The sequence below is a fragment of the Chitinophaga tropicalis genome, assembly GCF_009758205.1.
GTDB lineage: Bacteria > Bacteroidota > Bacteroidia > Chitinophagales > Chitinophagaceae > Chitinophaga > Chitinophaga tropicalis.
Genome location: NZ_WRXN01000024.1, coordinates 1 through 47,819, shown reverse-complemented (window position 1 = coordinate 47,819; position 47,819 = coordinate 1). Strand labels below are relative to the sequence as shown.

Below are 47,819 nucleotides of genomic sequence, written 5' to 3'. Positions count from 1 at the left end.
CTGTTCTAAGGCCTTTTTCTTGAGGCCGTCGTAATCAAATTGATCATTCTTGCTCATAAAAAGAAACTTGTGTTAAAGGTCAGGAAATTATTTTAACCTTTGACACAGTTCATTTTACAGTCTCTTGGGTTTCTGATACAGATCTGTACATGTGTTCTATCTAAAAATCCAGCTCCTTCATAAAGTTCTTTCCCTTCAAAAAATACGGCTTTTACTGATTCGAAGGGAGGTTCCTCATTTTTTTCAATCAATGTATGAATATTATTTATGACGGCGCAGTCAAGATTTCGGATAATTTTGTCTTTAGAGCCAGGATCTCCTTTAGGGTTAATGTTACGTGGAAACTTTTTGTCTTCAGCTTGTGCAGACTTAATTAGAGTTTCATATGAAGTTTTAACCAGGTCAATTCCCTGTTTATCTGTCAAATCCAGGCAATTCCCCAGGTTAAAGATGGCCCCTGATACTGCAGGCGTTTTAATTTTGATTTTCCCCGGAGGGTCAATTGCGTAGTGTAATGCCCGTTCATAGTTATTCTGCCAGAAATACATGCCTTCACCAAGCCAGTCCCATTTATTTTTACTGGCTCTTAAAGTAGTTTGGTTTAATACTATTTTATCTCTCACCTCCTGATCGCAGCCGTGAAATCCAATTATTAATCCGGGATCGGATGAATAGATATAAGATTGGGATAACATATTATGGTTGGTGTATTAAAAGAATTTGTGTGTGAAAATCCAGTTGCTTATTATTTCGCAACGGATTTCTTGTGAGCTGTTTTTGGAGCGACTGTCTTCCCTATAGTATTGATTTTTGGAGAAACCTGTACCAAAAGATCCCGGATGCCTAATTCGTCGAGTAATTGAGCGGCTGCTTTGGGAGAATTAGATATCTGACGTCTTTGCTCCATTAAAAGAGCCTTGATCCTATGGTACGTCGTAGTTGTCATACGTAAATTTAATATTTTTCAACAACTTAAAGACGGATAAACTATTGATTTCTTTTGTCATATGTTTTTATGACTGTATATATAAGAATAAAAGCCAGGTTATGTATGGTAATTGTTGCCGTTGTTTTGGAATGGATCCCTGTCTTTTTTTCCATCCCTGCACCAGATTTTCCATGCTCTTCCCCGCCTATTTTTCCATGAAATAGTATAATTCTCCATTTTTACTACTCACTCCCCCTGCTAACTTAGCCCATGGACAATACCACCAAAATCCATCAATGTAGCTAAGCACGATTAAATATTACCCGTTATGAAAAATAAATATCCGAAACGGTCTGTTTCCGGGTATGGAGGGCTTATTCTGTTCCTTTTATTCTGTACTGTACTGGGTGGCTGCCGGAAAAAGGAATTTGAAGAATATTATGGCCGGCCGGACTGGCTGGCGTCCCCTATATACCAGCAATTACAGGCGAAAAAGAATTTTACCTACCTGCTTGCCACTATAGATAAGGCGGGGTATAAGGACATTTTGAGCAAGTCAGGGTACTGGACCTTTTTCGCTCCCAACGATGCCGCATTTGAAAAGTTCTTCAAAGAGCAGGGCATCAGTGGTGTGGACGGCATTGACTCACTGATGGCCAGGAAGATCGTTACTTTCGGCCTGGTATATAATGCCTACCGGAAGGAGCAGCTGACCAATTATCAGAGAACTGGCGGACCAGACACCAGCCAGGCCTATAAACGGAAAACAGCCTATTATGATTGGGTGTATACGGAAGATAGCCGTCCCGGTAAGGTGATTGCCGCCAACAGGAATGGCACCTATGTAACCAATGATAATAATAATAAGAACATCCCTTATTTCATTTCAGGGTTCTTTGCTGCTAACGGATTAAGTGCGGCTGATTACCAGTTCTTTTATCCCAATACCTCCTTTAGTGGTTTTAACGTAGTGGATGCAGCAGTAGTGAATGCCGACATAGCTGCAGAGAATGGGATCATCCATGAAATAGACAAAGTGGTACTGCCCCTGCAGAACCTGGAACGGTACCTGGCATCTAACCCGGAATACAGTGAATTCAGGAGTCTGCTGGAAAAACTGGTCTTTTACCAGTCCAATGCTGATCTGACCCATCGTAACAATGTCCTGACAGGGTCAACGGATTCTGTATTCGTAAAAATCTACAGCGCTGCGCTGGCGTTTTCTCCCAACAACGAGAACTACCTGCTGGCCAGCACGGATGCGCAACGTTCCGGCTGGACACTGGTAGTACCTACCAATAACGCGCTCCGCCCTTATGTAAGCCAGATACTGACACATTATTCTTCCTTTGAAGCCGCTCCGCCGGCAGTCTTACTCAGCCTGCTGAACGCGCATATGTGGCAAACTTCTGTATGGCCTAACAAGCTGGCCGTAACAGGCAACAGTCAGCAGGAAGTACCAACGTTCAGTTTATCTGATGTAATAGATAAAAAGATGCTGAGCAACGGGATCTTTTATGGCATCAATGCTGTACAGGATGCCAATGTGTTCAGGACAGTATATGGGAAAGCATTCCTGGACCCTGCTTATTCTCTGATGACCCGTGCACTGGATGCCGATCTTAAGTTCTCCATCATCAACCCTTCCCTGAACTATACCCTGTTCATGATGCCGGACGATATGGTAAGGGCTGCCGGCTATGACTTTAATGTAGATCGGAACGAATGGGCCTACCAGGCTTCAGGAGGTACGGTACAATATGGATCAGGTGCTCAGGACAGGCTATTCCGTATCCTGCAAACCTCTGTATTGCCTACCAACAACGGAGAACTGAACGATCTTTCAGGAGAAGGCATAGTAGAAGCCTGGAACGGGGAATACATCAAATACAGCAATAACACTGTATACTCCAGCGGTAATGCAGATGCGGGCAAGGTCCTGCATATTCAAAGTGTTGGCGATACAAAGAACGGAAAGGTGTACTATGCCGACGGGCTGCTCACCTTCACAGAGAACCCGATAGGATTTCACCTGGAAAAACTGGCAACCGCCTATCCGAATGATTACAACTCCTTCTTCCAATACCTGAAGAACTCTACCCTGTGGACATCCACCAAGGATATCCTGGGTACTTCGCCCGGTACTTTCTATACCGTATTCGTTCCCGACAATGCTGCTATTTCAGCAGCTGTAAAGGAAGGCTGGCTGCCGGGTGATGCTGGAACAGGCGTACCCAATTTTGCACCTGCCGCTGCGGCCGATAAAGACAAAGTGCTCAACTTCATTTACTACCATATGCTGAACCGGAACACTGTAGTACCGGACGGCAAAAAGAACGGGGCTTTTGAAACAATGCTCAAGACCAATGGCGGGGAACTTACCTTTCTCAATATTATCAACCAACATAATGCCATGGAGCTGAGGGACGCTTTTAACAACAGCTCGAACATGAAGGTGAACAGGAGCAATAACCTGTCCAACCGCACAGTGATCCACTCTATCAGCAATTTTCTCAGGTATAAGATCTGATCTATGAACAAACTTTATATAGTCATTCTTTGTCTGTTATATTTAACTTATTTGCCGGCAACAGCACAGAAAACAGCACCCAAAATAACAGTAACGGGAAGGGTGCTGGACGCCAAAACACGCCTGCCCATTATCGGGGCATCCGTTGTGGAACTGGACAAGGACGGGCGTACTATAGCCGGTGTGGTGACCGATATAGACGGCAATTTTGCACTCAGGGTAGCTGATATGCAACACAGGATCTCGGTATCCTTTATCAGTTATAAGACCATTGTGCAGGGCATCAATGACAGGAGGACCATCAACTTCAACCTGGCAGCCGGTACCCGTGATCTTAACGAGGTTAACATTGTAGCAAGGCAGGCAGTAGATAATGGCACCGGCATGCAGGTAGAAAGCCGTAACTCGACGCTGGCTACAGCCAGTATCAAGGCTAAGGAGCTGGAAGAGCTGTCGGCCGCCTCTATTGACCAGGCTTTGCAGGGAAGGCTGCCTGGTGTGGACATAGGCACCACTTCCGGCGATCCCGGTGCAGGTATGTCTGTCCGTATAAGGGGAACAGCTTCTATTAACGGTTCTGCCAATCCGCTGATAGTGCTGGATGGTATGCCTTATAATACAGAGGTACCATCTGATTTTAATTTCGGCAGTGCAGATGAACAGGGATATGCGCAGCTGCTTAATATTGCGCCTTCAGATATACGGGATATCACCGTTCTGAAAGACGCGGCAGCTACGGCTGTATGGGGATCAAGAGCCGCCAACGGGGTGCTGATCATCAATACTAAAAGAGGTACTATAGGCCGGCCTTCTATCACCTACAATTTTAAAGGTTCTGTCTCCAGGCAGCCGCCTAATATTCCATTACTGAACGGAGATCAGTATTCTACCCTGATACCTGAAGAAATTGCCAATACCAATGGCTTGCCACTGAACATTAATGTGAACAAGGAGTTCCTCTTTGATCCTTATGATCCTTACTGGTATTACAACTACAGCAATAATACAGACTGGGTAAAAGCTATTACACGTACAGGCTTTATGCAAGACCATAACGTTTCTATGACAGGAGGAGGAGAGAAGGCCCGTTATTATGCATCAATAGGATACCTTGATCAGAAAGGCACCACAAAAGGTACTGCACTGAAAAGGATCACATCCAAGATCAACCTGGACTATAACGTATCCAGCCGTATCCGCTTCAGATCAGATATTACCTATACTCATGTGGATAATGATCTCAATTATGTGCCTAACAAGAATTACCAGGTCAGAGGTGTGGCATATACCAAGATGCCCAATATGGCCATCTATGAGTATGATGAATATGGAAATGAGACGCCTAATTATTTGTCGCCCGCCTCCAATATCCAGGGGCAGTACTACAACACCTACAATCCTGTAGCGATGGTTATGGAAGGCATGTATCAGCAGATAGGAGAGCGTATCACGCCCAAGTTCAATATTCAGTATGACATTATTCCTTCTGTATTAATGGCAACTTTCGATGTACAGTTCGATATTAACAATACAAAATCAAAAACCTTCCTGCCACGTATATCTACCGGCCGGCCTGTAACCGAGACAGTAGTGAACAGGGCCGGAGATAGTGATGGTGATGTGTTTGATGTGTTTACCAAAACCAATCTTATTTACACACATCCGAAGAATAATGAGAAGCACCGGCTACAGGGATTATTGTCTATACAGACAGATGACCTGAACTATGTTTCCCATAATGTGCTTACTTCCAATACTGCTTCTTCACAATTCCAGGACCCTTCCAATCCTTCCCGTACATCCAATGCAGATCTGAAACTGGAATCTGTGCAGGGCCGTACAAGAAGCATAGGTGTACTGTTACAGGGGCAGTATGGCTGGCTGGACCGCTATATCATTAATGCCGGTGTGAGGGGAGACGGGAATTCCCGTTTCGGGCCTAATAACCGGTATGGACTGTTCCCCTCTGTATCTATGCGCTGGCGTGTTTCCGGAGAGCCATTTATGAAGAGATATAAGTTTATAGACGATCTCAGTTTCCGTGCCAGCTATGGACACAGTGGCTCGGCTCCGCCGGATAAAGCTGTCTGGAACTACTTCAATACATATATGCCTTTCAGTTACAGCTATATGGGAATGTCAGGCGTATATCCTTCCAACATGGAGCTGTCTAACCTGAAATGGCAGACGGTGATAGGACAGAATCTTGGATTTAATCTCTGGTTGTTCAGGAACAGGATACGGCTGGATGTGGAGGCTTATCGCAACAGGACGAAAGATATGTTCTATGAAGACCTCCGGACACCTTCTTACTCCGGTTTTTCTTCTGTGGCAATGAACGTGGGCACAATGGATAACCAGGGATGGGAGATATTGCTGAACACCATTCCGTTCAAAACGAAGAACTGGCAGATAGGGTTTGACATGAACATAGCCCGCAATATTAACGTAGTGCGGGAGGTGTCTGAGTTCTTTCCCAGGGAGAACAATGTAGCTATCAACCAGAATGGGTTATATAAGACCTATCTGCAGATCGGGAACCCTTTTGGTTCTTACTATGGTTTCCGGTATAAGGGAGTATATAAAGACAAAGATGCCACTGTTGTAAAAGATGCTAATGGTCACCAGGTACCGGGCGCTAACGGGCAGACCCTGTATATGCGATTCAACTATCCTGCTACGGATTATATTTTCCAGCCGGGAGACGCTATGTATGAAGATATTAACCATGATGGTAATATCGATAACAGGGATATTGTTTACCTGGGCAATGGTATTCCTAAAATAACCGGTGGCTTTGGCCCTAACATCACTTACCGCGGTACCCTGAAGCTGACCTCTTACTTTGTATACCGTCTGGGCTATGACCTGGTGAACCAGGCAGATATCAATACCAGCAACATGTATGGCTATGACAACCAGAGTACCGTGGTACTGAAGCGCTGGCGTAACCCGGGAGATGTGACGAACGTTCCGAGGGCGTTGTACCGTTCAGGTTATAACTGGCTGGGATCTGACAGGTATGTACAGGATGCCTCCTTTGTTCGTTTACAGGCAGTAACGGTGAGATACAACTTTGGCAGGCGTATACTTGACAGGCTGGGGCTCAGGAGCGCCAGTTGTTACCTGACGGCGGAGAACCTGTATACATGGACAAAATATAAGGGCCAGAACCCGGACGTATCAATGAAAGGAGATAATGATCCGTTTGCTTACCCGGTAGACAATGCACTGACGCCGCCGCCAAAGAACTTCCTGTTTGGTATTTCCGCCAGTTTCTAATGTTATAAACTCTATTGCAATGAAAAGAACTATATGGGTGATCATGTTTTTATGCCTCGGTACATCCTGCAATAAGTGGCTGGATGTAAAGCCACAGGACGGCATTATCCGTGATAATTACTGGCAGAACAAAGAACAGCTGCAGGCTGCGGTAATAGGCTGTTATGCTTCCCTGCTGGACAATTCCCTTGTACAGAACCTTTTTGTATGGGGAGAGCTGAGAGCAGATATGGTAGCTGCAACACTGAATGCTGCCATAGATGAGGTAAATATTATGGAGGCCAATATACTGGCTACAAACTACTATACTTCCTGGGCGCCTTTGTACAGGACCATCAACTACTGTAATACTGTGATCACCTATGCTGCGCAGGTGATGGAGACAGATAAAACGCTTACGCAGCAACAGCTGGATGCCTACCTGTCTGAAGCTTATGCGATGCGCGCGCTGATGTACTTTTATCTGCTGCGTTCATTTGGAGAGGTGCCTCTGCAGCTGAAAGCCACATCAGGCGATGGTACGCTGGAGCAGCTGAAGAAGAGCTCACAGCAGGAAGTACATGCACAGATCATGAAAGACCTGGCATTTGCGGAACAGCATGCTGTTGAGACATATGGTAACGTAATAACCGATAAGGGCCGCATTACAAAATATACAGTATATGCCATTGAAGCAGACGCTTACCTGTGGATGGAGCAGTATGATAATTGCATTGCTGCGTGTGACAAGATCATTAACTCCAACAGGTTTGGCCTGATGGACGGCAGTGCGCAGGCGCAATGGTTTAACAGCGTGTTCTTTACGGGCAACTCCAACGAAAGCATCTTTGAATTCCAGTTTGACCAGCAGAAGCAGAATCCCTTTTATTTCATGTTTGGTGCGGCCAACAACCGTTTTATAGGTTCTCCCAGGGTAATGGACGAGGTATATGGTATTGATCTTATTGATGCTACGAAAAAAGATATCAGGGGCGATGGTGGTTCTATCAGAGCGGCAGACCAGATGATCTGGAAGTTTGCAGGAGCCAGCAGTGGGACAACCATGCAGGTAAGGGGGGCGACGGAGTCTTATGCGCACTGGTTTGTATACCGGTATGCAGATGTGCTGCTGTTGAAAGCAGAGGCACTGGCCTGGGTAAATAAGGGGCAGGAAGCGCTTGACCTGGTGAAAGTTATCAGGGACCGCGCCCGTGCACTGGTGCTTACTGAAAGAACGCCTGATCCTCTCAGCCCGGTAGATGTATCGTCCTATATCCTTGAAGAGAGGGCGCGTGAATTTGCCTTTGAAGGAAAACGCTGGTATGATGTGCTGCGTAACGCTAAGCGTAACAACTATTCCTATCTCAGCATTATGCTGGATATGGTGGCTATGAATGCACCCGGTAATATGCAGCAATCCATCCTCAGCAAGTACAGGGATGTACGCAGTCACTATTTCCCGATCAATCAATATGAACTGCAGGCAGATAAGCTGCTGGAACAGAATCCATATTACCAATAATATACGCTTACGTTATGAAAACAAAAGATAGTTTAAAAAGGCTGATAGTTTTCCTGCTCCTGCTTTGTGGCTGGGGCAGCTGTAAGAAAGCGCCTATTATCTCTGATACGTCAGACCAGGTGAATATTATCGGCTACCTGGAAAAGAACAAAGCGCAATTCTCAGACCTGCTGAAGATACTTTCAACAACAGGGGATAATGGTTTTCTCAGCGTATATGGCGCTTATACCTTCTTTGCACCTACCAACGATGCTATCAGCGCCTATCTGAAAGCAACCGGCCGTCCTTCTATAGACAAGATAGACCTGCAGGAACTGAAGGACCTGATGAAATTCCATCTGCTGGAAGATACTCTTACAACGCCTTCTTTCTCTGATGGTAAGCTGCCGCGGTTAACGATGTACGGACAGTATCTTATCACCGGGGCAAGTAATACCGGCGGGCAAACGAGGATCACTGTGAACCGGCAGGCCAATCTTATTCAAAGCAATATCCGCGTCAGCAATGGCGTCATACATGTGATAGACCATGTACTGGTACCTGCTACGCAAACACTGGCGCAGACAATTACCAGCGATCCTAAGTATTCCGTTTTTGCAGAAGCTTTGCAGGCAACGGGTCTTTATGATACAGTGAATATCCTGCCGGGAAATAATCCTGACAGCACCAAGCAATGGCTTACGGTGATTGCAGAATCGGATTCAGTGCTGGCGGCAGCAGGGTTTAGCAGCTATGCTGCTTTAAAGGCGAGATACTGTCATACGGGAGATCCTAAGAATGTAACTGACAGCCTTTATCTCTATGTGCGTTATCATATCCTGTATGGTATTAAATACCTGGCAGATATTGTGTCCAATACTTCTCATACTACCCTGGCGCCGCTGGAGGTGGTGACCTCAAAATTATCAGGACTGACGGTGCTGATCAATGATGATGTTTTTAATGGTGTGCATGAACCGGGCGTAGAGCTGGACAGGAATACCAGCGATCGCTCTGCCAGTAATGGGGTGGTCCATTCCGCCCTGGGGCATTTTGCCATCAAGGTGCGTAATCCTGTACCTGTGTACTGGGATGTGGCTGACTTCCCTGAGATACGTAACCTGCCGGCTTATTACGGTAAACAGAATTATCCTTTTGCACTCACCAATATGCCGAAAGACATTACAGTGCCTGGTCCAAGCGCTATGACCTATACCGTGGGCGGTACTTATGTAAAGGGTGATTTCCTGGCGATCCCGCTGGGAGGGCCGGGCCGGAGCCCCTGGGTAGAACTGAAAACCCCGCTGCTGGTAAGAGGAAGGTATAAAGTATGGATCTGTTACAGAACGCAGAAGCAATCCGGCAGTTCCAATAACGTGAACCAGATATCTATAGATGGAGAGCCTTTACAGCGGTCTATGAACTTCACTGTCAATATGCCTATCAGTACGGAAGGGGAGATGGAATCGCAGGGTTGGAAATGGTATACATCTCCTGCATCCAACAACTGGGCAGGCAGGCTGGTAGGTACTATAGAGATAAGGACCACAGACCGTCACCTGCTCAGGTTCACTACCCTGCAGGGTACACAGAACAATAACAACCTTGATATGATCCATTTCATTCCGCAGGACATGGACCAGCTCTATCCCCGTTTTATGGCGGATGGCACACCTGTTCCGCGGCCTTAAAAGATAAGCAGCATGAAGAAAACTATCTTATATATACTTCTTGTACTGATGGCGGTTGCCTGCAGGAAAGATAAGTGGAACGAACGTACCGGCATAGACGATCCGGCCCTGCGGTCCAATCTTTTCCAGGCAATACAGCAACGTCCTGAGCTGAGCAAATTTGCAGAGTACCTGGTCAAAACAGGCTATGATAAAGTACTGGCGTCTTCTAAAACGTTCACTGTCTTTGCTCCTGACAACGGAGCCTGGCAGCAGGTGGACCCCGCAATACTGGCGGATACTGCCAGGCTGAAAAGCCTGATAGGCAACCATATTACGGGGCAGTCGTATCCTACGGTACTGACGGAAGCCACTTTGCGAATCCGCGCATTGAACGGCAAGAATGTATTGTTCTCCCGTACACAGGTAGACGATATTAATATTACTACTGCCAACCAGTATTCAGCCAATGGCATGTTGCATATCATCGGGAGCACTATTATGCCTAAACAGAACGCCTGGGAATTCCTGAACAGTTATGCGGCAGGCACTATGCAGCAAACCTTCCTGCAAAGCCTGACCTATACAGGCATTGATACTTCCCAGGCAGAGCAGATAGGAGTGGACCCGCTTACGGGGCTTCCTATCTACAAGCCAGGCACAGGGCTGGTGGAGCGTAACCATTTCCTGCAAAGGATAAATATCAATAGTGAAGATTCGGCGCTGACCTATATCATCCTGACAGACCGGGCTTTCATGGCGGAGAAGAACAGGCTGATAAAATACTTCCAGGACAGCACTGCTGCATTGACTGATACCATTACCCGGTGGAATGTGGTTAAAGACCTGGCATTAGGTGGTGTATATGCAGCATCGGGTTTGCCGGGAACAGCTTATGGGCTGAGGGATAGCGTAGTGTATCATCCCAATATGTTCACTGTAATATCTTCCCATAAGGTGAGTAACGGTATGGTGTATATAGTGGATGATATAGCATATGAAACTGCTAGCAAGATCAAGCCTGTTATTATACAGGGAGAGAATGTCAATGATGTGAGGGACAGGACAAAGGCATGGGCTGTACGTACGCGTATCAATCCGCTGACGGGACTTTTGTTCCGGGACTTCTACATGGAAAACCATGGTATCAGTAGTTACTGGATCAACTATATGCCACTTGTGTATTCTGCAAAATACAAGGTGTACTGGGTAGCTGTGAATGATTTTCAGACAGCCACGTTCCCAATGAAGATAGCGTTCAAAGATCCTGCGGCTACTGAGTTTGCTTATAAGACCGTTGCCCTGAGAGATTTCAGCGAAGTATACCTGGGAGAGTATACGGCAGACAGGTATGGGCGATTGCCGCTTTACCTTGTTGGGAACAACGTCACCACCAATGGCGCCAATACACTGGTGCTGGATTATATAAAACTGGTACCTATTCTGGACTGATCTTAAGAGATGTTTATGCGTATAACTTTTATCATGCTGCTGTTTTGCCTGCGCCTTGCTGCACAGGATACCACGCTCAATATAACGGGCACCATCCGGGAAGCGGCTACCGGCAAAGTGTTGCCGGGTATTAATATCAGTATTCCCGGGTATGCTGCTGCCATTACGAATGAAAAGGGTGTTTTCCGTATTAAGGCGCCTGGTGGAAATGCGGTGCTGACAGTTTCAGCGCCTGGTTACCAGGTGAAGGAAATACCGCTGAAGGGCAGGCGGAAAGTAAACGCCAGTCTCTATGAGGAAACTTTCCCTTCAATATATGAAGATGCTGTACTTCCTTTTGGCAACAGGGCGGGTAACCAGCTTGTTTACCCGGTACAGTCTGTAAATATGGACAGTAAATGGCAGAGAGTGCCGGAATCGCCGGAGGCGGCGCTGCAGGGCAGTGTAGCGGGGCTGAGGGTTATCAGGCGCTCCGGTACGCCGGGAATAGGGGCAGAACTTTTCCTGCGTGGATATACTTCCCTGTATGCCACTAACCGTCCGCTGATAGTGGTAGATGGTATGATCTATGACGCGAATGAATATGGCGGATCGCTTGTGGAAGGACATGTGAACAATCCGCTTGCCCATATTGATATCAGGGATATTGACAACGTTACCGTGATCAAGGACGGTACTTCTACCTACGGCTCCCGTGGTGGTAACGGTGTGATCCTGATTACTACGGCCAGGGCAAAGGAGCTGGCAACGAAGATAGACTTTGCAGCATATGGAGGTTATAACAGTACACCTGCAATGATACCTATGATGAAGGCTGGCGATTATCGTGTCTATCTTTCCGATGTACTGAAGACCAGCGGGCTTACTGACCAGCAGATCAGCGATCAGCCTTATATGAATGATCAGCCTAATCCTGATTATTACCGTTATCACTACAATACAGACTGGCAGAAGCAGGTGATGAAACGCAGTTTTAACCAGCAGTATTTTCTGAAGGTAACTGGTGGTGATGATATTGCTACATATGCTTTATCGCTCGGGTACCTGAAGCAGGGAGGCATTATCTCCCGTACGGACCTGGGCCGCTATCAGACACGTTTTAATGCAGACCTGAACCTTTCCAAAAGGTTGAAGGCGTCTGTCAACCTGGCCTTTACTTCCAGTCAGCAGAAGAATAAAGACCAGGGAATAGCTTTAAAAACAAACCCTATATACCTGGGACTGATCAAGGCACCTTTTCTGCCGGTAAGAGCTGTGAGTGAAGAGGGCATAGAATCTCCCAGCCTGGATAATTATGACATCTTCAATGTTTCCAACCCGGCCGCCATTATTTCCGGTATGCAGGCAGTGAGCAAGAACTACCGTTTCTTCGGCTCTGTGAATTTCAGGTATAAACTGAGCGATGACTGGAGCATACATACCTTATTGGGTGTGACGTACGATAAGGTCAGAGAGAACATCTTCATACCACAGAAAGGCGTGGCTCCTGATACACTCCCCAACGGTATTGTATATAACCGGTCAGGCAGTAATGTAGAGCGCCTGTATTCACTGTACAATGACACCCGTTTGTCATGGCAACGCAGCTTCAGGCAGAAGCACCAGTTTGCTGTTGATGCGGGTGTACGTTTTAATAACAGTAGCAGCGAATCAGATTATGGCCGGGGGTATAACTCTGCAACAGATGAATTTGTGAGCGTAGGCATGGGCCAGAACCTGTACAGAAGCGTAAGCGGAGATATAGGGAAATGGAACTGGCTGAACACTTATTTACATGCTGACTATACTTTCCTGAACAGGTATTTCCTGACATTCAATATAGCGGCAGATGGATCTTCCCGTTTTGGGAAAAAAGCGCCGGGCGCATGGACCATCAATGGTAATCCATTTGCTGTAATGCCTGCTGTAGCTGCAGGATGGCTGGTGTCTTCAGAGCCGTTCATGAACAATGTGAGCTTTATAGAATTGCTGAAACTGAGGGCTGGTTACGGTCGTACAGGCAATGATGATATAGGCAATTATGCGGCAAGGCAATATTATGTATCGCAGAACCTGCTGGGCATGCAGGGGCTGGTAAGGGGGAACATCGGCAATCCTTATCTGAAATGGGAAACGGTAGACAGGCTGAATGCGGGCATTGATCTCTCGTTTTTACAGGAGCGGCTGAATATAAGCCTGGATGTTTTCCGTAATAATACCTGGGATATGCTGACCATAGAGCCGGTAAAATCTGTTACGGGTTTTGACCAGATGATCACCAACAACAGTGCTATGCACACTAAAGGGATTGAGCTGTCAATAAGTGGCCGTATCGTCAACAATGACCTGAAATGGGATGCCGCTTTTAACCTGGCCACCTATCGTAATAAAGTTACAAAGATACCGGGCAGCAGGATGATAAGCAGTTATGCAGGCGCTACTTTCCTGACAGCTGTGGGCCAGCCGGCCAACCAGTTCTATGGTTATAAGACTGCCGGAGTGTTTGCCACTACCGATGCTGCCGCCGGATTAAAATATATAGCTGCTGATGGAACGGCAATGCCTTTCCAGGGTGGTGATGTACGGTTTGTTGATGTGAATGGGGATAATATAATAGATGAAAGTGACAGGCAGGTGATTGGGGACCCTAATCCTGACTTTACAGGAATGTTCAGTAATACGTTGAGCTGGAGGCGATGGTCGCTCGGTGTACTGTTCACTTTCAGTAAAGGCAATGATATCTATAACTACATGCGTGCGCAAACAGAAGATTTGAGCAGTTACCATAACCAGTCGGCCGCTGTTGTGAACCGCTGGAGGGCTGAGGGGCAACAGACAGATATTCCCCGTGCGGTATGGGGAGATCCGGCAGGCAATGCGCGTTTCTCTGACCGCTGGATAGAAGATGGTTCTTACCTGCGTTTAAGAACGCTTACGCTGGCATATGATGTTCCTGTAAGACCGGGTGCATTGAAATATGTGAAGCTATATGCCACGGGTAATAACCTGTTCACGTGGACACGTTATCTGGGGTATGACCCTGAGTTCAGCGCTGCAGGCAGCATTTTCGCCCAGGGCATAGATACCGGCCTGGAGCCGCAGTTCAGGACTATGCAATTGGGTGTCAGGATAGGTTTGTAACAATTAAAAACAGAACAGATGAAATATACTGTACTATATATATTATTCCTTTCGGTTTGCTTTTCGTCCTGTAAAAAGCTGTTTGACATAGAGCCGGAAACAGTGCTGAACAATGATCAGACATACAGGAACGTAAGTGATGCAGATGCCGCTGTTATAGGCATATATGGTAAATTCATGGGGCTGGCGGAACGGTATGTTGTGCTGAATGAACTAAGGGCTGATCTGATGGACGTAACAGGCAGCGCCGGCAATAAATACCTGCAGGAGCTGAGCGTACACCAGGTGAGCGCTGATAATCCGTATGCAGATCCGAAGCCTTTCTACGAAGTGATCATCAACTGTAATGATGCGTTGACCAACTTTGACGCCATGCTGCGTGATAAGCGTATGACCGCAGATGAATACAATCTCCGTTATTCTGCTGTAGGCGCTGTACGTACGTGGGTATACCTGCAGCTGGGCATTCATTTTGGCAGCATACCTTATGTGACATCTGCCCTGGAAAATATAGATGCCCTGAAAAAAGAAGAGCAGTTTCCCCGTATATCTTTTGATGAGCTGCTGGACAAGCTGATCATTTTTACAGAAGGATTGCCCTACAAAACACCTTTCCCGGCAGGCACTTCCCTGCTTACGGTAGTAGATGGCTACAGCACGGAGAAGTTTTTCGTCAACATCAAATGTTTACTGGGAGATCTTTACCTGTGGAAAGGGAATTATAACCAGGCCGCCACCAACTACCAGTTCATGATGAACTATGGGGATGTATTGTACCCGGCCAGGAATAGTGAACAATGGTATGAAACGTATAAAGTGGCTTATACCGCTAATACAAATGGAGGCAACTGGTCGAATATTTTCAGTCAGCCTTACGGTGAGCGGTATTCAAATTATGAGATCATGTGGAACCTGCCGTTCGATAAGAACTTTGCGCCACAGAACCCCTTTATCAGCCTGTTTGACAATGTGAACGGCAATTACCGGTTAAAGCCATCAGCACTGGCAATTAAGAGATGGAATGACCAGGTACGTACCGGTAACGCGGTTGGTAATAATACGCCTGTTGATCTGAGGGGGCCGAATGCTTCCTGGAAAACACAGGCTGGTCAGCCGGTAGTCAACAAGTATACATTCAATTACAATCCTTTATTGCCATTTGAAACAAACAGTAAATGGATATTGTACCGGGCGGCTACCTTACACCTGCGTTATGCAGAAGCTGCCAACCGGGACGGGCGTGACAAGCTGACCTATGCTATTCTGAATAACGGTATCAAAAATACCTACGACCCGGTATATATGGCTACAGGGGTAAGTGGCGGAGAGAGCCGTAATGTGACCAATATAGAACAGACATTTGATGTACCGCCTTATGACTTTGACGCCCGTTCAGGTAACTATCCCAACTACAGATCTCCCTGGTACCGGCATATAGGTATCCGGGGCCGTGTTTCGCTGAAACCTGTGTTAATAGATTCCACGAAGTATTTTGACATGAACAACACTGAAAGACCTGTTACTGACAGGGTGGGATTAACATTGTACATGGAAGATAAGCTGCTGGAAGAAGACGCGCTGGAGCTGGCGTTTGAAGGCTACCGCTGGCCGGACCTGCTGCGTGTAGCTTTGCGCCGGTATGCAGCAGATCCCGGATGGCTGGCAGATAAAGTGGCGGCGAAATTTGATGCGTCGGGAGACGGGCAGGCCGCTGCTGTAAGATCAAGGCTGATGAACAAACAAAACTGGTATCTTCCTTTCAGATGGGATTAAAACATATGATATGAACCTGGTAATGATACTGCTGACAGGACAGCAATGGCAGACCCGTAAAGGGCATGGCAGAATATTGGGGTTATAATCAGCCGCCACATACAAATTTTTACCTGGGGACTGGTATGTTTCCTTAATTTTGCGCCATTGTCGGGAATGGAAAATCTAACGAGCAATGAATTTTTACACGCGTAAATGGGTAAAACCTGAAGACCTGAATGCACATGGAACATTATTCGGGGGGAGGCTGCTGGCCTGGATAGATGAAGAGGCCGCTATTTATACTATCATTCAGCTGGGAACTAACAGGTGCGTAACAAAGTATATGTCGGAGATCAATTTTATCAACTCTGCCAAACAGGGAGATATTATTGAACTGGGTATCAAAGCTATACATTTTGGCAGGACATCGCTGACGCTTGCCTGCCAGGTAAGAAACAAGATCACACATAAAACGATCCTGACCATTGATAAGATCGTGTTTGTAAGTGTGGATGAACATGGTACGCCGGTACCTCATGGAAAGACAGAGATCACCTATACTGACGAACGTTTAAGGGAGCACTAACTTTTCCCTATCTGGAAGCAGCGCATACTTACAGCTGCAAATACTTCTTCATAAGTATACCGGATCTCTTCCTGCTTGTCTGCCAGCGCAATGCTGTACAGCATGGGAATGTAATGATCTTCAGTGGGCACAGCCTTTTTTGCCATTTTTCCCAGGTTCCTGTAATAGAACAGGCTGCCGAAGTCGCGTTCATCAATACGGGCTTTCACCCATTCATCAAATTCAATGGCCCAGGAATAGGGTTTGCTAATGGTGAACATGCCTTTCAGTGCGTCGAGGCCGAGGTTGTGCACAATATTTCCGCTGCCAATAATGAGCACGCCTTTCTCTCTTAAAGGTTTCAGCTGCTGCGCCAGGTTCCAGTGATAATCCAGCCGCTGGCCTATGGGAACGCTTAATTCCATGACAGGAATATTCGCATCAGGCATAATGTGACGGAGTATGGCCCAGGCTCCATGATCCATATCAGTACTCTCATCTATTTTCACCTGTGAAGAAAGCTGTGGAATAACAGTGCCGAAGCTGGTGGCTCCGGTAGCGTTATAGTACTGGCAATTGAAGTGATCGGGTACTTTCAGCCAGGAGGTTTCGTTGGTGAGGTAATGAGCGGAGATAACCAGTATTGCGGAAGGTTTATGGGTAAGGCTTTGACCCATTTCCCGGAGGCTTTGTGTAAAGGTATTGTCTCTGAAAGCATTTTCCGGGTCTCCATGTCCTACAAAGAAAACGGGCATTTTCTCAGTTGGCCGGAAAACGCCGGGAAGGTTGAGCATCCGTTCTATCTGTGACGAATAGGGGATGAGCGGTAGTAATGCCGCTATTTTGATAAACGATTTCCTCTCCATATGACTGTGCAAACTATGAGTAAATATATTTACTTTTAATCCGTCATACCCGCTACCTATGGATTTTAACTTTTTAGAAACTATACCTGCTATATGGACCTCTATAACAAATACCAATCTTACTCAAATACAGAACTGCTGCTTATTGTGCGTCAACCGTCAAAACATGGCGCTGCTGACCTGGTGGTTGTAAAGGATATACTTTCTGGAAGGACTGTAACAGAAGAAGATCAGGTAGCTGCAGATAAATACATTCTTGAACACCAGAGAAATAGTGTGCAACCCAAGCCGGTACTGGATTTTTCTCTTTATGAAACAGATCCGGAGCTGGAGAAACAGGGAAGGAAGGACCTGAATGTGATCCTGTGTTTAATGGGACTTGTATTTGCCGGAATTCTCTGCGGTGTTGTGGCGAGCCTCTGGGAAGCACGCGACTGCGGGTCCTGTATGGGGCATGTGCTGTTACGTTATTCGTTCAGCCTGGTCATTACGCTTGCGCTGGGATTATTAATGTATTACCGGAAGCGCTGGGGATGGATCCTGACATTTGGTTATTGTTTGTTGCAGATAGGAAGTTATAGCACTACTCTGTTGAAGGCTGCTACGACTTCTTCGGTTAGAAGTGCTTATGTTTATGTTGCTACTGCATTTATTATTACGAATATAATAACGCTGGTTTTTATGTGCCGTGATAGTATAAGCGCTTACCTGGGTTTTACAACAGCGCAGAGGACGAAGTATATAGTAAGAACAGTTATGGTAACAGCGTTCCTGACTTTCTGCATGATTTACGTCAGTTTCTCCTGACAAGACTATTCCTTTTCCAGAACGCTTCCTTTCAGATATCTCAGCTTAACAAAAGAAGCGGTCTCTTTGAATCCAGCTGCCAGCCACTGATCTTTGCATTGGGGGTTGGCATACAGTACTTTTAAGGGCCTTTGTTTCCTGAGCAGGCTCTCATTTACTTTCCGGATAAATGTTTCCATTATAACTTCATTGAACGGGTTGAAGAGGAAGATCACGCCTGTTGTTTCGGGAATATCATAGTAACGGGCATCTTCACAGGCAATGGTGATGCTGGTATCAGGGTATTTGTTCTTTATCATACCAGCTAATGCTGTGGCGTCCCTGCACAGGCCGGGAGAGAAATCTATTCCTGTCATGTTCCTGAATCCATATGCTGCGCCTACTGCCAGGATCCTGCCTTTGCCGCAGCCTACGTCCAGCAGGGAGGTTTGAAGATCGGCAGGTTGAAGATGATCGAATAACCAGGTAGCGGTGTAGTAGTTCACCGGTTCGTACATGGTGGCATGTTCCCTGTCTTCTTCCGATACATCTGTAGACAGATCGTCGGTGCCAATGGTGCGTATGCCGTATTTCTTTTCTCCGTGTACCTCATGCCAGATCACGAAGCAGGCCATGGCAATTCCCCAATGCCAGCCCAGATAAAGAAAATAAAGTATGTATCTCATTGGGTAGGGGCTTATTAGTTATTCTAATATAAGGCATCGATCTGGATTTTCAGTCTGATATATGTACCGGTTTTCTATGTATGGTGTAAAAGAACGGCTCAAAAAACATTCATGAACATGGTTCACAAAGGAGGATGAAAATCTTAATACTAGCAGAAGAACATTCTATTAACACCAAATTGTAAACTTCAAACAGGATCATCTGACAGAAGTGTAAACCTATATCAGGACTATACCGTGGCGCTAAAGTGGTACCGCAATACATACTCTAAACATGCTTAAGACATGCTTGAAACATGCTTGAAACATACTTGAAACATACTTGAAAGGTGGAGTTGAGGGGAAGTATCTGCACAGAAAGCATTCATGAACCAGGTTGAAAAGGAGGGAATTCCGGTAAAAATCATTGTGCTGAGCAATCAGAATAAGAAATTGATTTTCAATCATTTGATAACTATTTTCAGAAAAAAAGGGGTTCGCCTTTGGCGAACCCCCTTTTTTGAGCTAGAAGGTTTATCCGTAGAAAGAATTAAGATTATTCTTTGTTCATTCTTGGCTGATTTAACTGCACCGGTTTCCCTTTCTTATTAGACCGAACTTTCAGGTTCAATATCTCTATAAATACAGAGAATGCCATTGCGAAATAAATATATCCTTTCGGGATATGCTGTTCAAACGCTTCTGCCAGCAGGGATACACCTATCAGCAGGAGGAAAGACAGCGCCAGCATTTTAACGGTGGGATGATCATTCACAAAGTTGCTGATACTTTCTGCAGCCAGCATCATTACGCCCACAGCTACGATCACGGCAACTATCATGATCTGGATATGATCAGCCATACCTACGGCAGTGATCACGGAATCCAGGGAAAATACAATATCGAGCAGGAGTATCTGGATGATGACCTGTGTGAAGCTGATAGCTTTTACTTTGGTTTCTTCGTGACTATCGCCTTCCAGTTTTTCATGGATCTCTGCGGTACTTTTATAAATAAGGAACAGCCCGCCTACAAGCAGGATCAGGTCTCTTCCTGAAATGGCGGTAGCTTCCAGCAGTTTGGCACTTTCAACGCCTATCCAATCACCGATGTTGAACAGCGGGGTGGTCAGTGACATGATCCAGCTGATAGATAACAGGAGCAGGATACGCACAAACATGGCCAGCCCCAGTCCGAGGCGTCTTGCCTTTTTTTGTTTGTTAGCAGGCAGTTTACCTGCCAGGATAGAGATAAATACAATGTTGTCAATGCCCAGTACTATTTCCAGTACACTTAACGTCAATAAGCTGATCAATGAGTCGATGGTAAACAGTCCTTCGACAGAAAATAAACTTCCCATGTTAGTTGTTGCATTATAGTTCGATACACAATCTTACAATATTTATTCCGATCCTGTCTTTAAAACTTATGAGTGGTGAAACATACCGGCAGCAAAATATCACTGTTAAAAAAAGGCCGGAAAGTGCCAGTTATTAGATACTTTTGTCTCAGTAACCCGGTTGAATATGAGTATAAAAGTTATTGCCTTTGATGCGGATGATACACTGTGGATCAACGAGCCCTATTTCCGCGAAACAGAAAATGAATTTTGCCGGCTGATGGAGAGTTATCTGCCACAGCATACAGCAGCGAGAGAACTGCTGCAGACTGAAATAAAAAACCTCAGCCTTTACGGTTATGGTATAAAAGGTTTCATGTTATCCATGATCGAAACGGCGCTTTCCATATCTGACAATACTATAGACATCAGTGCTATTGAAAAGATCATCGGGTTTGGCAAGGACCTGCTGGCACGGCCTATTGAAGTGCTGGAAGGGGTAGAAGAGGTGCTGGGTAACCTGAAGGAAAACTACAGGCTGGTAGTAGCTACGAAAGGAGACCTTTTGGACCAGGAAAGGAAGCTGAAAAATTCCGGTATAGATCATTATTTCCACCATGTAGAAGTAATGTCAGATAAGCAGGAGGCTGATTACAGGAAGCTGCTGAAGCATCTGGACATTAAGCCGGAGCAGTTCCTGATGATCGGTAATTCCCTGAAATCGGATATACTGCCTGTACTGGGTATAGGCGGACGTGCTATACATATACCTTTTCATACCACCTGGGAACATGAGCATGTTGATGTGCATATTGATAACCCCAACTTTAAGCAGGTAACTACTATTTTAGAGGTATTGCCTTTGTTATACGCTCCTACTTTTTGAATATTTAAGCGAGTAGAACTGCTCAAAGGATCGGTTTCGCCGAAGGCGAAACCGATCCTTTGAGTTTTTTTGCATAGCGCGCAGCGCAAAATTTACTATTTTGTAACCCACGTTATTATTCACTACTCAAGTCCTAAAAATGAAAACTAAATGGATGGTGTGTTGTACCCTTCCGATGGTTTTCCTCTTACCATCGTGGGTACAAGCCGGCACAAAACAGGTCTCATCCGGCGCCTACACTCCTCCCGCTTATGAAGCGCTGCCATTAGGCGCTGTCAAGCCTATGGGCTGGCTCAGGAACCAGTTACGGATCATGCGTAACGGCAGTTCCGGGCATCTCGATGAAGTGTACGCCAAAGTCAAAAACGACAACGGCTGGCTGGGAGGCCAGGGCGACGGCTGGGAGGAAACCCCTTACTGGCTGGACGGGGCATTGCCGCTGGCATACCTGCTGGACGACAAACCACTGCAGGAAAAGGTGCTGAAATATGTGAACTGGACGCTGGAACACCAGCGACCCAGTGGTTATTTCGGGCCAGTTACAAAAGCGGAAAGGGAAAAGAACGCTACTATCGATCCTGCTCATGCTACAGAAGGAGAGGACTGGTGGCCTAAAATGGTCATGCTGAAAGTGCTGCAGCAGTATTACTCTGCCACGGCCGATCAGCGCGTGATCCGCTTTATGACCAACTACTTCCGCTACCAGCTGAATGCGCTGGAAGTGGCGCCTATTGGCAAATGGACAGAATGGGCCGCCTCCCGCGGACCAGACAATGTGCTGATGGCGCAATGGCTCTATGGTATCACTCATGATGCCTCCCTGCTGCAACTGGCAGAGCGGATAGAGCAACAATCTTTCCCCTGGACCACCTGGATGGGCAACCGCGACTGGGTGATCAGTACCGCCACGTACGATGACAAGTACCTCTGGATGAGACGGCATGGGGTAAATGTAGGCATGGGGCTGAAAGCGCCTGCCGTTACCTACCAGCGCACAGGTAATAAACAGCTCCTGAAAGACCAGTATACAGGCTGGCAGGACCTGATGACCATTCACGGACTACCCATGGGTATTTTTTCTGCAGATGAAGATCTGAACGGCAATGAGCCTATACAGGGGGTAGAGCTCTGTGCTATTGTGGAAGCCATGTACTCCCTGGAAAATATCATTGCCATTACCGGGGATGTGCGGTATATGGACGCACTGGAAAAGATGACATTTAATGCGTTACCTACCCAGACAACGGACGATTATAACAACAAGCAATACTTCCAGGTAGCTAACCAGGTGCAGATAAGCCGGGGCATATTCAGTTTTTCCCTGCCGTTTGACCGGCAAATGAACAACGTGCTGGGCGCCCGCAGCGGCTATACCTGTTGCCTGGCCAATATGCATCAGGGATGGACCAAATTTGCCAGCCAGCTATGGTATGCTGCGCCGGACAATGGCCTGGCGGCCCTGAGCTATGCTCCCAGCCAGGTGACCGCCAAAGTGGGAAAAGACAGCACAGCTGTTACCATCACAGAAACTACGCAATATCCTTTTGGCGATCAGATATCCTTCAGCATAGCGCTGAAGAAAGAAACGGCTTTCCCTCTGCAACTCCGCATCCCTTCATGGTGCGATGAAGCAGAGGTGCTGATCAACGGGAAAACTTTGCGCAAAGACAAAGGAGGGCAGCTGATCAGCATCAGCCGCAGCTGGAAGAACAAAGACCAGCTGGTGCTCCGTTTGCCTATGCGGATCACTACCACAGTATGGGGAAAGAACTCCCGTGCGGTAGAGCGTGGTCCGCTGGTATATGCGCTGAAACTCCATGAACGGTGGGAGAAAGGGCATGAGGAACATGAGGGAGATTATTTCAGCGTATACCCGGAAGAGCCCTGGAACTATGGGCTGCTTCATAAAGACATAAAAGACCCCGCAGCCGGCATGAAGGTAAGTGTGCAGAAACCGGTGGATGACCATTTTATATGGAACCTGGCGCATGCCCCGATAGAGATCACTGTGCAGGCTAAACAGATACCTGCCTGGCAGGCTATAGAAGGGGTGGCTTATCAACCCGCGGTTGATAGAGAAGGTATTTATAAGGGAAGGGTGGATGAAAAAGTAAAAGAGATCACCCTTGTTCCCTATGGTTGTACCAAAGTAAGAATAGTTGCTTTTCCTGTTGTACCATAAAAAATTAAGACATTGAAATTTATTCTGACTGTTACTTTATTGTTTGCAAGTTGTTTTGTGCATGCCCAGTATACTGACTGGAAAGGCACATGGATCACCAATACAGAAGATACAACTGCTACCAGGGCGCCTTATTTCAGGAAGATCTTCTCTACGCAGAAGAAGGTAGTAAAGGCTACTGCCTATGTAGCCGGAGTAGGTTATCATATAGTATATATAAACGGCAAACCGGTAACAGATGCCGTACTTGAACAGGCGTATACGCGTTACGATAAGCGTTTGCTGTACAAAGTATACGACGTATCAGCATTGCTGCAAACCGGCAACCGGCATTCCATTGCGGCGGAGCTGGGCAATGGCTGGTACAATGTACAGTCGCACGCTGTATGGGGCTTCCAGAGTGCGCCCTGGAGAAAGACACCACGGCTGTTACTCAACCTTGCAGTGACCTACAGTGACGGAACTACAGACATCATTGCTACTGATGACAGCTGGAAATGTGCCACCGGCCCCAGCCAGTTTAACAGCCTGTATTGTGGCGAGATCTATGATGCCCGTCAGGAAGTACCGGGTTGGAATACTACTTCATTTAATGATGCTTCCTGGAAACAGGCGCTGAAGACACAGTCGCCCGGAGGCAGTCTGTCTGAACAGCTTATGCCTTCCATTAAAGTGATACGCCGTATTAAACCTCTTGCTGTGCGTAAGGTGGATAAGAATACTTACCTGTTTGATATGGGACAGAATTTTGCCGGTGTGGTGACTATGAAAGTGCAGGGTAAGGCCGGTACTAAAGTCACCCTGCATTATGGAGAGGTGCTGACGAAAGATGGTCAAATGGACCTGAAGCATAATACGGAGCATATGCGGAGTCTCCCGGACGATCTGCCTTTTCAGACGGATATCTACTACCTGAAGGGTGGGCCGCAGGAAACATTTACTCCCCGGTTCACTTATCATGGTTTTCAGTATGTGCAGGTGACTACAGATGCGGAGCTGAGTATGGACCAGCATTCTCTTGAGGGGTTGTTCTACAGTACCGCATTTGAAGAAGCGGGGCATTTTACCAGTTCAGATACCATGATCAACAGGCTGTATGAAGCTGCCCGCCAGTCGTACCGTAGTAACTTCCTGAGTATTCCTACTGATTGTCCGCAGCGTGAAAAGAATGGCTGGACGGCCGATGCGCAGATATCAGCAGAAGTAGGCCTGTGGAATTATAACAGCACACCGGGCTACCTGAAATGGCTGCACGATCTGCGGGATGCGCAGACGCCTGAAGGCGGTTTCCCGGGCATTGCTCCCTCCAATGGATGGGGTTATGACCGGCAGGGGGAGGATGAGCAGATCTTTGGTCCTGCCTGGGGCTCTGCTTTGACGATGGTGACCTGGTACCTGTATCTTTATAACGGGGATAGTGCTGTTGTAGAAGAGCATTACCCGGCTATTAAACGTTATGCGGACGTGCTGACAAAACGTTCTGAGGGACACCTGGTGAAATTCGGTCTGGATGACTGGATGAGCCTTGTAAAAACCCCGGTAACCTTTACTTCCACGGCATATTATTATACTGTGGCAGATCTCACCGCAAAGATGGCACGTATTGCTGGCAGCCAGGAAGATGCAAAAGCATATGAAAACCTGGCTAAGGAGATCCGTACTACTTTCAATGATCGTTTCTTTGATCCTGCTGCTGGTCTTTATAAAGATAGTACAATGACGGCCCTGAGCGCTGCTGTTTTTCATGGCCTGGCTGCTCCGGAGGTAGCCAAAGTAACGACTGCTCAGCTGCAGGCGCAGATAATCAGGAAGAACTATCATGCTGACTTTGGTGTGATGGGTACCAAATATGTGCTGCCTGTATTGAGTGAAAGGGGATATGCGGAAACGGCTTTCCGTATGCTGACAGATACCGGTTATGCTGGCTGGGGGCATTGGATAGCCAATGGAGCTACGACGTTGTTTGAGGACTGGCCGGGAGAGTTATCGCATAATCATATCTTCTTCGGCGATTACTGCGCATGGTTTTATAAGACGCTGGCGGGTATCCGCCCGGATGAAGAGGCACCTGGTTTTAAGCAGTTCTTCATTCAGCCGGCTTTTGTGAAAGCGCTTAGTTTCGTGAAAGCAGATCATAATACCCGTTATGGGCAGATAAGATCTGAATGGAAGAGAAGCGGCAGCAAAATATTGTTGCAGGTAACAGTACCTGTGGGCACTATTGCGAAAGTGCGGGTCCCTGCAGGGGCTCTTTTAAAGCCTGGTCAGCGTGTTACGGCAGATGGGCAGACATTGGAGCAGATCATCCTGAAAGCAGGAAAACATAGTATTGAGCTGAAATCAATATAAAAGCAGCATCAGAACTGATGCGGATAAAAATTCAGGGCGGGGTGTTTTCCTTCACTGATAGTGATATAACCACTATTATCAATTTTAAAGGTGAGCCCCTCGCCTTGTTTTTCCGGTACATAGGGCAGAGATGTGGCGGGGCGGGCCATAGCTGCTTCCACACTTTCTCCTGCATTGCGATGCCAGTAATATATTTTGTTCTTGTTCCTGATGGCAATATGATGGCCATCCTGTGATATATCGGCCGCAGTGATCCATGTATAGGGGAGGGTACCTACTTTCTGCATGGTCACTTTCTCGTTGTTCTTAAAGATGAGATGTGGTATTTTATAGAGGCCTACCTGTTTTTCTCTTTTGCTGACGATGTAAATGCTTTTCCCGATAGGGTCTATCATCAGGGATTCAGCATCTCTTGGTCCGTCGGGATATTTCATGGTCAGCACATCCGGCCTTACAGATACCTGGTGGCCGGGAATGGTGGCCGGAACTTCAAAGCGAAAAATTTGTACATCTATATCCAGCGGTACATTGTTGCCGATGTTGCCAACGTATACATATTGTTTGCCCGGAGCGGGGCCAATACCTTCGGAGATATCTTCCCAGTCGCGGTTCACAGTACCTGACAGTGTAACTACACTTAACAGTTTTCCTGTGCTGTCCAGCAGGTATACTTCGTTTTTGTTACCGCTGTCATTATGTGTCCAGAAACAACCGCGTAATGTTTTGCTGGCTGCCAGTCCTGAGGCTTCAGCTATTGCGGGAGATTGTACAATGCCTAATACTGTGGGCTGAATGGAGGAACTGGTAGCAGAGAGCTCCTTTTTCCCTTTTTCTTTTTTGTCTTTCTTTCCTTTCTTTTTCTGGGCAACAACGGGCATGGTTGCTATCAGCAATAAGATAAGTAGTTTCCTCATGATACGATACTACGATTTTTTGAGGAGTTTTTTTGTACTTTCCTGCCTTCATAAAATACGGAAGCTATGAAAGCTAACAGGTCTCTGATAAACACATGCATATTGTTTCTCGGCGCAGTTACAAGTACTGTAGCGCAACAGAGTAACGTCAATTACGTAGATCCCACTATTGGCGGAGTAGGGCTGATACTGGAGCCTACACGTCCCACTGTACATCTTCCTAACAGTATGGTAAGGGTATTTCCTGCCAGGAAAGACCAGCTGGACGACAGGATCAACTATTTCCCGTTAATGATCGCTTCACACAGGCAGCAATCGCTATTTGGTTTATTACCTGTATCTGGCGACGCCAAAGAACTGGACAGGCCTGTGATATCTGACAGGGAGAAAACCACTCCGTACTATTACAGTGTTTTCCTTGATGATGCAGATAAAGCAGAGTTTACGCCGGCGGCAAGAAGTGGTTATTTCCGTTTCAGTTTTGCCGGCGGCAAGCCTCATTACCTGCGGTTAAATACGCTGAACGGAAAAGGAAATATCAGGGTAACCGGCAGGCGGCAATTGTCAGGGGTGGAAGAGTTTGCAGGTATGAAGGCTTACTTCTATGCAGAGCTGAATACAGACATAATCAGTGAGCAGGATGCCAGGAACGGGCAGTCGGTCGCATTGCTGGTAGGCAATACAGCGAAGCAGGTGGAGTTCCGCTATGGTGTATCCTTTATCAGCATAGAGCAGGCGAAGGCCAACCTGCAGCAGGAGATTCCCGGGTGGACATTTGACATAGTGAAGCAGCAGGCTTTTAAAGCCTGGGATAAGGTGCTGGGGCAGATCAATGTGAAAGGCGGCACAATGGCACAGAAGAAAGTATTTTATACGTCATTATACCGTGCTTATGAGCGTATGGTGGATATCAATGAGCATGGGCAATATTACAGCGCTTACGATCACCAGGTACATACTGCAAAGGAGCCTTTTTATGTGGATAACTGGCTATGGGATACCTACATTGCGCTGGAGCCGCTGCAAACCTTGCTGAACCCTGGTATGGAAGCAAACAAGATCCGTTCTTACATCACTATGTATGAGCAGAGCGGATGGATGCCTTCCTTTGCAGTAGCGCATGGAGATATGCCTTGTATGACGGGCAATCACGCAGCCGCCTGGATGGCAGATGCCTGGTTTAAAGGTGTGAGGAACTTTGACCTGCCTAAAGCTTACGAGGGATTGAAGAAGAATTCGCTGGACGCTACATTGCTGCCCTGGAGGAACGGACCCGCTACTTCACTTGACAGTTTCTATACAGCAAAAGGATATATGCCAGCCCTGAAATTGGGAGAGAAAGAAACTGTGGAGCAGGTACATGATTTTGAACGCAGGCAGTCTGTTGCAGTAACGCTGGAGAACAGCTATGACGACTGGTGTATTGCTCAGCTGGCGGTAGCCGCCGGTCAGGCGCAGGACACTTCATTATTCCTGAAAAGGGCCACTAATTACCGGAATGTTTTCCGTGCAGATAAAGGGTTTATGTGGCCGAAAGATGCAGATGGCAACTGGATAGAGCCGTTTGATCCTAAATTTTCCGGCGGACAGGGCGGCAGGGATTACTTTACGGAGAACAATGCCTACACCTATAACTGGGATGTAAAGCATGATCTTCATGGACTATTTGAGCTGATGGGAGGCCGTAAGAAAGCGGAAGAGAAGCTGGACCAGCTGTTCAGGGAAGACCTGGGCCGCAGCAAATACCAGCTGTGGTATACTTTTCCTGATGCTACCGGCCTGGTGGGGCAATTCGTAATGGGAAATGAGCCCAGTTTCCATATTCCTTACCTGTATAATTACCTGGGAGCGCCGTGGAAAACGCAGAAACGCATCCGTATGCTGCTGGATACATGGTATACAGACAACCTGTTTGGCATTCCGGGCGATGAAGATGGTGGGGGGATGACCGCATTTGTAGTCTTTTCCATGATGGGGTTCAGCCCGGTAACGCCTGGTATACCGGTATATAATATTGGCAGCCCTGTATTTGAGCAGGTGACTATCCGTTTATCTGACGGTAAGGTCTTTACCGTAGATGCCCCTGGCAGCTCTGCTACAAATAAATATATACAGAGCGCTACCCTGAACGGGCAGCCATTGCAGGTACCCTGGTTTACCCATCAGGCATTGCTGAAGGGAGGAACGCTGAAGCTGGTAATGGGAGAAACGCCGAATAAGCAGTGGGGTAGCGGGGAACAGGCTACACCGCCTTCGGCATTGAGCTATAAGCCGGGAAAATAATTATTTACTGATAACGGGGAAGCTATCAGAGCTCTTTGCTGATGTGTTGAGCAAGCTCTTTGATGGCTTCCTCGTTCCTTTTATAGTGAGTCCACTGCCCCATACGGGTGGCAACGAGCAGGTTAGCGCGCTGCAGCATTGAAAGATATTCGGATACTGTAGATTGAGTTAAACCTGTTTTTTGCTGAATATGGCCCACACATACGCCGGTCTTGTTAAATTCCCCACATTCCTGTACCGGGAAATGCTTCTCAGGTTCCTTTAGCCATGCCAGGATCTGTAACCTGGTTTTGTTGGATAAGGCCTTAAAAATATCAACTTGTTCCATACTGCAAAGATATCGGAATTTGTCGATTTTTCGAGGGCGGAGCTTTGGGCCTGCGGCCGGCTGAAAATTCAGACTTATGTACTCCCCAAACTGAGTTTTTGCAATGATCTCCCATTATTCTTTTATCTTAACGGTTTATTATAAGTAATAAACTATTCAACCGTAAATGGACCTGTTTCAATACAAGAACGCCGTACTACATTGTGAGGACGTTTCTATAGAAAGCCTGGCAGAGAAAGGCATTCCTACGCCTTTTTATCTCTATTCCCTCAATACCCTGAAAACGCATTATAAGAAGGTGTATAATGCTTTCGGGGCATTACAGCCTGTTATTTGCTTTTCCGTAAAATCATGCAATAACGTTCACTTACTGAATGAACTGGCCGCATTGGGCTCAGGAATGGATATTGTAAGCGGCGGAGAGCTGTTTATGGTAAAAAGCAGTAATACAGACCTCTCTAAGGTGGTGTTTGCCGGTGTGGGAAAATCTGAAGAGGAGATCACAGATGCTATTAACAGCGGAGTGGGGTACATCAACATAGAATCTGTACAGGAACTTCAGCGGGTGCAGTTTATAGCCGGCAATCTGAAGCGGGAAACCAATGTGCTGATCCGTATCCTGCCGGATATACTGGATGAGAAAACGAATGAAAAGACACGTACGGGATATAAGGGCGCTAAATTCGGGATCGATTATGCAGAGGTGAAGTTGCTCATCAGGGATAACCACGATCATCCCTATGTGAACATCAGGGGGTTGCATTGTCATATTGGTTCTCCTATCTCTTCCTATACGTTCTATGAAGAGTGTATAAACAAGATGGTACAGCTGGTGGAGGAACTGAAAGCAGAGAATATCTTCCTGAAAGTGCTGAACATAGGAGGAGGTTTCCCGGCTAATTATACGGACAATGATAATTTCTCGTGGGAGAGTTTTGCCGGCCCTATTAACCGGTTGCTGGAGCCATACGTGAAGAATGAAGGATTTAAAATAATCCTGGAGCCAGGCCGTTCTATTTCCGCCAATACAGGTATCTTGGTTACGAAAGTGCTGTACATTAAAAAATCCGGCGATAAGAACATTGTAATAGTGGATGCGGGCATGACTAACCTGATCCGCCCTGCAATGTACGGCGCCTTCCACTATATCTGGCCTGTGCATCCTGATGTTGCACATGTGCTGGCAAAACGTAACTACCCGGTAGAGCAGGAGGGGCTGGTGAAATATGATGTGGTGGGACCTATCTGTGAATCTTCCGATTACCTGGCAAAAGACAGGGAGCTGCCGCCTTTACAACAGGGGGATTATGTGGCGATATTTACTACCGGTGCTTATGGCATGGTAATGGCAAGCAATTATAACCTGCAGGTGAAACCCGCAGAACTGATGGTGGATGGTGACAAGGTATACAGCATCAGGGAGAGGGAAACGCAGGATGACCTTATCCGGAAAATGGTAAAAAGCGAACTATAAATCCAATTATACATTTATGAAATACCCTTTATGGGTGGCAGTGCCTATCTGCCTGTTACTTTCCTGCAACGGCAGCGGTGATGGTACCGCTGAAAATCAGCCACCACCTCCTTACAAAAAGTACAGGAAGGGGAAATTCTTCAGTTATGTAAATGAGGGTAAACATCGTCACAAATACCTGATAGTGCGCAATGATTCCATGCAAACGGAAGTAGACCGCAGTACCGGTCATAAATCAATATTGAAGATCAGCTGGGAAGATTCAAGTCATTATGAGCTGAGATACCAGTATAGTCTTCCTGCCATGAAAGACCTTAAGCAGGAAGCGTTAAGAAAGGCTAATGTGATGAAGGTGACCATTACAGGGGGGAACAATGAGTATTATTTATATAAATCCGTTGTAACCGGTACCGATTTTCAGATGAAAGACACTATCTGGCTGAAGAGACGGGATAACCGGTAGCTAATCTGTGTATAATACAAAAACTGAAACCATGACCAAGGAAGAGTACAAGAAGTTATTCACGTCTGACGACGCTGTAGGTTGGCTGGCTATAGACAAGCAACTGGAAACAATCTACGGTAAACAGGAACCCCGTCATTATGCCCCCCCGCTTCATTTTATAGTAGGAGGAGAGGACCCGATAGATGGTATCAGTATCTATGACAGTAACAAGCAGGAATTTCACCGTCACATGGTCAGCTATGGCATGTCTGAGTTGTATTACAACGAGGAAAAGGTTGGTGATGAATTCAGCAAATGGGGCTTTGAGTTCACATTCAGGTTGAAACCTTTTGAAGGCGATGAGGGAGATCCACTGTGGGCCAGCCAGGTTATGAATAACCTTGCCCGTTATGTATTTAACAGCAAACGCTGGTTTGAGCCCTATCACTTTATACCTGCCAATGGCCCTATCAGGCTGGAGACGGCTACAGACATTACCGGAGTGGCGTTTGTACCTGACCCTGAGCTGGGTGTGATAAACACTCCGCATGGAGAGGTAACATTCCTGCAGATGGTGGGACTGACCAGCCGCGAAGTAGAGCGTTTGCTGGCAAATCCTAAAACCACGGAAGTAGAAAAGCTTATCGACGAAATGAGGAAAACTAATCCTTTACTGATAACGGACCTTGACCGTTTAAGTTAATACTCCAGAAAAATCTTCCTGAAAGATTATGGAAATTTTTCAGCAGGAGCATCTTAAAGAAAAATCAATTGCTTTGAAATTTTTGTCCTGGTTATTTACTGTTGCACTGGTTGGCGGATGTTCGCTTTTATTCTGGCACTATCTGTCAGCGCGGAGTGTGATCAAAAAACCGGTCCATTTCAATTCAGTGGATGATATACCCTTGCCTACGGGGTATAAGCGGCAATACCTGGGAACAGCTTCTTTCGGAGCCTGGTTGCGTAAAGTGCCTTTAAAGGCTGACAGAACGGTGTATCTGTACAATGGGGAGAAGAAGGGAAACCAGGATGCGCAGTTTGCTGTACTGGATGTTTCTGTAGGCTCTAAGGACCTGCAGCAGTGTGCGGATGCTGTGATCAGGCTTTATGCAGAATACCTTTATGCAACGCGGCAGTTCAGTAAGATAGCATTTCATGCTACTGACGGTACGCTGATGGATTACAGCAGCTGGACAAAGGGTTACCGCTTTACATTACAGCAAGGGCGTTTGAAAAAGCAGCTGACAGCGGCGCCGGCTGAAGGACAGGCTGTTTTTCAGCAATACCTGGAGAATGTGTTCTCTTATGCAGGTACTTTATCGCTCAGTAAAGAACTGGAGCTGGTGGCTGATCCGTGGGAGATCAAAGCGGGGGACGTATTTATAAGGGGAGGCGCTCCCGGTCACGCAGTAATAGTAGTAGATATAGCCGTAAACGGGCAGGGGCAGAAGATATTCCTGCTGGCGCAGAGTTATATGCCGGCTCAGGACATACATATATTACAACATCCCGGAAGTAAATTGAGTCCCTGGTACTCTAATGCAGTAAGTGGTAAACTGCTGGCAACGCCGGAATGGATATTTAATTGGGAAGAATTGAGAAGGTTTCCAGGCACTCGTTGACAAATAGCTGACTGTTATCATTATTATTCTTCTCTGCATGCCGGGTGGGTATTTAATACCTGCCCGGTTAATTATTGCACCTTCATTACGGCGGTCCTTTCCCCTATACCATTTTCGTTAATGGCCTCGATAGCAAAATAATAGGTGGTGTTCTTATCCAGTGCTTTCAGGTAGTATTCATTGGCATCATATACCATAATGCTGCTGTATAGTTTATCTGGCGCAATACCGTAATAGATGTTGTATGCATAGGCATTTGCCGGGGCTTCCCATTTCATCCAGGCATTGCGTTTATCTGATTCCTGCCTGAACACTATGAAATGTTCTACCTGATCCGGTGCTTTTCCTTTCCCTTTGCCAAAAACGCGTAATCCGCTGATGGCGAATTTCCCATTGGCCATATGTGCATTTTCCAGTTTGATGAACCTTGTTTTTACGGGTGAGGGCAGTTCTATGTAATCGTGCGGGACATCTGTTTTATTGTTGCTTTTATCCACCAGGATCTTCCAGTTTTTCCCGTCGGTTGATTGCCATAGTTTGTACTGGTGATAGATGTCAGTGGGCTTGCCCAGTATGTCTGCGTCCTGGTCGGCATAGTTGATCTGTATAGCGTGTACGGTTGAGGGTGCTCCCAGGTCAGTCTGGATCCATTCACCGGATTTACCGGATCCGGCGCACCAGTAGGTTTTAATGTTCTCGTCCACAGCGTAGTTGGCATGGAAGCCGCCATAGGTGGAAGATACTGTTACCGGTTGCTGGTAATTGAGCAGCATCCAGCCGGTGAATCTGCTTTGGAGGTGATCTTCCGGGCCTTTGGGCAGGTAGTGGGGATAGTCGCCAAAGGCTGTGTTGCAATAAAGGATATCGTCTTTATCAAAGCCGGCGGGCCAGATGCCTATTCGTCTTTCGAAGTTGTTCTTCACGTTGATGACCATGGTAGATACATGCCACCAGTTATTGTATTTATCCTGATAGGTGGCGCCATGGCCGGCGCCCCTGGCAAATCCGCCGGGTTTATAACTGAAGGGGTTGTGTTCCTGGTAGGTGAAGGGTCCCAGGGGTTTATCGCTTACGTATACTCCGTCTGCATACCCGCTGAACTCTGTACCCGGTGCGCCGTACTGGAGGTAATATTTGCCGTTATGTTTATTGACCCAGGCTCCTTCCATGAAGGGAGACATGAAGTTGTTGTCATTGTATTCCCCGAAGCGTTCCCAACCGTGTTTATCGTCCTGCAGCTTAATAAGATCATGCCGTTTGCCGATGGGCTGCAGTGTATGTCTGTCTATTTCCTGTCCGTATATGGGATAGGTGTTGCTGGAGCCGTGATAGAGGTAAAGCCGTTTATCGTCATCGGCAAAGAAGGCGGGGTCCCATGCGCCGGCGCGGAATGAGTCGACCGCTTCTTTCCAGTTATCCTGTTGGGGATCTGTGCTCATCCATATAGGGAAATTCTTTTCGTATGTAGAGCCGATGACCAGCAGGGTATCTCCTAATACAAATACTGCCGGGGCGCAAAGCTCGTCATACACATGGTGCCAGGGTTTGAGAAATTTGCGGGGAACGAAATGCCATTGACTCATATCGGGGCTCCACCAGTAACCCCATTGATTAGTGGAGAAGAGGTAATAGTTCCCTTTAAAGAGTGTGATGACGGGATCTGCTGTAGCACGATGCCTGCCGGCTTCGGAGAAATGAGGGATAGGAGTGAAACCGTAATCAATATTGACAGGGTTGCAATAGGTGTTGTATTGTGCCTGCAGTTGGCCTGAAATAATTATAAAGAGTGACAGTAGGAAGCTTTTCATTCGCTGCAGTATTTAAACGTGGAAAACAGACTTGCAGCATAAAAATAAGATTTTTCGTTGCGCGAGGCGTTCAGCTGTTTTATAAAACATAATAAAAATTCTTTTGAATTCGTAATTTTGATAACTTATACCTATGATTAACAATGAGTAGAATATTTGTAATTGGAGATATTCATGGTTGTTATGATGAATTGATGACCCTGACCCAAAAAGTTAACTTACAGGAAGAAGATTGGTTGATCTCAGTCGGAGATATTCTTGACCGTGGAGGAAAATCGAAGGAAGTTTATGAATATTTCCGTAACAGGCCAAACAGTAAAGTACTGATAGGTAATCATGAGCGGAAGCATATAAACAATGTGCTGAGTTATGCCCAGGAAATTGTGAAGCTGCAATTCGGTGAGGTATATACGGAATTGTTAGCCTGGCTGAGCAAGCAGGATTATTATTTCGAAACCCCTGAAACTATTATTGTACATGCTGCTTTTGAGCATGATCAACCGTTACAGCAACAAAGAGAAGATGTTTTATCCGGATCTACTTCGGGGGAGAAATATCTTGAGAAGAAATACACTGAAACTCCGCGTTGGAAAGATCATTACCGGGGAGAGAAAACGATCATCTATGGTCATCATGTAGTAGGGGATACTCCGGAAAAACACGGTAATACTATCGGCATTGATACTGCTGCCTGTCATGGCGGATACCTGACTGCTATTGAACTGCCCGGCTTTCACATTCACCAGGTCAAGGCTGCGCGTGATTACTGGAAAGAAGAACAGGTTAACTGGCAGGTGCCTGTGCTGAAAGCAAAAGACTGGGAGAATATGACCTTTGATATGGTGCGTAAACAGTTGAATAAGCTGGCTTATATAGAAGTGCCGGAAGTAAGGGCATTCTTATCCGGTGTTGAGAAAGAAATGATGGAATTGCAGGGAATGTATACGAAGATCATAGAAGGCATAGTTGCTTTTGTTGAGCGCCTTGGTGAAGAGCGTTTTTTAGAAGAAGCTAATAAATATTCGTTTAAGGCTTTTCTGTTTAAGAGTAGGGCTAATAACCTGAAGGTAGAAGATCTGGAGAAGAGTTTGAATACAATGGGGAAGGTGAAGGCGTTGGTGAGAGAAATAATGGAATGATTCATTCATTCATTAAGGATCAGTTTTTATGATATGGTTTGTCAAGTAAATTTCCGCATTTACCCGACAAATTTTTACACTTTGGATTGTTGCGCGCAATATGCCAATCAAGAACCGTTCAGTTTTTGCCAGTCTGCATATATATAAATATCTTTTCCCATATTTGAAGGTGATAACTACTCCGGGACTAATTAAGTAAACCTGCATTCTGAAGTTTTCGACCTAATGGGGCATCTTAGAGCGGCAAATGGCAGCAGCAAGTGAACAAAACTCTGCTTATTACGTTAATATCATTTGAATTTAGTTGGCTTTTATCCCCAAGGTATCCCTTCCCTTATCTTCTTAATCTCTTAATTTTTAAAAACCAAAATCAATGAAGCAGTTAAGATTTTCATGTATGTTCCTTTTTGCAACAGTGATTGTTTTCTTAACCTCTTGTGGCGGTGGAGGTGGAGAGAAAACCACCACTGACAGTACCGGCATGGGTACTGATAGTACTGTTGTTGCTGAAACTCCAATGGCAACAAGTACTATTGTTACTACACCCCAGAATATTGTAGTAGTGAAGCACCAGGTAACTAATTTTGAGAAATGGTTGCCTCACTATGAAGCGCATGACTCCATGCGGATGGTCAATAAACTGCATAGCTATGTGATTGGCCGTGGTGTAAAGGATGCCAACATGGTAATAGTGGTTGTAAAAGCGGAAGATATGGCCCTGGCAAAAACATTTAGCAAAGCTCAGGACCTGAAAGACGCGATGCGCAAGGGTGGAGTAAAGGGTACTCCGACATTTGATTTTGTTACTATGGTTTTCCAGGATACTGCAACTATAAGTTCAGACCTCAGGGCCAGCTCAACATTTAAAGTGAAAGACTGGGATGCGTGGGTGAAAGCATTTGAGGAGGGCAAACAGAAAAGACTGGATAATGGTATAACTGTAAGGGCTTATGGTCATGATGTGGATGATGATCACAAGGTGTTCCTGGTAACAGCTATAACAGATGCTGACAAAGCAGAAGCTTACATTCAATCAGATGAGCTGAAGAAGAGGAGGGAAGCAGCGGGAGTAATAGGAGAACCTGAAAGGTTTATGTTCCGTGTGGTAAAACGTTATTAATATTTCCGATCATGAAATAAAAAAACCGGAATCAGTATTACACTAATTCCGGTTTTTTGTTGCCTGAATGCGATGTGAATCGTATTTGATAATCAGTAAGTTGTAAGAAAGGTGTAAAACAAGGTGTAAAACGGCAAAACTGCCTCTTTTTTGTTATCGCCCAATCGTTTTTTGGAAACCGACACGTTCCTCTAATTTTTGCACTGTAAGAATAGGTAAAATTGCCTGTACAACCCCATGCCAAGTTTTCTACTGGTGGCATTAAAGCGTTATTTTCTGTGGATAATTTTTTTTAGGGTGATTGGACAAAATGATGGTTTTTGGGAAAGTAAGGGTGAATGTTATTGACGACATCAGGATGGAGTGGGTAAATACCCAGAAAGCGCCCCTCCGGTTTATCAAGAAGGTCGGTGACTTTTTCCCTTTTAATACGCCAGAGGTAATAACAGATAAAACCGATTGAGAAGGACTTGAGCGGGGCTGCCGTATTTAGCTGGGAGGCTACCCTGTGGGTGTATTATGTGATGTACTGGAGGGGACCGTTCAAAATGGGTAATGCCCATCCATTGGGTTAAAAAAAACATTGAGGTTGCCAGTCTTGAAAGATAATCCGCCCGTTCTCGATACCTGCACTGCATTAACAGCTGAGAATTGCTTCTCTAACTACTCCGGGTAGCTATCTTTAGTCATTATTGATATATTCCTCTCCATTAGATTTCCCCAATTTTATGTTACCCTATTCCTGCTACTGCAATTTAATGCACAGTCAGGGACCTGGTAGGTCTTACCTATCCCATGCCCTAAGACCCCGGCTAGTATTTTGAAATAGTATTGTTTTTTGGAGTAAGCGAAGAAAAAGGGTGTTTTTCCCCTGCCTCATTTTTCTTTTCCCTTACCGCAATTAGCTAACTTCAAATAATCTATTTTAACATTTTGTCCCAATTGAGCTATAACGATCGCCATTAGCTGTAATTGACTAAATGTCTTTTTGAAAGGTCATGCCTTTTTTGCCGGCGTGTGAATTTAAGGTGCCCGGAAATTTCCGATTGGTTTGAAAATTACTAAAAATATTAGTATTTTGTAGGTGTGATGATGAGGTCGCAATTCAACTACCCCGGTTTTTAAAAAGGTATGTTCAATCTGAGATACCCTTTGACTAAATTAAAACCAGTATGTTCGAGTTACATCGCGTTATCATTCATGAGGTCAAAAAGAAAGCACACGAGACCTTAACAACCCTTGACTTGTCAGCTACCATAGCTACACGGGATCTTGAGATTTTCAGTAGCCTGGTGGAAAGCATTAACGCCGTGTACAGCGTATCCTCCTCTTTGAAGAATACCCATTTTTCTACAGATGCGGATACTGTATTTAGTACTCATTTAAAACGCTATCTACAGGAGGGAACCGACGAGAGTTTCTATACCTTTTCTGTTCAGTCGATGCAGGCGTTAAAGATACTAATTGAGGAAGTGCTTTTAGCAACCGGCGGTTTTTATTGCTTTGCAGATTATACTGACTACGGCAGGCGGTGTGTGGCCGTGATCCTGTTGCGGCATAAAAATGGATTTAATTTTGTGAAGGTTGCTAACACGTTTACGGCTTCCGGAACAGAGTCTCTCAACTTTGATAAGATTGCCACAGGTTTCCGCTTAAATGTAGGGATTTATGAAGATGATACCGATGCTCGAAACAGTATTGCGCTGATCACCTCTCAACAGGATCAATTGTCCTCCTATTTTAAACGTTGGGTATCAGTAGCTGATGTTATTACCAATTTAAAGAATACCCGTGAACTGGTTAAATTGGTAAGGGAACTGCCCATCCCAGTAGATGAAGAGGGAGGTGCTATGTTCCCAACTGTAGATGCGTTTCGTAAAGCTTGTTACAATTTCGTCGAGGATAGTCCGGGAAAAAAAGTCAGTCTGGTGGATATGGGGGCGCATTTTTATGGTGAAGAGCACCGGCGGACATTGTTCGATGTCGCTGCAGAGCATAACATTATTATAGATAATGAATTTAAGCGGGATAGATCCGTTTGGCAAAAAGTGATCAGCATAAAGGTATCTATCCCTGGTGTGCATTTAACCCTCGATCTTGATAAAATTAATGGAGAATTGGTAAGGATACAAAACGATCAGATCGTAATCCGTTCCGAAGAACTTGTTCAACAAATTAGAAATCTGCAAAATGGACAGTAATATCCAAGAATTTGTAAGAATTCTCGGCGATAAAATAAAACAACCACATGAGTGGAATTCCCGCAATTTATGCGTTACCAATTTTGATAACGATACCTATAATCATTTACGTAACGTTTTGCAATCATTACACATCCCGGAAGAAGGAGATCAGGATGAATTAATCTTTAACCTTAACCAGAATGCGGGAGCAGATAATCTTGTGTTTTATGATCAGAAGCATTTTCAGTCGGAAAATAGTTATGAACGTTATAAGGACTGCTGGCAGGACGTTAATATAATTATACTGATGCCCGGTGGCGAGGTAGCCATCAAAGAAAAAGGGGAGCAGTTTGGCGACAGGAATTTACCGATCTATAATTATTTATACTATCGGAAAATCCTAGCATTTCTCTTAAGCAAACCTGAATTTACGTCCTTGCATTACGAGATGGACCAGCAGTTTGCAATTCTCTCTGCCGAAAAAGGGCCATTCCATATTGGGTACTCGCTTGCCGAGATCCGGGTAGCAACGGCTGGTAGTCTGATGTCGGAATATGAGGAACTCGTCAAGGGCTTTGATAAAATGGAATTTGCTGCATTTTTCAAAGATGTGGTCATTGAAGGAACGCATGCAGCAGTGGTCGGTGACCGGTTTTGGAAGCTGGTGTCCAATCTGGCGGCACTGACCTCCCTGGCTAATCGAGACCTTCAGATCTACCTGCAAAAATTTGCGTTTGAAAAAATAAAATCAAAATTCAAAGAAGAGAAGGTAAAGTATTTTGAAAGCCTTGAAAAAAATATCGAATCACTAAATAAACAGGTTCTGGCATTTCCGCTCACTTTTGCAGCGTCTGTATTTGCAGGCTTTCAGGTAAAAGATAGCTTCTGGATTTTGATTGTGATCTTTGCTTCCTATGCTTTGTATACGTTTGTAGCTTGGAAGATCCTTGGATTAATCAAATACAATATTGATACAACTGAGCAGGATGTTAAAGATGAGTCTAACCGGATAAGGACAACCTACCAGGTAGTATACAGCGAATTTCAAGGGGACTTTAATAAAATAAATGGAAAAATTCTTTTGATTAAGCAATTGCATAAATGGCTCCGTGGTATTTTAGTTGGACTGCTTGTTTTGTTTTTACTTTTTACCATCGGCTATAGTATGAAGCTTGAAAAAGTTGCCCAGGAGACTGCAGCTGCTGCATTAAAAGCCAAAGAGGATTCCCTGCAACGTGCCGCAAATAAGGTAATTGATACTTTTCAGGTAAGGATTGTTTCCTCAGCTGTTAAACCTGTGCCTGTTGTTATAGATACTTCTGCAAATAAAAAAGCTGATGAAGTTCACTTAGTCGGGAAAGCCAACAAACACTGACCGGTTGGTTTTAGATTCTGGTGCAGATTACTATTAGATTTTTGAATATGCATTTTTTGCACCAGCCCTTACTTGGTCCATGATACCGGCAGGCAACGATACCGTAAAGTATTCGCCAGATTTGAATTCTGCAAAGCCTTCTTCGCCTTCATTAAAGAAAGAACAGACAAAGACGCTGGACTCTTTTTTAGTAACCACCACAGCGGCTCCAATACGTTTTGTAAAAAAGGATAGATCAATGGGTAAATTGTCAGATGATTGATTAGCATCAATATCAAGGGAAGGAATATCAAAAGTACTCACTTCAATTTTTTGCCCGTAAATCTCTAGGCTAGTTCCTGCTACTTTTTCTATCGCACCAAGTATATCGAGCGATGTAATCCTGAGGATATCCGGGTAGTAATAATAATACATCGCTTTAGTTAAGATTGGATTACTCATATTTCCCTGATCGTCATAGCTACATTCAAAAATTAAATAGACAATTTCATCCAGTTTGTTAAACATGCTACCAGTGTAGAATGCCAGTTCATACCCGGCGCCAAAGCCCTCTTTTATTGTTGCCAGAGTTGCCCGCTCTATTCCCAAGGCCCTGGCTACCTGACATACATTTGAATTCAGTGCGTAGTCGGGGGCGCCAGAAGTAGCTGTAGTATTAAATGTGATATCCTCACTTGCCCACCGGTTATAGCTTGAGGAGCCGCTACCCATAGAGGTAAGATTGCTAAAAATGGGAGTATTTAGGCCGGCCCACTGTCCGGAATTAAATTGAGAGACTTGAAGTTTATTATTTTCTTCAGGGGTGATAAGCATCATGAAGAATCCTGATTCCGAAAAGTTTTTAGGTAGGTCGTATTCTTGCAAAAACTGATGAATATGCTCAGGGCGCAGATCACTATAATATGTGCACCGCTGCCTCAATTCTTTTAAAAGGGCCTTCATTTCAGAAACAAGTCCTGACATTGCCAGTAAAAGGTGGGGTGTTACAAAATATATCTTTTGAGCCATGTCAACTGGAAAAAATCTCCTTCCTGGCTCGTTTAATAAAGTAGATACATCATAATTAATCGTGGGCGGAACAAATGTTTTTTTCTTTTCACCAGATAATAATAAATCTCCTACAATAAATGGAACCTTAAAATTTGTTGAGTGTGCTATAAGCGTCATAAATGCCGTTTTATGTTAATGATTAGTAATAATTCTTTTGAAAGTTCCATAAGGCTATAAATCATTCTAATGGCTCAAGCGAAGCAAGTGCTCGCATTAGGAATTGGAAACTTATAGCACTGCTTTATGATTTTAAAATGACGTTAATAGAACACTCTCGTTTTTCCCAGCTCGTCCACATAAACGTTAATATCTCTGGCAATTAGATAAGTTAATTTTTGCCGGTAATTGGGATTTGAATATAGACGTTATGGAACAGGCAGAATTGTCCATTCTTTGGGGTTGAATTGGTCCAATCCGGTAAGGCGGGCATTGAAATGAGCTTCATGTACTGCGAAGCACAATAGGTGTGTTGGTCTTGAAAACCCAACATATGCTGTTCTTAGTGATTGCTCAACGTATACGTTTATATGTTGAGGGCGTGCTAAATTTAGGAGATAGCCAGCCAGTCGTTCGGACTCGTGAGATCCTAACCCTGCAATATCCTTTTGATAATTGCTTTCCATATATAAGGTCGCAGTATGTGTTTGCCCCTTGCTAGCATGTACAGTGCAAATGTCAATATTGAAATCTGGATGTACGAATTGATTGGGGTGGGCTAATGGCTGTGGATTAGGAGCAGAATTGTTTACCACGACTTGATTTGGGGTAATAAAAGCACCTGACAGATTCACCTGCTTCTGGAACAGTGCAAGGAGTGAAGGTAGAAAGGCGGTGATTTCTGTAAGGGTATTGGTTGATTGCCCCAATAGTACCTGCCTGCTCCAATAATATAGCCTACTCTGCAAGTTTTGGTAAAATTGAGGATGGTGTTCTTTTAGAAATTTATAGAATTCAGTTTTGTTGTAGGATAAGCCCGGTAATACTTCTACATCTTCCATTCTTAACACCCTTAAAAGGGCATTGCCAATGTGTTTTACAACAGGCCCAAACGCACTGGTGTCCTGAGGGCAAAGGAGGTAACTTTCCAAACTATCATAATTCACTTTTGGAGTATGGTGTTGGCGGTCGAAAGCAGGATGGTAATTGTTGAGTCTGATTTTTCCAGTTTCCGATTTAGTATTCCAGCAAATAGCCTTATAGCTTTGCCGGCCGGTAACCGGTACATCTCCGCTGGCTCTGTACAGAGCGACCATGTCCGCGAAATAGGAAATTACGGTGCCTATATTCCCATCGTTGTATACCAGTATATGTGGCAGTAGGCTTATTGGCGAGCCATCTTCATTGGTTTGTAAACCGGCAACCCGGATTGGTGTACAGGCGATCTTTTCAACAATCCTAGCGGTATGGGGCGTCAGGCGGTGACTTCCGTTTAATTGAAGTACAAGCGGTCGGTCTGTCCAGGTATTGCCATTTGATGATATCCCTGTATAAATTGCCTGATTTTTGTCACCAATGCGCTGATAACATATGCTATTACCTTGGCTCGCAGCAAACAGTTTTTCGAGCAGCTCATACTGGTGAGCCCCCATGTCCTGCATTTCATCCACAAAAACATGGCTAAATCTTTTTTGAATAATATCTACAATAGTTGGACATGCTGCTAAATAACCATCGGCCAGATAATAGGCGTCATCAAAGCAGAGATATCCATTTTTTAAGATTTTTACCTTGAAATTGTAGATCCACCTGAGTACCTCGGCTTTTTCAACAGCATTCCAATCGTTATTGGCATTGCTGCGAGGTCTCTTGATCGTAAGCGCGCGCCCGTTTAAACCGTTGGTTAAGCTTGTCTGATTGTTCTGAAAGGAGAAGCGTATGGAATCAATGTTTCCATAGAAATTTAGGTAGGCTCTGGCATTTCTGACAGCTTGGCCATTAAATCCACCTAGTGTCGTTGTAGAAAATCTAGAAGCCTTTTCAATATAAATATCATCATCAATGCGTTTGGGCTTTTGCTTTAGTTTGGTTGTGTAATAAGGAGTTGCCAGAAATTTGTCAACAAATGCTTGTATCGTACCTACGAAATGGGGGGCCGAAAACAGCTTAGGGCAATGTACACCTATTTTTCCCCGTATTTCATCAATGGCGGCATTTGTATGTGAAATTACCAGTATCGCCCTGTTGTCTGTCAGGGGCAGATGGCGTTCGAGGATCAGTAATTTTGCCAGCAGCACAGTTGTTTTACCGCTACCAGGCACTGCTTGTAAATCACAGGTGTTTAATTCTCGGATAAACTGTATTCGCTCCTGGTCAAAAACGCCCGTCCTATTAAAGAGGATCTGTTCTGCATGAGCAATATCATCATTAGTTATTTGCAGCATAGTGGATGGCTTCAAAAAGGTAATTAAGACTGCTTTCGGTTTGGTAGTCGGTGATCGTTATGTCAACCTCCAGCTCCTGTGCGAATATTTGTGCAACAATAGATTTTGAGATTTTCTCTTTTAACCCTTCCAGATTGGTTTTGCCTTTGGATATATGATTATAGATAGCATACGCTATGCTTTCCGGGGCATCTGTCCAGTTGTTAAAAAGGTTGTCGATATCAGCGATGGCGTTGTCACAATTCTGGTTATCCTGTATTCCTTTGTTTACACGTTGTTCACGTAGCGCCTTAAGCGCAGATAGATAGAACAGTTTTCTTAATTTTATAGAGGAAGCAATACAATACTCCAAGGTCCAAGCGCCACTTACGAAGGTGCGAACACATTGCCCGTCATGGTTACCCCGTTCTGTTGCAGTGGCGGTAACTATTCGGGCATCAATTTCTGCCTGTGTATATGGACGGGTGATTTTTCGCCCTGGATTGGCTGGATCATCCTCTTCTTTCATTTCATTTGCTTGCAAAGGCTTTATATCAACGTCGGTAACGACTGCCACTTTGATTTCCATCTCCGGTGCTTGTTTGCGCTTGAAGATCCTTGAATATCTTAAGAACGCGGTACTGCCAACATTAACTATAGACACGCCTTTTTGCGTAAGGTTGATCCCGTTCTTTTTGGCCAGTATTGGCAGCAGTAATTCTTCGCCCCAGCCTTCTACCAGGATTACTCCCCGGGCAAAGAATAGGTTTGCCTTAGTTGCATCAAGAAAGCGCTGAAGGAACAGGTAATCCGTTGCAATTAGTTCAGTGTATGCTGCTCCCATGGGGAATGCTTTCCCCTTATGGCAGATGATCAGGTGATCCAGGTGGATTTTGGAACCGATATTGGGACTATGGGTGGTGATCAATAACTGTACATTATCCTTTTGGGCTTCCTCTTGCAATGTTTCAATTACCTGCATCTGTACCTGGGGGTTTGTGTGAGCTTCTATTTCTTCGATTAAGCCGAGCCTTAGCGCATCCACTGGGTTTTTCACAAGGTGTAACAATTCTGCAGCAATGCACAGCAAATTGTGACTACCCAGACCCAAGTTATAACCGGAATTAAATTGTAGAGTAAGGGATTCCAGTATTTGTCTGAGATTCTGAGACTGTACTCCGAATGCTGTTCCCTTATCGCAGAACTGTTTTAAGAATTGGTCAATGGTTGATTTTAAGTCTTTACCACCCTGTTCAGCGGCAGGTAGAGCGTTCCCCAAAGCATCGTTACCATCAAAAAAGGCTGCTACTTCAGCATTAAATTGTTGGGAATGTACCAAGAGTCGGTGCGGTGCCTGCTGGTTATTAAAGGCACTATGGCTATACAGTATTTGGGACAAGCGGGAATTTCGGCGAGAAGAAAGTTCATTGACTGCATCCCGTAGGGGGCGCAGATAGGTGACTTTTAGCTTGTCTCTGGCGTCAGCTGACAATTGAGTGCCCTCGTCATCGGCACCGGCTTTTACATCAGCTGCCAAGATGCGGTCCGTGGTACGGCTAACGTCGAGGATTAGCCTTAAATATGGATGTCCATCCCACCCCAGCCACTCTGTAAAATGACGTGCTTCATCGTCAGTAAGTTCAGTCAGGTAAACTTCGATACGTAAACGTGGACTGTTTTCAAAGAAGTCTTCATGCTCAATCTTTATCCAGTCAAAGCTATGTGTCTTTAGTACGATTTTGAGTGCATCAATAATAGCAGTTTTGCCGGAGTCGTTTTCCCCAATAAGCAGGTTTAGCCCACTTTTTAATCGAAGGTCAAGGTGTGGTTGCGAAAGATCGAAAGCGGCGGCAGCGCCAAACTTTCGAAAATTCCATAAGAGAATTCTCGATACAAACATATGGCAATCAGTTTTGGTGGAATTTTTCGCAAAGTACCGAATAAAATTCTTTGTTTCCTTATTTGAAAACACCCCCTCTACTTAGTGGTACGTTATAAGGATAGTATATCGATTGCAACAGATGTTTTTACTTTAATGCTTCTTGTTTTATGAATACAGGCATCCATGTGCCTGTAATGATACCTTTTTTACTAAAAAAGGTATCATTATTGTGTTATAAATGAATTTATAAATTGTTGATTTTTATTTAAATGAGAGGTGTTTTTGCAAGGATGAAATTTCATTACCTAAAATAGGTTAGCCTGAAAAGTGAGAATCATGTCTTGGGTATTCTGGCGATAAAAAGAGTCTGTAGAGAAGAAATATAAAATCGTCTACCTTGTTCACATACTAGCAAATACCTAATTGTTCAAAATTAATGCTCCGGGTTCCTTCAATCACATCTGCAAGGCTTACCTCAAAGTATTCACTTGTAGTTTCCTGCTTTTGGTGCCCTAACATACGGGATAGCACAGGAATATTAGCACCATAGCGAATATAAAGCTGGCTATTGGTTTGACGAGCTAACTTATTCCGCACATTACGTCTCCATTGTAACAGGCTGGCTATTTCTTTTAGTTGTCGGTTGTATACGTGGTCCTCCATAAAGGCATCTCGATCCAACAAATAAGGGTCACTGGGGTGAAGGCTATAATATTTCTTAATAAGTGCTATTGCATATGGGAATTTCCAAAGTGGAACAATTGCAAGGTTCCCATTTTTAAATCGGCCCCGGTATATATAGTAACCGTACTCCTGATCCTTGTGTAATTCGGATTTTTGAAGGGCTTTAAGATCACTGTAATAAAATCCCGTGTAAACCTGCAACAGAAACATATCCCGAACCTTAACCAGGTTTTGGTGGGCGTCATTGAATGTAAATTCCTTCCATGCCTTTATTTCATTCACATCCAGGTGATCTTTAAGGGGTTTTCCTCTGGATATATGGATGTTTGAAAAGATTGCATCCTCCTGTAAAGGACTTATATATCCATCCAACTGTGCCCAATGAATTACCTTTCTGTAAGCATTAAAATAACCAAAGATCGTAGATGCTTTAAGGTTCATTTCTCTTTTCATAAATTTGCAAAGCTCCAAAAACAATTTTTCATCTAAGTCATAAAAAAATAACTCATGCCGGAACTTATTCAGAGCAATAAGCGCAGATTTATAGCGACCAATGGTAGCTGGTTGAAGTGCTTCTGGAGGATCGATGACGATTTGGTGGAAATAAGTGTTTAAAATGGATGAACAAGCTTCTTTTTGAAGTTCCTTAAAGATGATCGCAAAGGTCAACTGTCGTTTAGCAGTGTAGTACCTTTTATTTAGTTCACGCAATAATGTGAGTGTGTTATCAATAGCATTATTGATTTCAAAGTGGTAAGGATGACCTGGTTTAACCCAGGCATTCTCTTTCCCACTCCATTCGTCTACCGTCACTTTTTGAGGCAGCTTTACGTCGTGGTAACGACAACTTTTTCCAATACGTATCCGGATATGAATTTTATAGCGCCCGTTTTGGTTAATATGATTTCGCCAATTATGTACGGGACGAAAATCGGGTATTTCCATAAAGGCCTCCTTTCTTGCGCTAATGCAGTACAAATTTCGTCAAAAAGGATAGATTTTGATTAAGTGATTCTATTAACAGATTACCGAAAAAGTGTAAAAAAAGGTGTAAAACAATACAATGCTAAAGAGATGAAAAAGGATGGGCATCAAAAGAACAGGGTGTGAGAGGACGTTTGATAATTAAATAGATACAAAGAAGAACTGATTATAAAGCATCGAAAAACTGGATCAAGTTGAAAACTTGGGGGATTTTGATTCTAAGCATAGATTTTGGCTAATCTGTAAAGGAAAAACTCTACATCTCTGACTCCCCTTAGTGCATTTCTAAAGGCTTTAATCTTAGCATTGAACG

32 protein-coding genes are annotated in these 47,819 nt (G+C 45.0%); 21 read left to right on the top strand and 11 right to left on the bottom strand.

Going from position 1 to position 47,819, the window contains the following annotated elements; genetic code table 11:
* Positions 1 to 92: 92 nt before the first annotated feature.
* Positions 93 to 695, bottom strand: coding sequence for a hypothetical protein (locus GO493_RS29350; RefSeq protein ID WP_157309811.1), 603 nt, complete (start codon positions 693 to 695; stop codon positions 93 to 95).
* Positions 696 to 1,256: 561 nt separating this feature from the next.
* On the opposite strand from GO493_RS29350, the gene GO493_RS29345 reads away from it, so the two are divergent.
* The 8 genes from GO493_RS29345 to GO493_RS29310 all read left to right on the top strand — a co-directional run bounded on the left by GO493_RS29345 (position 1,257) and on the right by GO493_RS29310 (position 16,803).
* A complete protein-coding gene (locus GO493_RS29345) occupies positions 1,257 to 3,458 on the top strand; it encodes a fasciclin domain-containing protein (RefSeq protein WP_157309810.1) in 2,202 nt (733 codons plus the stop codon).
* 3 nt (positions 3,459 to 3,461) lie between these two features.
* A complete protein-coding gene (locus GO493_RS29340; protein ID WP_157309809.1) occupies positions 3,462 to 6,740 on the top strand; it encodes a SusC/RagA family TonB-linked outer membrane protein in 3,279 nt (1,092 codons plus the stop codon).
* Positions 6,741 to 6,759: 19 nt separating this feature from the next.
* Positions 6,760 to 8,241, top strand: a complete 1,482-nt coding sequence (locus GO493_RS29335) for a RagB/SusD family nutrient uptake outer membrane protein (protein ID WP_157309808.1) — start codon at positions 6,760 to 6,762, stop codon at positions 8,239 to 8,241.
* A gap of 14 nt (positions 8,242 to 8,255) precedes the next feature.
* Positions 8,256 to 9,911: a fasciclin domain-containing protein gene (locus GO493_RS29330; RefSeq protein ID WP_157309807.1), complete on the top strand. Its 1,656-nt coding sequence runs from the start codon at positions 8,256 to 8,258 to the stop codon at positions 9,909 to 9,911.
* A gap of 12 nt (positions 9,912 to 9,923) precedes the next feature.
* Entirely contained in the window at positions 9,924 to 11,342 is a 1,419-nt protein-coding gene (locus GO493_RS29325) for a fasciclin domain-containing protein (protein WP_157309806.1), read from the top strand.
* A gap of 15 nt (positions 11,343 to 11,357) precedes the next feature.
* The gene (locus tag GO493_RS29320) at positions 11,358 to 14,462 is read left to right on the top strand and encodes a SusC/RagA family TonB-linked outer membrane protein (protein ID WP_157309805.1); all 3,105 of its coding nucleotides are present in this window, start codon (positions 11,358 to 11,360) and stop codon (positions 14,460 to 14,462) included.
* An 18-nt stretch (positions 14,463 to 14,480) separates the two neighbouring features.
* Positions 14,481 to 16,235, top strand: coding sequence for a RagB/SusD family nutrient uptake outer membrane protein (locus GO493_RS29315; protein WP_157309804.1), 1,755 nt, complete (start codon positions 14,481 to 14,483; stop codon positions 16,233 to 16,235).
* A gap of 175 nt (positions 16,236 to 16,410) precedes the next feature.
* Complete coding sequence (locus tag GO493_RS29310) at positions 16,411 to 16,803, top strand: acyl-CoA thioesterase (RefSeq protein WP_157309803.1); 393 nt, start codon at positions 16,411 to 16,413, stop codon at positions 16,801 to 16,803.
* Here the strand turns inward: GO493_RS29310 and GO493_RS29305 are convergent.
* Complete coding sequence (locus GO493_RS29305) at positions 16,800 to 17,648, bottom strand: dioxygenase family protein (RefSeq protein WP_157309802.1); 849 nt, start codon at positions 17,646 to 17,648, stop codon at positions 16,800 to 16,802. The two genes, GO493_RS29310 and GO493_RS29305, sit on opposite strands and share 4 nt — an antisense overlap.
* Positions 17,649 to 17,741: 93 nt before the next feature.
* On the opposite strand from GO493_RS29305, the gene GO493_RS29300 reads away from it, so the two are divergent.
* Complete coding sequence (locus tag GO493_RS29300) at positions 17,742 to 18,455, top strand: hypothetical protein (RefSeq protein ID WP_157309801.1); 714 nt, start codon at positions 17,742 to 17,744, stop codon at positions 18,453 to 18,455.
* Positions 18,456 to 18,460: 5 nt separating this feature from the next.
* On the opposite strand, the gene GO493_RS29295 is transcribed toward GO493_RS29300, so the two are convergent.
* Both GO493_RS29295 and GO493_RS29290 read right to left on the bottom strand, forming a co-directional pair.
* On the bottom strand, positions 18,461 to 19,120 hold the full coding sequence (locus GO493_RS29295; RefSeq protein ID WP_157309800.1) for a methyltransferase domain-containing protein: 660 nt from the start codon (positions 19,118 to 19,120) through the stop codon (positions 18,461 to 18,463).
* A gap of 535 nt (positions 19,121 to 19,655) precedes the next feature.
* A complete protein-coding gene (locus tag GO493_RS29290; RefSeq protein WP_157309799.1) occupies positions 19,656 to 20,459 on the bottom strand; it encodes a TerC family protein in 804 nt (267 codons plus the stop codon).
* 166 nt (positions 20,460 to 20,625) lie between these two features.
* Between GO493_RS29290 and GO493_RS29285 the strand changes: the two genes are divergently transcribed.
* The 3 genes from GO493_RS29285 to GO493_RS29275 all read left to right on the top strand — a co-directional run bounded on the left by GO493_RS29285 (position 20,626) and on the right by GO493_RS29275 (position 25,855).
* A complete protein-coding gene (locus GO493_RS29285; protein WP_157309798.1) occupies positions 20,626 to 21,324 on the top strand; it encodes an HAD family hydrolase in 699 nt (232 codons plus the stop codon).
* Between the two features lie 139 nt (positions 21,325 to 21,463).
* A complete protein-coding gene (locus tag GO493_RS29280) occupies positions 21,464 to 23,506 on the top strand; it encodes a beta-L-arabinofuranosidase domain-containing protein (protein WP_232539153.1) in 2,043 nt (680 codons plus the stop codon).
* A gap of 12 nt (positions 23,507 to 23,518) precedes the next feature.
* A complete protein-coding gene (locus GO493_RS29275; RefSeq protein ID WP_157309797.1) occupies positions 23,519 to 25,855 on the top strand; it encodes an alpha-L-rhamnosidase in 2,337 nt (778 codons plus the stop codon).
* An 8-nt stretch (positions 25,856 to 25,863) separates the two neighbouring features.
* Here the strand turns inward: GO493_RS29275 and GO493_RS29270 are convergent, their stop codons facing one another.
* Positions 25,864 to 26,769, bottom strand: coding sequence for a hypothetical protein (locus GO493_RS29270; protein WP_157309796.1), 906 nt, complete (start codon positions 26,767 to 26,769; stop codon positions 25,864 to 25,866).
* A 66-nt stretch (positions 26,770 to 26,835) separates the two neighbouring features.
* On the opposite strand from GO493_RS29270, the gene GO493_RS29265 reads away from it, so the two are divergent.
* Positions 26,836 to 29,052: a GH92 family glycosyl hydrolase gene (locus GO493_RS29265; RefSeq protein WP_157309795.1), complete on the top strand. Its 2,217-nt coding sequence runs from the start codon at positions 26,836 to 26,838 to the stop codon at positions 29,050 to 29,052.
* 25 nt (positions 29,053 to 29,077) lie between these two features.
* On the opposite strand, the gene GO493_RS29260 is transcribed toward GO493_RS29265, so the two are convergent.
* Positions 29,078 to 29,380, bottom strand: coding sequence for an ArsR/SmtB family transcription factor (locus GO493_RS29260; protein WP_157309794.1), 303 nt, complete (start codon positions 29,378 to 29,380; stop codon positions 29,078 to 29,080).
* 166 nt (positions 29,381 to 29,546) lie between these two features.
* On the opposite strand from GO493_RS29260, the gene lysA reads away from it, so the two are divergent.
* The 4 genes from lysA (at position 29,547) to GO493_RS29240 (ending at position 32,921) form a co-directional block, all read left to right on the top strand.
* On the top strand, positions 29,547 to 30,854 hold the full coding sequence (gene lysA / locus GO493_RS29255) for a diaminopimelate decarboxylase (protein WP_157309793.1): 1,308 nt from the start codon (positions 29,547 to 29,549) through the stop codon (positions 30,852 to 30,854).
* A gap of 16 nt (positions 30,855 to 30,870) precedes the next feature.
* Positions 30,871 to 31,317, top strand: coding sequence for a hypothetical protein (locus GO493_RS29250; protein ID WP_157309792.1), 447 nt, complete (start codon positions 30,871 to 30,873; stop codon positions 31,315 to 31,317).
* 31 nt (positions 31,318 to 31,348) lie between these two features.
* Entirely contained in the window at positions 31,349 to 32,002 is a 654-nt protein-coding gene (locus tag GO493_RS29245; protein ID WP_157309791.1) for a suppressor of fused domain protein, read from the top strand.
* A gap of 73 nt (positions 32,003 to 32,075) precedes the next feature.
* Positions 32,076 to 32,921 carry a DUF4846 domain-containing protein gene (locus tag GO493_RS29240; protein ID WP_157309790.1) on the top strand — a complete coding sequence of 282 codons (846 nt, stop codon included), beginning with the start codon at positions 32,076 to 32,078 and terminating at the stop codon, positions 32,919 to 32,921.
* Between the two features lie 71 nt (positions 32,922 to 32,992).
* Here the strand turns inward: GO493_RS29240 and GO493_RS29235 are convergent, their stop codons facing one another.
* On the bottom strand, positions 32,993 to 34,729 hold the full coding sequence (locus tag GO493_RS29235; RefSeq protein WP_157309789.1) for a family 43 glycosylhydrolase: 1,737 nt from the start codon (positions 34,727 to 34,729) through the stop codon (positions 32,993 to 32,995).
* A gap of 143 nt (positions 34,730 to 34,872) precedes the next feature.
* On the opposite strand from GO493_RS29235, the gene GO493_RS29230 reads away from it, so the two are divergent.
* From GO493_RS29230 to GO493_RS29215, 4 genes are all read left to right on the top strand, one after another.
* The gene (locus GO493_RS29230) at positions 34,873 to 35,868 is read left to right on the top strand and encodes a metallophosphoesterase (protein WP_157309788.1); all 996 of its coding nucleotides are present in this window, start codon (positions 34,873 to 34,875) and stop codon (positions 35,866 to 35,868) included.
* A gap of 373 nt (positions 35,869 to 36,241) precedes the next feature.
* The gene (locus GO493_RS29225) at positions 36,242 to 36,988 is read left to right on the top strand and encodes a hypothetical protein (RefSeq protein WP_157309787.1); all 747 of its coding nucleotides are present in this window, start codon (positions 36,242 to 36,244) and stop codon (positions 36,986 to 36,988) included.
* Positions 36,989 to 38,160: 1,172 nt separating this feature from the next.
* Positions 38,161 to 39,189 carry a nucleoid-associated protein gene (locus tag GO493_RS29220; RefSeq protein WP_157309786.1) on the top strand — a complete coding sequence of 343 codons (1,029 nt, stop codon included), beginning with the start codon at positions 38,161 to 38,163 and terminating at the stop codon, positions 39,187 to 39,189.
* Positions 39,179 to 40,546 (top strand): hypothetical protein, encoded by a 1,368-nt coding sequence (locus tag GO493_RS29215; protein WP_157309785.1) that lies wholly within the window; start codon positions 39,179 to 39,181, stop codon positions 40,544 to 40,546. Before GO493_RS29220 ends, GO493_RS29215 begins: the two co-directional genes overlap by 11 nt.
* A 33-nt stretch (positions 40,547 to 40,579) precedes the next feature.
* On the opposite strand, the gene GO493_RS29210 is transcribed toward GO493_RS29215, so the two are convergent.
* From GO493_RS29210 to GO493_RS29195, 4 genes are all read right to left on the bottom strand, one after another.
* Positions 40,580 to 41,713: an Ntn hydrolase family protein gene (locus GO493_RS29210; protein WP_157309784.1), complete on the bottom strand. Its 1,134-nt coding sequence runs from the start codon at positions 41,711 to 41,713 to the stop codon at positions 40,580 to 40,582.
* 248 nt (positions 41,714 to 41,961) lie between these two features.
* On the bottom strand, positions 41,962 to 43,977 hold the full coding sequence (locus tag GO493_RS29205; protein WP_157309783.1) for a UvrD-helicase domain-containing protein: 2,016 nt from the start codon (positions 43,975 to 43,977) through the stop codon (positions 41,962 to 41,964).
* On the bottom strand, positions 43,961 to 45,856 hold the full coding sequence (locus GO493_RS29200; protein ID WP_157309782.1) for an ATP-dependent nuclease: 1,896 nt from the start codon (positions 45,854 to 45,856) through the stop codon (positions 43,961 to 43,963). The genes GO493_RS29205 and GO493_RS29200 overlap by 17 nt, the downstream gene beginning before the upstream one ends.
* Positions 45,857 to 46,246: 390 nt before the next feature.
* The gene (locus GO493_RS29195) at positions 46,247 to 47,467 is read right to left on the bottom strand and encodes a phage integrase SAM-like domain-containing protein (protein WP_157309781.1); all 1,221 of its coding nucleotides are present in this window, start codon (positions 47,465 to 47,467) and stop codon (positions 46,247 to 46,249) included.
* Positions 47,468 to 47,819 lie beyond the last annotated feature (352 nt).

Bases quoted from the DNA above. Each gene is read 5' to 3' on its own strand.
- GO493_RS29350 (WP_157309811.1), bottom strand. From the start codon at position 695: ATGTTATCCCAATCTTATATCTATTCATCCGATCCCGGATTAATAATT.
- GO493_RS29345 (WP_157309810.1), top strand. From the start codon at position 1,257: ATGAAAAATAAATATCCGAAACGGTCTGTTTCCGGGTATGGAGGGCTT.
- GO493_RS29340 (WP_157309809.1), top strand. From the start codon at position 3,462: ATGAACAAACTTTATATAGTCATTCTTTGTCTGTTATATTTAACTTAT.
- GO493_RS29335 (WP_157309808.1), top strand. From the start codon at position 6,760: ATGAAAAGAACTATATGGGTGATCATGTTTTTATGCCTCGGTACATCC.
- GO493_RS29330 (WP_157309807.1), top strand. From the start codon at position 8,256: ATGAAAACAAAAGATAGTTTAAAAAGGCTGATAGTTTTCCTGCTCCTG.
- GO493_RS29325 (WP_157309806.1), top strand. From the start codon at position 9,924: ATGAAGAAAACTATCTTATATATACTTCTTGTACTGATGGCGGTTGCC.
- GO493_RS29320 (WP_157309805.1), top strand. From the start codon at position 11,358: ATGCGTATAACTTTTATCATGCTGCTGTTTTGCCTGCGCCTTGCTGCA.
- GO493_RS29315 (WP_157309804.1), top strand. From the start codon at position 14,481: ATGAAATATACTGTACTATATATATTATTCCTTTCGGTTTGCTTTTCG.
- GO493_RS29310 (WP_157309803.1), top strand. From the start codon at position 16,411: ATGAATTTTTACACGCGTAAATGGGTAAAACCTGAAGACCTGAATGCA.
- GO493_RS29305 (WP_157309802.1), bottom strand. From the start codon at position 17,648: ATGGAGAGGAAATCGTTTATCAAAATAGCGGCATTACTACCGCTCATC.
- GO493_RS29300 (WP_157309801.1), top strand. From the start codon at position 17,742: ATGGACCTCTATAACAAATACCAATCTTACTCAAATACAGAACTGCTG.
- GO493_RS29295 (WP_157309800.1), bottom strand. From the start codon at position 19,120: ATGAGATACATACTTTATTTTCTTTATCTGGGCTGGCATTGGGGAATT.
- GO493_RS29290 (WP_157309799.1), bottom strand. From the start codon at position 20,459: ATGGGAAGTTTATTTTCTGTCGAAGGACTGTTTACCATCGACTCATTG.
- GO493_RS29285 (WP_157309798.1), top strand. From the start codon at position 20,626: ATGAGTATAAAAGTTATTGCCTTTGATGCGGATGATACACTGTGGATC.
- GO493_RS29280 (WP_232539153.1), top strand. From the start codon at position 21,464: ATGAAAACTAAATGGATGGTGTGTTGTACCCTTCCGATGGTTTTCCTC.
- GO493_RS29270 (WP_157309796.1), bottom strand. From the start codon at position 26,769: ATGAGGAAACTACTTATCTTATTGCTGATAGCAACCATGCCCGTTGTT.
- GO493_RS29265 (WP_157309795.1), top strand. From the start codon at position 26,836: ATGAAAGCTAACAGGTCTCTGATAAACACATGCATATTGTTTCTCGGC.
- GO493_RS29260 (WP_157309794.1), bottom strand. From the start codon at position 29,380: ATGGAACAAGTTGATATTTTTAAGGCCTTATCCAACAAAACCAGGTTA.
- lysA (WP_157309793.1), top strand. From the start codon at position 29,547: ATGGACCTGTTTCAATACAAGAACGCCGTACTACATTGTGAGGACGTT.
- GO493_RS29250 (WP_157309792.1), top strand. From the start codon at position 30,871: ATGAAATACCCTTTATGGGTGGCAGTGCCTATCTGCCTGTTACTTTCC.
- GO493_RS29245 (WP_157309791.1), top strand. From the start codon at position 31,349: ATGACCAAGGAAGAGTACAAGAAGTTATTCACGTCTGACGACGCTGTA.
- GO493_RS29235 (WP_157309789.1), bottom strand. From the start codon at position 34,729: ATGAAAAGCTTCCTACTGTCACTCTTTATAATTATTTCAGGCCAACTG.
- GO493_RS29230 (WP_157309788.1), top strand. From the start codon at position 34,873: ATGAGTAGAATATTTGTAATTGGAGATATTCATGGTTGTTATGATGAA.
- GO493_RS29225 (WP_157309787.1), top strand. From the start codon at position 36,242: ATGAAGCAGTTAAGATTTTCATGTATGTTCCTTTTTGCAACAGTGATT.
- GO493_RS29220 (WP_157309786.1), top strand. From the start codon at position 38,161: ATGTTCGAGTTACATCGCGTTATCATTCATGAGGTCAAAAAGAAAGCA.
- GO493_RS29215 (WP_157309785.1), top strand. From the start codon at position 39,179: ATGGACAGTAATATCCAAGAATTTGTAAGAATTCTCGGCGATAAAATA.
- GO493_RS29210 (WP_157309784.1), bottom strand. From the start codon at position 41,713: ATGACGCTTATAGCACACTCAACAAATTTTAAGGTTCCATTTATTGTA.
- GO493_RS29205 (WP_157309783.1), bottom strand. From the start codon at position 43,977: ATGCTGCAAATAACTAATGATGATATTGCTCATGCAGAACAGATCCTC.
- GO493_RS29200 (WP_157309782.1), bottom strand. From the start codon at position 45,856: ATGTTTGTATCGAGAATTCTCTTATGGAATTTTCGAAAGTTTGGCGCT.
- GO493_RS29195 (WP_157309781.1), bottom strand. From the start codon at position 47,467: ATGGAAATACCCGATTTTCGTCCCGTACATAATTGGCGAAATCATATT.